The organism is Leptospira adleri (assembly GCF_002811985.1).
In the GTDB taxonomy this organism is placed as follows: Bacteria; Spirochaetota; Leptospiria; order Leptospirales; family Leptospiraceae; genus Leptospira; species Leptospira adleri.
The window spans coordinates 1-47,875 of sequence record NZ_NPDU01000033.1 but is presented as its reverse complement, the minus strand read 5'-3'; the positions used below and the strand labels follow the sequence as shown (position 1 = coordinate 47,875).

The window sequence follows — 47,875 nt, the reverse complement described above, 5'->3', positions numbered from 1 at the left end:
CCTCTTTTTAAAAGAAGCGAATCGAGTCTAATTTTTTCTCTGGCCAATGTAAATCGGAAGTTCCCGGAAAAAAATTTTTTCTTCGGAGGTTGAAACAAAATCGGAAGAAAGGGATATTAGGTTATTCTGAAGTTCCAGAACCATTTCCTTACAACGATCCATTCCGAATAACGCGGGATAGGTGGTCTTTCCGGATTTCACGTCTTTTCCGGGAGTTTTTCCGAGCGATTCCTGCGTTCCCTCCACATCCAGGATGTCGTCGGTAATTTGAAAAATTAAACCGAGGTCTTCTCCGTATTTGGAAAGTGAATTCTCCCTTTCCTTCCAATCCTCGCGTAGACGATTTCCGATCAGAAGAGAGGCTTTGATCAGAGCTCCAGTTTTTAAACGATGAGTCAAACGAACTAGAGCGACTCGATCTTCGGAGTTTCCGTTTTTCGATTGAACCGAATTCTCTCTTTCCATTTGAAGATCGTAGATCTGCCCCGAAACCATTCCCGGAGCGCCGGATCCAGTATGCAAAATTTCTAATAGATCCCGATAAAGGGAAACGTCCTCATTCTTCGCTTGAACAAAAGAAAGAAGATAAAAAGCGAAGGAGTTAAGTGCGTCGCCCGCGAGAATTGCGGTCGCTTCCGAAAATTTCTTATGAAGAGTCGGGATTCCTCTTCTGAAATCATCGTTATCCATACTCGGAAGATCGTCGTGAATCAAAGAATAAGTGTGAATACATTCCAAAGAAGATCCTAAAAAAAGGGCGTTTTTCGAATCGACTTGAAATCCGCCGGAAGCTGCAAGAGCCAGAACGGGCCGCAAACGTTTTCCGCCGGCTACAAGACTGTACTTCATCGCTTCAAAAAGTTCCGGCGCGGAATGTTGCGATAATGCGGAGAGTGTTTGGGAATCTAAAAAATTCTCAAATGCGGCGCGGTAAGAATGGAATATTTCGGAAAACGCAGATTGGCTCACTCTGCCTCCAGAATGAAAGAATTCCCTTAATTGTAAAGCAAAGTCTGTGGAACGGATTTGCTCCGTTCTTCGACGAATTCAAATCCGTAAGAATCGAAGTCTTAAAAAAAGATCGATATGGAACTCAATTCTTCACTTTTAAAACAACCTTTCCCACCGAAGTTCCCGATTGAAAAAATTTGAGCGCCTCGTCGATCTTTTCAAAGGGGAACGTTTTTCCGACCAAAGGTGGAGCAAGATTGAGTTTCACCAACCCGTTGAGATTTTTCGTAAGTTTCTCAACTCGATCATAAAGCCAGATAAGATTGAAACCCATCACCGCTTTATTGTCTGAGACCATTTTCATCGGATCCAACTTCGGACGCGAAAAATATTTGTAAGCTAGTCTAGGCCAATTCACGGAACTTCCTCCGCCCATCATGTCTGCGGCGCCGTAAACGATCATCCTTCCCATAGGAGCCATAATATCGTAACTTTCCTGAAAGATCTTTCCTCCGATACATTCTAAAACCAAATCCAATTCTCTATCGGAAAGTGCGGCTTTCAGATCTTTTGCGAATCGGTTTGAACGTACGATCTGCCGATCATAACCTTCTTTTTTTAGGAGTTCGATTTTGGAAGGAGTTCCAATCGTTCCGATCGTAAAAGCTCCCATTTTTTTTGCGATACGATTTGCAAGAATTCCAACTCCGCCCGCCGCGCTGTGAATTAAAACGTTCTGTCCTTTTTGAAGATCTCCCAGAGCGACTAATGCGTAATAGGCGGTTAACCCTTGGACCAAAAATCCGGCGCCCTCGTCGAAATTCCATTTCGACGGAAGTTTAAAAACGTATCGAGAATCGATATTCAAATGGGAAGCGTAACCTCCGAAACGAGTCACTCCCATAACTTTATCTTTTTTCTTTACGTTTTTAACCTTCTTACCGACCGCGATAACGATTCCGGAATATTCAAGACCTGGAATAAAGGCGCCTTCCGGCGTGGCGCTGTAAAGCCCTTGAATCGCGAAAAGATCCGCAAAATTCAAACCGATCGAATGAATCTCGACCTGAACTTCGTTTTCGGAAGGTTCCGGAAGAACTTCGCTTATCAATTCAACGTTTTCCAGAGATCCCTTTTTACGAACCAGAGCTATCGTTCTTTGCATGAAACGAAGTTATAAGAATTTCGATTTTTCGAGCAAGAAATTTTTCTTCCCCAACGGAAAGAACGGCGTCAAGATACGAGCCGCAAAGTCAATCCATTCTTGATTCCGGATTTTTTATACCACACGTCAGAATATTGTTCGAATGAATAAATAACTAAACTATTTTCGAAAAGCCGAATTCTTTAAAATCCGGGGAACACATTCGGAAAAATGAATCCGTTTATCGGAACAAAATCTTTCCTAAAAAAGGATTGAATCCGGACTTCAAGTCCGTTTGAGATAAGATTTCGGACAATTCCGACTTGTTAGGAGATCGGAAAAAATTTCACGGACGAACGCTCGCGCCAAATTAAAATTTTAAACGACCTCGATTCTTTAGGAAATGAATGAATGAATGAGCGCCAAGCCGGCCCGTTCCGCTTTGAAATCTGAAAACTTTGTTTCAGAACCTTCTTTCTCTCCGATGAAATGGATTCTCTAAAAAAAAAGAGCGGGAGATCAAAATCTCCCGCGATCGATTTCAAAACTCGGGAGAATAAAATTCCTTCTCTTTTCCTCTCGGTGCAATCGTAAAACGATACTTTCTTTTGGAATGAAATTCAGGATTGAACCAGCGAACTTCGTAGATCGCCATTCCCTCCGAAGATTCCGCTTGTAGACGAACGTCCAGCTCGGTTCCGAAGTCGTTTATCAATTTTCCGTCTTGCATCAAATTCTTCCATTCTCCTTTTTCTTCCCGATATTGAATCGAAATCAAAGGTTGATGAAATTGAATCAAAGAAGGGTTCACGTCCTTATAACGGAAGATCCAGTGTTTCTCTAAATTTTCTTCGGCGAGAACCAAACGAGGAGCCTCTTTCAAATCGCGGTTCCCCCGCGCTTCTTTTTTCTCAGGCATATAATGTTTCGTATCGAGTTGAAATTCCCATGACTCGGGAAAACTTTCCTTACCTCCTTCCGAGGGCATTTGTTTTACAAGATCGGCAAGATGCGCTTGGAGAAAAGGTTGAGTTCCCGGTCCATAGATCGTATGTCCGCCTTCATAATGTTGTTTGGAATATTCTTCCGGAGTGGTCGCATAACCGAAATAACCGTTCGCACAAGACAGGACAGAAGTCTGAACAATATTCTCCTTACTCTTAGATGCTCTTTGTTTTTCGGCGTCGAGAGCGGCATCTGAAAATCTTCTTCCGGATTCGTTCGTCACTTCGAAAGGAACGGCGAGTAACGCGGTGTCTCCGATTCTTGCGGATTGAAGAATCATCCTATGAGGAAAATTCTTCTTAGCCAAAACGAGATATTGAAAGAAAGAACCTGCGGTTCTTTTATGCCCCTGACAACCGCCGGTAAAAATATAACGCGGCCAACCTTCTCCCCAAAAGGGAAGCCAGAATAATACGGGAGTCATTCCGTCTTCGGCTCCTCCGGTCAGAGCGGTTCCGGCTACCGGTCTACTACATAGTTCGGCTTCACCCATCTTTGGATTTTCGTAAACGTCGACTTCTTTGGAGTTATAAGAATAAGTTACGTCGGAATTTAATTTTTTTCCCAGAGTCTGAAAGAGTTCATAAGATTTTCTTGATATTTCAAGACCGATTCTTTTGGATTCGATAAATCCCTGCATCTCCTCCCTATAATCCGGAGAATTGTCGCCGTGAGTCGCGTTAGACACCGCGTGCAATGGTTCCCATTCGGTCTTAAATTCCTCTTTGATTTTGGATTCCAATTCTCTTTCCGGATAAGCGAAAACATCGGCGTTAACCACCTTGTTCCAGGAAGGAACCGTAGTACCGTGGATCGAATACGTGGAATAAACCGCGAGAGGTTTGAAAGATCCGTCTTTGTCTTTTGCGTCCACTCGAATCATCGTCATTTCAGGGTTTACCGCGCCGTAGATTTGTTCGGTTTTGATTTCCATAATTCCGGAATTCCGATTTGCGGCGTAAGCCTCGATGGAGCGGTTTCTTGTAAGTCCCCAGATATTGGATTTACCGGTCGCAATTTTCGCGGGCTTCGCGGATTGATATGCTTCCAAGACTGCTGCGTAAATTCTATCTTCTAAAAATTCGTACCAATCTTTTTCAAAACCGGGTTTGTTACCTGCAAACTCATTGTAAAAATTATTCTCATAAAAATTTCCCGGCGCGGAATGTGTGTGAGTTCCGGAGATAACGATTCCTCCCAAACTGATATCCGTCTTTTCGGAAAGTTTTTCCGCCAATCGATGATGCAACAATAACGAACCGGAAAGGAGATCCGTCTGAATCAGAACCAAAGGTGCGTGTTGATCTTTTCGAATGTAGATCACTCTCGCATATATTTTAGTTCTAAATCCTTTTTCCGTATTTGCGAGCATCGAGTAACCGGCAAGAGGAAGACCGGGCGGCGGAGTAATATCGACCTTCGATACGCCGGCAAAAAGACCTTTTGTATTCGAAGCCAAAAGAGGTTTTTTATTCTTAATCACGTAAGTTGTAGAATCGCTACAGCTTACGAAGACAAAAAACAATAAAAAGGAAAAGAGAATCCATAGGGTTTCTCGAAATTTAAGAAGATTCAAATTTGGTCTCCTCCGGGGAAGTCGTTTTACATTCGATGTTTTGAAAAAGCAAGATGCTTTCGATCAAGACGAAACATTTTACGCGCTTTTCATTACAAATGACTTATTTTCTGATTTTAAAATTAGGAGGATCTTCGACAAAAGGAAAATAATCACAAGGTTTGGTATCAAACTATATGAATTTTTGGAAACGTCTTCGGTTTTATTTTTTTAACTTTTATCCCCCCTACTTTGCCGCGGGGATTCGATACAAAAGAATCGGAAAGGATCTGACCCATTTTCGTCTCAGCATGAAACTTCATTGGTGGAATCGAAATCTAGTTGGAACTCATTTTGGAGGCTCTCTCTATTCGATGTGTGACCCGTTCTACATGTTGATTTTGATGGAGAATTTGGGAGAAGATTACATTGTCTGGGATAAGGCGGCGACGATCCGCTTTATCAGTCCGGGTTTAGGAAAGGTTTACGCAGAATTTCATATCCCTCGCGAAGAGATAGAAAGAATCCGAAAAGAAGCGGATGAAAAAAGAAAGTTAGACGCTTTTTTCCAAACAAAAATTTTCGATGAAAAAACGGGAAAGGTGATTGCCGAGCTGGACAAGGTCGTTTACGTACGGAGAAAAGAAAGAATTAAAAAGTAATCTTTTTCGTAATTCTGTTTTAGAAGATTTAATTGTACGTTAATTCACTGTTAGGCGAAAATATTCTTTTGAACGATATTTTTTCTTTTTCGCTTCTTAAGGTGGGATTAGAATTTCGTTCGTAAACAATAGCCGTTTTCGACTACAAGAGATGAATTTTCGAAAATTTTAGCTCAGAGCGGACTTTAAGCCCGAATCAAGAAGAATTCAACGGATTCGTTTGTCGGAACAAATGAAAAAGCGATAAAAATAACTTGTGAAGAAAATGGAAAAACTTTCGGGCATTTTTTTTGCCCGAAAAATTCATTTTATCACACGGGAATTTTTGTCCGTTTCTCCGAAGCCCAAATATAAATTAGAATCAAAAGGGAAACGAAAAACATAACAAAGCCGACAAAAAGAAAAAATAACTTAATAGCGGTGATCGCGCCCGTGAAAGTCGCCAACGGTTCCGAAACGTTCGGCCAAGAAGCTAAAAAATAGAACATCAGAGAATTTTCAAGAATATCGAAGATTAAAAATCCCAACGACAAAAGATTAAAAGAGATCGGTAAACCCGTTTTTAACGCAGCTCTTGTGTAAATTCCCGCGAAGGACAAAAAGAGCGGAATCGGAAAGATCATATCGACGACATCGATCCAGAAATAAAGATTTCTCCCTGGTTCTCCGTAGATCCCGAAAACTTCGATGATATCCTTCGAGGAAGAAAAAGGTCGGAAGTCCATCTTTTTGGGAAGAACCCCCGATTCTGAAATCGGAATCCATTTTTCTAATATTTGCATCGTTTCGGCGCATAACATAGCTAAGGTGAAAAAGATTAAGACGCTCTTAACCGAGGAAACTTTTTCAAACGATCGACTTAATTTTTGCAAAAAAGGAGCTGATGAAGAACTCAATACAAAGCCCGTTACGATCAACAAAATAGGAAACAAAGGTCCGTGCGGAATATAACGAAAGAATAAAGTAGATCCCATCATCAAAACCGGAAGCAAAAGGAAAACGTTTCCTTCCCATTTTTTATCGACTCTCATCTTAAAACCCAAATATCCGATTGTGAACCAAAGAAGAAGAATCGAAGGCGCTTCGATCCAACGAAACCCCACATTCCGAAAAAATTCTCCGAAAAAACTTCCTCCCCAATAGGCCACGAGGTCTCCAAAGGCCGCAATGAAAAGAATAACGATTGCCGCCTTGAAAATTTTCGAAACCGCAATCGGAAAAAAATCCCTCTTATACAATTCTTTCAAGCCGAGTAAAATTCCGATATGAACGAAGATCGTCATTCTTCCGAAAAAATAATAGTCAGTGGTTTCGGGAGAAATCCCGGATTTTATTCTTAAAAAAACCGAAATCAGTTCCCTCGTTCCTAAAAGATACGAAGGGAACGAATCTCCGTTCCAAACGTAGGATTGGATCAAAGTTAAGAATAAAGTAAGAATAACGATGCACAGAGAAAAAAGGGCCGTAAAGTTCATGGTTCCTCCAGATGACATTTATCTTGATATCAAGATACTTTAAGCCAAACTAATTTAGCCTTTATCTTGACGTCAAGATAATTTCTTTAAGATGAGAAATATGAAGCCCAAAAAATCGGAAGACCACGTAGATTTTATCTTAAAGCAATGGGCCCTGGAAAGGCCCGATTTGGATATGACGGCGATGGGGACGATCGGAAGGATCCATCGCTTGTCTTCCATTTTCTTTTATAACGTCCACAAGGAAGTTTTTGAAAGTCACGGACTTGCGACTCAGGATTTCGACGTGATGGCTGCTCTTTTGCGCAGCGGCAAACCTTATAAAAAAGCGCCCGGAGATCTTCTCGCAACATTAATGATCACTTCTGGAACGATGACAAATCGAATCGATCGATTGGAATCTCTTGGCTGGGTTCAGAGAGAAGCCGATCCGAAAGATCGACGCGGAATTCTTATTTGCCTAACATCCGAAGGAAAACTTGTGATTACAAAAACTCTTTTAGACCACGTAAAAAGTACTCACGAATTGATGAGCGCTCTTTCAGAAAAAGAACACCTCGAGCTTTCAAAACTTTTAAGAAAATTGCTTCTGAATTTGGAAGAATGAAGAAAGGACGAATTCAAAATCGAAAAGGCTCTTGAAGTAAGAACTACAAGGCCTCTTGGATTTTGAAACTCAATCGGTTTAGTTTAAACTCGGATAATCGGAATAACCTTTTACGCCCGGAGTATAAAACGTGCTTTGATCAGCTTCAGCGAAAGTTTTATCCTCTTTCAATCGGAAGACAAAATCCGGATTCGCTATAAACGGTCTCCCGAAGGCGACGAGTTCGCATTTTCCGTCTTCCAAATCGGTCTGTGCTCTCGACTTATCGTATCCTCCGCTGAGGATTAGAGTATTCTTAAATTGTTTTCGTATTTTTTGAACCACACTTTCGGGAACGTCGGGAGCGCCCATAGAACTGTGATTTACGATGTGAACGTAAACAAGTCCGATAGAATTCAATTCTTCGGAAAGAATTTCGTATTGTTCTTCAAGTCCTTCGAACGCTCCGGTTTCATTAAAAACTCCGTAAGGAGATAATCGAATTCCGACCTTATCCTTTCCGATCGCGTCTACGACCGCGCGAGCCACCTCGATTACAAAACGATTTCGATTTTCGTTGGAACCACCGTAAGAATCGGTTCTATGATTCGAGTTTGCGTTTAAAAATTGTTCCAGAAGATATCCGTTTGCAGCGTGAAGTTCAACACCGTCGAACCCGGCTTCCACTGCATTCTTCGAAGATTGAACGTATTCTTCGATCGCACGTTTGATATCGTTCGAATTCATTTCCCGGGGAAGCGCATAAGGTTGTTGTCCTTTCGTATCTGTCCAAGTCTCGCCCTTCAATTGAATCGCGGACGGACCCACCACTTCGGCTCCTTCCGGAAGATTGACCGGAGTTCCGACCCGTCCCGTATGCATCAGTTGGACAAAGATCTTCGCGCCTTTATCGTGAACCGCTTTTGTAATCAGCTTCCACCCCTCCGTTTGTTCTTTGGAAAAGATTCCGGGAATCCTGCTATAACCCAATCCATTGGCCGAAGGCGAAGTCCCTTCCGTAACGATCAATCCCGCACTTCCTCTTTGCGAATAATAATCCGCCATTGTCGAATTTGGAATATTGTTGATTGCTCTGGATCGAGTCATAGGCGCCATTACGATTCGATTTTGGAGGGTTAGGTTTCCGAGTTTTGCGGATCCGAAAAGATCCACGGCTTGTTTCGATTCTACGCTCATTTTTATTTTCTACTCCGAAAGTTTAAGGTTTCCATTTTCCTTTAGACCTCCTGTAACAAAAATAATTACACCTTTTATTTTTTTGAGAACTTTTTTATAATCCGCCAACCTGAAGATTTGGCAGAATTTTCAGGAAAGAGGATAAAGCGAAGGGGAAACTTAAATGCAAATCGAAGGTAGAATTTTCAGTGGATCAACGGATATTCGAAAAGAATCAAATCAGTCTCTATTTTCTCTCGAATCAAAATATCCATTAAAAAGAAGGTACGCTTGTTTTTATAGTTATTTAGAAATTCATAATATATCTTAGGATTTTCGTTTCGCCCCATTTCTTCAGGTTTAAACAAAATTCTAATGTCTTGAAATTCCTACGGAAATAAATTATATATAGATTTGTAATTCTCAAACCAATAATCCCATAAGTCTGATTTATATCCATGAATCGGGTTTGGTAAAAAAGGATGAACGAGAAAAATTAGAAAAAAGGTAAAGCCAATCATCAACAAAGAAATAACTTTTTTACCGTTCCCGCTTTTAGAAAGGAACATAGCCGCCGGAAGAGTCAACATCATCGTTAGAATACAAAAAATCTTTATCAAAGGTTCGAAGATCTTCAATGCAACATATACTCTGCTTTCCTTTTCATAGGCGCCTAAGAACCAAGGGGTCGCGCTACCGATTTCCGTGTGACAATTTCTAAAATATTTCCTGCAATCGTAAAAATTCGAATAGGGGCTACACCAATCTTCAAATGCTTTCATACAACTTTCCGGATTTACGTATTGCATACAGGATTGATGTTCGAAATTCTCATGGCTATAAGGAGGATAACCCTGGCCGGCCCTACATTGATAATACCAGTTCCAATCGAAAAAACGAAACGTTATAGTAAGCAGAAAAAATAGCACATAAAATGGCAGAATCAAATTTCTAAACGATGAGGACTTCCAAAATGGATCCGCGTTTCTAAGTTTGAAAATTTCTGAAACCGCATATCCAGAACTGAGCATTATTGCAATTGAAGAAAAGATAACCGTCCCCCATAAGGCAGCTTGACTTTGTGCCCTTTCATATAAATTACCCAATTGATAAAACTTATACGTTGCAACTACGAGAATGCTAAAGAATAAAAAAATCATAATCCCTTCTAGGAAGATAACCGAATTCTTTCAATTAGTTGCATATCAAACTTAAACAAAATTCTTATATCAGAACAATTTTGGAATTTCGGGGGATATTCTCGATTTTCTGCAGTTCATTCCTAAAGACTTTGCGGATCTTATCCTTGTAATCGCAATTGATTGGAAAGAATAGAAGTACGCAAGAATTTTGACGAAAACGAATGAATAGGATTCTTTTTCAATTTTATAAACGAAAATTCGAACGGAAGGTAGAGGAATGGATTTTATAGAAACCTTTGAAGGCGAAAGAGCGGAACACTATGAAAATAGAATCGGAAAGATGATTCCGTTTTACTCCGGAGTTGCCGAATTGGTAGCGAGTTCTTTGATTGATTCTATTCCGCAGGGAAAAAAAATTCTCGCGGCCGGTTGTGGAACAGGAGCGGATTTCGGCGCTCTTTTAAAGGTGGCTCCGAATCGTTTTCAAATCACGGGGGTCGACCCTTCTCCGGAAATGATCGAACAGGCAAAAAAGAAATTTCCGAATGCTGATTTGCTCTGTTCTACCGTTTCGGCGTTGGATAAGAATTTACGTTTCGACGGTGCGACCCTTTTGTTCGTTCTTCACTTTCTTCCAGACGACGGAGCTAAACTTTCCCTCTTAAAAGACATATCTTCTCGTTTGGAAAAGAATGGAAAATTTATCCTTTTTGATATATACGATTCCAACGAGGACATGGATTCCGTATTCGAGGATGTAGCGGGATATTTAAGAACCTTTCAAGGTTGGGAAAACGGCGCACTCGAAACCTATTTGAATCGAGTCAAAACTCTTCATAAAATTCCCGGAAGGAGATACGAGACTCTTTTCCAAGAAGCCGGTTTTCAAAAATCGAAACAAATCTTTCAGGCTCATTACGTCGGCGGCTGGGTGGCATTTCGATAAATTATAATATTCTTATGTTTCTGGAAATCTTCGGAGAACAGGGTTTCCGTAGGGATAAAATTCTTCCAAGTGTTTTAGAAAACCTTTGTAAGTAAACCAGCCCTGGGAGCCGAATTTTTTCGGAGCCTTTTCGATATGCATTTCTTGCGCAGGCATAAAACTAAAACCGATGAGAAAAAATTTTTCTCCGTTCGGATTTTCAGCCGCATCCAAAACCATCGAAACGTGTCCGATCCCGCCGGTTTCATTTTGAACAAAAAGATCTCCCGGTCTTAAATCCGTTTCTTCGATATTCATTCCTCCTTTTTTGAGAGAGTAGGAATTCGAAGAAATAAACGATTTTCTCAAAAAGGAAACGTAACTCATCCCGCTTTCCCGAAACTGTTTTTTCCTTCCGTTGTAATCAAAAAGATAAAATCGATTCAACAAGTTTTTTTGCTTATGATATTCCGCCCAAATCCGCATCGTAAAGTCGGCGCATTGCTCCAGATCTTCTTGAAACAAAAGCGGCAGCTTCAGAACGGCGAGTGAATCATAACGACGGATGATATTCTGTTTTTGAAAAGTCAAAAGTGTGGATTCCGATTTTAATGGGAGACTTCTTACAAAACTCGAAAACGAATCCTTCGGATAGGATATGCGAGAACTCCCTTCCGGAGTTTGAATCTCGCCGATCTTTTCCCATTTGGAATCCGCCTCCAAACAACTCGATAGAAAAAATAATCCTCCGATTACGATCCAAGGGCCGACGACGATCATTCCAAAATGCAAAAGAATAGAGAAGAATTTCATAGTTTTTCCCAATTTGAATCCGATTCCAAAAAAGTTCGGATTTATTTTTTTAAGACCCGCCCGCAAAACGAAACGGATTCCACTTCGTATTAAAAAATCGATGACCAACGGACTGCCCTTTTAGTTAAGATTTTAGAGAAGAGTAAAAAAAGAAAACTATTGAATCCGGATTCTTTCTCTTTTCTGCTTGAATTTTCGGATTCAAGTCATCATACTTTTCAAAAAAGAAGAGTTAAAAGAGTTAGTTTCATTTTTTGGATTCCAAAATTCAGGAGCCGAATTTTTAGAGGGAATCGTTTTACCCGTCGATACGGCGATTTGCAAAAATCAGATCTCGGATAAATTAAATTTTCAGAATATTCGGAAATTATTATGAACTCAATTCTTTTCACGTCAAGCTCGGTCGCACTTGTCTTATTTATTCTTTTCTTTCCGTGGTTCGCCCTCAAAATCGCGAAAAGGGTAAAATTCCTCGGTATTTTGGGGCCCGTTTCCCTTTGTTATATCGCCGGGATTTTTTTAGGAAACACGATTCCGTCCGAATGGTTTTCCAAATCCGTCCCGCAAACTTTCGCGGAAATTGCGATTCCTCTTGCGATTCCCCTTCTATTGAGTTCTACCGATTTCAGAAAAGGATTTGGAGAATCGAAATTAGCGCTCTTTTCATTCTTCTTATCCGCAGTTTCGGTAGCGACCGCGTCGGGGATTGCAGGATTCTATTTTTCTTTTTTACATCCCGAATCTTCAAAAATCGCGGGAATGCTTGCAGGATTGTACACGGGAGGAACTCCCAATTTAAACGCAGTCGGACTTGCGATCGGAACGTCGAAAGAAACGATAGCGTTGGTCAACACGATCGACGTCGTCTTAGGAGGAATATATCTTCTTTTCCTGCTTACGATTGGAAAAAAATTCTTTTCCCTTTTTTTAAGAAAGGAGAATGAAATCGAGCCTTCCTTTGAAAAAGCCGAATCAGCGGAACAAAACCATTCGTCGATTCATTGGAAGAATCTGGTTTTTTCAAACGGAATCGGACTTCTTCTCGCGGCGCTCGGCTTTGGAGTTTCGATCGCGTTTACGTTTTTGATTTTCTCCTCTTTATATGCGCCTTCGATTCTTTTGGGAATTACGACTTGGGGAATCGGTACCTCCTTTCATTCGAAAGTAAGACAACTCAAAACATACGAATTCGGAAGTTATCTGATTCTCGTCTTTTCGGTCGCAATCGGTTTTCTTGCAAATCTGGAAGAATTGAAACGCGACTTTGGGCCCGTATTCTTAATTTTGACGACCATTCTATTCGGCGCAATTCTTCTTCATTTGTTACTAGGAATCCTTTTTCGAATTCCGGTCGATACTTGGATGATTACTTCCGTCGCCAGCATCTACGGTCCTGCTTTTGTCCCGCCGATTACACAGGCGATTCGAAACAAAGGAGTTTTAGTGGTCGGAATTCTAACCGGATTGATCGGTTATGCGATCGGCAATTATTTAGGAATCGGAATCTATTCGATCCTTGCCTCGATACAAAGTTAAGATGGATTTTTTCTTTCGCAAGTCGGGTCAAAGGTCAAAACCAGATTCTTAAAAAAAGAATTGAGAGTTTCCCTTCCGCGAACTTGCAAATCCATTTTCGTCGGAGATATATCGGCTTGAATTTGTAAACCGTCAAAGACGGCAAGAACCGTTCTGGCAAGGAGTTCAGGCGACATCGAGTTCACAAGACTTCCGACTTCTTGTCCTTCACGAATCGTTTCCGCAAAAATGGATTCCAAAGAATCGTAAAAAGAAACGATTTCCTTTTCCATCATTCCGCCGTTCGAAGTGGCTTCCGCAAACAAACGAGGAGAACAATTTCCCTCGATAGTAAGTCGATTGGCTAATCTTTCTAAAAATTCTTTCAAACGCAAATGAGGGGGAAGAGCCAAAACTTCCGGATCGGTGAAACCCAAACGATCCAAATTCAAAAAATCGCGAATCAAAGTATCGCGGATTTCTTCCTTGCTTTCAAAATGAAAGTAGATCCCGCCCTTTGTAAGACCCGCTGTATCGGCGATATCTTGGACCGAAGTCTTTTCAAAGCCCTTGGAAAAAAAACAACGCATCGCCGCCGTGAGAATCGATTCCCTTCGGACATCTTCCGGCAGTTTTTTCCATCCAAGAGTTTTTGACATAAAATCCGAATTCACTTTTCATTCTCCCAAAATCACTCGCCTGGTCAAACGAATTCAGTTTCAAATTTAAAAATAAATACCAACTGGTAGGAATTTAAAGTTGACGACTTTCAAAAAATAAATACCGATGGGTAGGAATGAATTCTTAAATCGGAGATTTTCCATGTCAACCACGGCCTCCCCTCTTTCACAACCTCTTCGTTTGCCAAACGGGCAAATTCTACCCAATCGAATCGCAAAGGCGTCAATGGAGGAAAGTTTAGCGGACGATGATTTTTTACCTGGAGAAAAGATGATCCGGCTCTACAAGCGTTGGGGACAAGGAGGAGCGGGCCTTCTTTTAACCGGAAACGCGATGGTGGATCCTTACGCTCTGACCGGACCGGGGAACGTGATCGTCCGGGACAACGGAAGTTTGGATCGATTCAAACGATGGGCGGAGGCTGGCAAATCGGGCGGCTCCAAATTTTGGATGCAGATCAATCATCCGGGAAGACAGGTCTTCAGTTATATTTCGGAAACTCCAGTCGCTCCCTCCGCCGTAAAAGTCCATATTCCCGGAAGAATGTTTGCGAAGGTCTTCGGAACTCCTCGCGCTCTTTCCGAAGACGAAATTCGAAAAATCATAGAACGTTTTATCCAAGCGGCGCTCATCGCTGAAAAGGCGGGTTTTGACGGAGTGGAAGTTCACGCCGCTCACGGTTATCTTCTCAACCAATTTCTTTCACCGTTGACCAATCTCAGAGAGGATCAGTGGGGAGGCTCTTTGGAAAATCGCGCTAGAATTCTTATTGAAATCGTAAACGGTATTCAAGCTCGAACCAAGAAAGAATTTTCAGTCGGAGTCAAACTGAATTCGGCGGACTTTCAAGGCGGCGGTTTTCGAGAAGAAGACGCGATCCAAGTCGTTCAAATGTTAAACAAAACGAATATAGATCTTTTGGAAATCTCAGGAGGTAACTACGAATCTCCCGCAATGCAAGGCGGGGAATCCAACGGCACGAGAAAAAGGGAGGCCTACTTTTTGGAATTTGCAAAAAAGGCAAGATCCACAGCCAAAATGCCTCTGATGTCCACGGGAGGATTTCGTTCCAAAAACGTGATGGAAGACGCCGTTGCGGGAGGCGCGTTAGACGTCATCGGAATCGCAGCCCCCTTCGCTTTTGAACCCGATTCTGCGTTCCAATTACTTTCCGGTAAAACAAATTCCGTCGATGTAAAAATTCCGAATCTTTCCAACCCGGCTTTTAATTCCCTTTCTAAAATGTCCGCAATTCGACTCCAACTCCGTAGAATCGGTCAAGGTCAAGAACCGAAACTTCCAAAGTCTTTGATAGGAAATTTAATTTTGGACCAAATTCGTTCCAGAAGAAACGCAAAAAGATATAAGAAGTTTCTTAAGATTTTAGAATTTCAAAACGCATTCAAAAAACCTGCGGACACAAAGGACTGATAAGAATTCAGACCCGGAAAGAATGATTTTATAGTTCCATCGAAGCGCCTTCCGCTCGGAAGGTCGCATTTTGAAGATTGTAAATTTTCCGCAGTTTACGGAAGTGAATGTAGAAGTTTTTCAATCGCGAATACTAAACCGACCGATCCAAGAAGAGCGCCGAACATCCAGCGAGTTTGCATTGCGATGGATTTATGAATCTCTCCCATGGATTTAAAGATTTCTAATCGAGATTGAGTCGTTTCTTCTCGAAGCTCCTTAAATTCTTTTCGAATTTCCGCTGTAAAAGCAGCTACGTCCATTCGAATTTCAGATCGAAATCTTGCGTGCTCGGATTGAATTTGAATCTTAAATTCCAAAAATTCATTTTTCATGTCCGTCTTAAACGCGATCAGCTCGACCTTTAATTTAGAAATGTCCGTCGACACTCGAAGTTCGAAACGATCGGAAGAAGTTTCCAAAATTTGCGCCCGAGAAGCAATCAATGCCGAGTTTAGAAAATCGACGAATTGATCAACCCCTTCCGTTCCGAGAACTTCTTCCAATTTTCTGGGAAGTTTTTGAATGAAATCCATAACCATATTTGTATTCTCCGATCTTAAAATTGCAAGCGCCATTCGCGCCCGCCTACTGAAAACAGTTCCGCACGGAGAAGAAAAGAGGCTGAATTCTTACCTTTTTTAATTTGGAGGAACAAGAAACTTTAAATTTTTATTATATTCTTATTGTTTAGATATTTGTTTTAATCGATCCGGGTAATCCGTAATAATCCCATCCACACCGGCTTTTATCAATCGTTGCATTTCGGATCGTTCGTTGACGGTCCATGGGATCACCGAAATTTTATGGGAATGCGCCTCTCGCACAAATTCTTTCGTCACGTAGAGAAAATAGGGCGATATGATATCCGCTTTGACTTCAAGGGTTTTTTCCAACACATTCTTTCTCGTAGAATTTCCCAAACCGAAAGTCATCATCGCACCTTGAAAATAAGTCGGCGAAAAAAGGGCGCTCGTTTTGATTTTCGGATTTTTCTCTTTTACGATCGGAAGCGCCTTTAGATAAAACGATTGAATCGTTGTTCGATCCGTCGCCTTCGCTTTCTCCACACTTTGAACCAAAAGACTCACGTGTTCTTTCACGATTTCGATCGGCAACTGCGCCTTATCATCGTTTGGGAATTTTGTTTCGATATTAAATTTGAGCTTGGGCTTTTCAGGAAATTGTTTTTCGGTTTTTGCGACGAGAACAAAAAATTCTTCGATCGTGATCAACTCAGTACCGGGAACGGGAATTTGCTCGGGATACTTTGGATTTTTTTTGGCTCCGCAGTCGAGCTGTTTTAACTCCGCTAAATTGAGTTCATATAAAGACCGGGAAAGAATTTCGGTTCCATCCTTCTTTTGACAGATTACCGGATTGGTTTCCGAATCGTGATGGATAATGATTTTTTTATCTTTCGTAAGAACCGTATCCAGCTCCAACGTCGTCATCCCTTGTCGAATCGCTTCTTCGAAAGCAGGCCAGGTATTTTCCGGTTTTAGCCCGCGAGCGCCTCGGTGACCCTGCAAATCCAAATTTCCTTCGAGAGGTTTGTTGACGATAGGCGCGCTCGAACAAGCGCCGATGAAAAATAAAAAGATCAACGCCGAAAAGATAGAAAGCGAAAAAAATCGAACTTTTGTTTTGAATCCTAAGAACATGGGGAGAATCCTGATCTCCTCTATCGGCGGAGGAAAGCCTTTTTTTGGCGGATTCTAAATTCTTAAAAAGAAGAATTGAATTTTAAATTTCAATTCGAATTCGATCGAAGATAATAGATCAAATCCGTCGGTCCGGGATCGATTCCATTTTGAAACAACAACGTCGTGACCTGTCCCCTATGATGCGTTTGGTGATTGAAAAGATGCGTCAAAACGGAAAATATCGGACTCGACTGCGCCGTCCCTTTCGTATTGTGATATTCCAGATCCTTAATAAAATCAGATTCCGTAAATCCTTCGCCGATCCAGCGAACCAAATCGCGGTCGACTTTCATTCTTTCCTCTTTGAGCCGATCAAAGTTCTCTTCGATTTCGTGACGGTGGTTAGAATTCTGTCCTTCCACGCCGGCGATCGTCTCCTCGGTAAGAATATCAAAAGAATATCCTCCCTTGAAAAATCGACCCAACCAAATCTTATCCCCCCAAAGAATATGATTCAAAGTCGCATGTATGGATCCGAAAAACGCCTTTTGATCCTGAGTTCGAATCGACGCGGGCAATCTTTCCGCCGCGGAATAGATGCGATCGTTCATCCATAAATTGTAACCGGCCAAGTTTTGAAAATTACGATGCAGCACGTTATTCTCCTTTAAAAAAATAAAAATCAATTGTAATCCGATTCTACAATAGAAAAGAAATACGGTTTCCTTAAATTCTCAAATACAATTTCTTAAAGAACTTGACATCGCGAAGTTAAGATATTTTACTTTGATTAGATTCTAAATTTAGAATTTTTTCTCCGCTCTTAGAAAAACCCGCCTCGATCCTGGCGAATCTTTCGTCGTCGATCGACCTCAGTTTCAAATCCCAAAAGGTTAAACTAAAACCCGAAAATTCCATTTCCTCGATTTATTTCGATGTAAGACGACTCTTCGGTTAACAAAATCCCATTTTAATACAACGGAGGGAACTTTATGTACCCAAAAATTTTCACGTTCGCCGCGGCTTGTATTCTCATCGCAAGTTCACAAAACGTCATGAGCCAAAATCAACCTGGATTTCCCGACTACGGAAATCCGATCCGACTCGAAGTAGCGAAAAAGATCGTTTTGAAAGCGGAGGCGGAAGCCAAAAAAAACGGCTGGAAGATGGTTATCTCGATCGTGGATTCCGGTGGAAACCTGGTTTATCTGGAGAGAATCGACGGAACTCAATTCGGTTCCATCGATATCTCGCAGGGAAAGGCAAAGTGCGCGGTCAATTTCAGAAGGCCTACGAAAGCGATGGAAGATTCGGTTGTAGCCGGCGGAATGGGTCTTCGTCTGATCGGAATTCCCGGAGTTTATCCTCTGGAGGGTGGAGAGTTGATCCTTCAAGACGGAAAAATCATCGGCGCCATCGGAGTTTCCGGCGGAACCTCCTCGCAGGACGGTCAAGTCGCGAGAGCGGGTTTAGAAGCCGTCAAAGAATAATCTCCCGCTTTCACCAAACACGCGTTTTATGAGAATCGGATTTGGTGAAAGCGGAAATTCATCCGAGCAAATCGTTAAAGAAATGTTTTGCTCGGTTTGAAATATTCTCGCGAGAAAAAAATTCGAATCCTTTCTATCCTACTTCAAAGATGACGAATTTCCGCGGGCTGCGATCTCCAGTTATTATGAAGACCGTCCGCGTACCAGAGCGGAGCTTCGACGAGTTCGCCGGGTTCAAGATCGTCCAAGGTTGACAAACTAACGCTGACAAAATCGCCTCCGATTTCTTCGATATAACCTTCGGTAAAGGTTCTAACTCCGCAATTCCTACAAAATTTATGTCTTGCGCTCATCGTTCCAAATTGATAATCTCCCAATTCTTCTTTGCCGGAAAGAAGACGAAACGCTGAAGGTTTTATCATCGCGCTCCAATTCCTTACCTTACCGCAGAAGGAACAATTGCACTTCGAAGTTCCTAAAGAAAGATCCAGATCGACTTCGTATTTTACCTTTCCACAGTGACAGCTACCGCTGTATTTTTTTAAACTCATACCTGATTCCCTTCCGTTATTTTTCTCTTTCAAAGTATGAATTTTATCCTTTCCGAGATTCAACTTTTAAAGTTTTTAAAGTTAAGAATTTTTTAAATCGATTGCACATACGTTTTCGAATGTTGCCAAATACTGTCATATATGTTTCCATTCTTTCCGAGAAAGTTTTTTGTCCTTTGATCGCGACGAGTCGTGTTTTTATCGTATTAGAAAAACTCGTTGTATCTTCGTTTCGTCTTTGATTTTATAGATCCGTAGATGAGATCGAAAGAAGACAAACCTAGGGGCGTTCTAAAATCGGATAAAGACACGAGCAATCTGATCCATGCACGTTATTTACCCGGTTCTTCAAAATTGGAATTTTACATAGAACATCATTGGACCGTAGAATGGGATCTCAGAAACAAAGAACCGCAACTCGCTGAAACGCTTCCGCATCCGAGCGTCCATCTTGTGATCGAAAAAGAGAATTCGAGAATTCAAGGAATCATCGAAGGAAAATTTTCCTATCTCTTAAAAGATTCTGGAAAGGTCTGGGGAGTAAAATTCAAACCCGGAGCATTTTATCCGTTCTTTCAAAAGCCGGTCCGTTCGATTCGGAATCGTTCCATTCCGATTGATTCCGTCTTTCCGGTGGATACGATCCGGTTGGAAAACTCGATTCTTTCCGCTCGGAACGATCAAGATAGATTGGAAATCATGGAGCGGATTCTTTTGCAGAATCTACCGGAGCCGGATGAAAACGTACTTTGGATTCAAGAAACGATCGATTCTATTTTCCAAAATCCTGACGTTCATAAAGTCGATGATTTGGCGAACCGACTTCGCATCCACAAAAGAACGCTTCAGCGTCAATTCAACCGATACGTAGGAGTTACTCCGAAATGGGTGATTCAAAGATACAGATTGCATGAGGCCGCGGAAAGATTGGAGAACGGCCGGGATGTCGACGTAATCCGGCTCGCTCTGGATTTAGGTTATTTCGATCAGTCGCATTTTATCAAAGATTTCAAAACGATCGTGGGAAAGTCGCCGGAGCAATATTACAAATTACTAAAACTTAGAAACGAACCGGATTGAGTCGTTCGAACGTTTAGAAATAAATGTTAACCTTTCACTTTGAATTCGAGTTTTACAACGATTCGTTTTTTACCGAAAATATCACGGCTCTTCAAAACAAAATCGGCTTCCACAGAAAATATCCGATTCTTCTTTTTGTTCCAATCAAACTGCGGGTTTTAACTTTCTCAAACCGGATTTTTAGAATAAGAACCTCTCCCAAAACTGGGAAAGAACCTTGCGGCTTGATCTTTCCGACAAAATAAAATAAGGTTTTGGGACGCGCTGTAAGTAAAAGCGAAGATTTTATCAAGACTGCAACGTCGAGGTAGAAAAAAATCGGATCTTTAATTTCATCCAATTCCTTTATTTTTAACGAGAATTCGAAAGAATCAGGTCGTTTCCTAATATAACAATTAGGCACAAAACAGAATCAAAATTTTCTTTCGGATGTTTTTTTTTGGATTTGTGTTATCGTTTTCTTCTTCCGTTGCCGCGCCGATCGTTTTTTTGAATCCGATTCTTAGATGAGTTTGCGAATCAAGTTGCGGGATTAAAATTGAACGCGAAAATAAAAAGAGGAAATTTCTTATGAATTCATTTTGTTTCGACGGGATCCGCGAATTTATAAGTTTAACTCGTCTCTTAAAGAAAGATCCCAAATTTTTCGTCCACGATCGATAGCTTATGCTTCAACATTCTATAAATACTTCGATGCTCTCTAAAAAAGGAACTACCACTTCAATTTTAGAATCGTTTTATAGACTTTTACTCTTTCCAGTCGGTTTAATCAAATCATTATTCGGAAATGAATCCCGTGCAAAGGGTTGGCTCGCTCTTTCAGACGCGGAAGAGCAAAGAAAAATCGAACTACTTCTAAATCATCTCTTCCAGGTTTTTGAAGAACTTTCCTCGGGACAATCTCTTAAAGAGATTCTTCTCACTCTGACTTCGGCGATCGAAGAATATCGTTCCGATATTCACGCGAGTATTCTTCTTTTGGATAAGGACGGAATCACTCTAAGACACGGCGCGGCTCCGAGTTTGCCGAAAGAATACAACGAAAGCATCGACGGAGTCAAAATCGGTCCCAAGGTAGGCTCTTGCGGAACCGCGGCTTATACAAAAAAATTAGTCGTCGTTCAAAATATACAGACGGACCCTCTCTGGGAGGATTATCGGGATTTAGCGGAAAGATTTCATTTGAGATCCTGCTGGTCGCATCCGATTCTTTCTACTTCCAATCAGGTCTTGGGAACTTTCGCCCTTTATTACAACGAGCCCAAAAAACCTTCCGAGCTGGATTTGAGATTGATTCATTCTCTCGCGCATATCGCAGGAATCGCAATCGAAAGAAAAAGAATCGAAGATCTCAAATCGGAAAGTGAAGCGCGTTATCGTTCCTTGGTCGAACAGGCTTCGGACACGATCTTCCTTACGGACCAGGACGGTAAATACGTCGAGATCAACCCGAGCGGCTGTTCATTGTTAGGTTATACCAAGGAAGAATTTTCAAACCTTACGATTTGGGACGTCATCGAACCGGAAGACCTTAAAAAAAATCCTCTTCGTATGAAGGAACTTCGCACCAGTAAGCCGGTTTTGAGCGAGAGAAAATTAGTCCGCAAAGACGGAAGTGTCGTTCCCGTCGAAATCAATGCAAAAATTTTGAAGAACGGTTTTTTACAAGGAATCGTCCGAAATATTTCGGAAAGAAAAACCTCGGAAGAAATCGTCCGCCAAGCCCAGAAAATGGAAAGTATAGGATTGCTCGCAGGAGGCGTCGCCCACGATTTTAACAATCTTCTTACGATGATCATGGGAAGCGCGGAAGTTATGAAGTTACGGATAGAGGGTAATCCCGATCTCAACAAGCACGTTCATAGAATTATCGAGGCAGCCAAAAGAGGTGGATCGATCACAAAACAGCTTCTCCTTTTTTCAAGACCGGGTTCTTCCGAACTCAAGCCGATTTCGATTTCGCATATCATCCGCGAAGTCACAGACATACTTTCCTTTTCACTTCCGAAAAACATTTCCATAGAAACGAAAATCGACCTGACAAACGGAATCATCCGGGGAGATAGCGGCCACCTTCACCAAGTGATTCTAAACTTGGCCTTGAACGCGAGGGACGCAATGCCGGACGGTGGAAAGATCACGATCCAGGAAACGACCGTAAAAGGGGAAGAGGTTCGCAGGAAATTTTTAGCGGGCAACGCGACCGAATACGTTTGTATCGGTGTAAGTGACACCGGAAAAGGAATGAGTCCGGAAACGAAACGAAGAATTTTCGAACCCTTTTTTACAACGAAGGAAAGGGGAAAAGGAACGGGCTTAGGTCTTTCGATCGTGGACACGATCACAAAAAATCATTTCGGCTTCATCGACGTAGAATCGATCGCAAATCAGGGAACCACTTTTAAACTTTATTTTCCCGCAGTGAGCGCTTCCGATTCCACAAACACGGAAGACGCAAGACAATTTACGAAACTTCAGGCAAACGTTCTTATCGTCGACGACGAGATTATGGTTTTGGAAGTATTAAAAGATATTCTCGAATTATCCGGATGTAAGGTTTTTACCGCGAATTCGGGAAAACACGCGCTTGAAGTTTTTCAGAACCCGGACCTTCAAATCGATCTGATAATCACCGATTTAGGAATGCCCGAAATGAGCGGCGACATCCTCTTTCAAAAATTGAAAAAAATCAATCCCGAAGTTAAGGTGATCGTTACTTCGGGACATATCGAAAGGGATAAAAAAGAAAAACTTCTTCAAGAAGGCGTACGCGCCATTTTAGACAAACCTTACAAAATCGAAGAAGTTCAGTCCGTGATTCGAAAAATCCTGAAAAGGAAATAATCGACCGCTCCTTCTCTACTATTTTTCCGATACGACCTATTCCGTTTTCCCGCCTGAATTTCAAAATCCATAACGGAAAAACAGAATATTCAATTTTTAGAATGGATGTTTTTTGTCGCAATCCGCTTCGCAGGAAGCCTTCGCACCGATACAAGTGAGCGGACTAAAAAGCGCGCTCAAAAAGGAACTGGACGAACTCGAGGTAGTGCTCGAAGAGGAAGAAGAACTGCTGCTCTGCAAAAGACTGGTTATCAACAAAGAACCTGCAATACAATCCGATTCGGCGGTTTTACAGTAATTGTCCTCATAACACTTTTGACGAGGTGAAATTTCCGAACACTGAAACGAGATTGCAACGAACGAAATGGCCAACGCCATTGATACGTATTTTTTCATACGCTCATGTTGAAACAAAACGCGATCTCGTTGCAATAAATTATTTTTTTCCGATAAAAAGAACATTAGAATTTTATAAATTTAGATCAAAGATAAGAGAACTTTTTTGTTCTTAATTTTTGATTTTTTTTATTTTCCTGTCCGTTCCAAGGTCGATTGAGGATAAGATTCTTCCCGATCAAAAATGCGGACCCGCACGTTCCGTATATTCAAATGTCCTAACATTCGTAACGCGACTTCCACCTGCGTACTTTTCAAACAGATCTTTCCCGATTTATCGAAATCCTTTTCTTTGTGGCGGATACGGAACGATTTTTGTTCCGGATTCTTAAAAAGAAACGGAAACGCTCCGATTCTAAAACGATGATCTTATTCTCGAAAAATAGAACGCGATTCTTTAAATTCGGAATTCCCAAACTGGAAGTATTCTAAATTCGAATCCGGGGTTAATTTCTTAGAGATTTGAACTTATTTTCCCGAAAATCCATTTGTCCTAGTACGGAACCGGTAAAAACTGGTACCCGGAAACCTTATGTCCCAAGATAAAAAAACCCCTCTTTATGAATCCCATCGCGCGCTCGGTGCAAAAATGATTCCATTCGGCGGCTGGGACATGCCAGTTCAATATTCAGGAATCATCGCGGAACACAACGCGACGAGAGAAGCCGCAGGACTCTTCGACGTTTCTCACATGGGTGAAATCTTTGTTACCGGCCAACCCAAAGCGGTTCTCGATTTTTTAGAATCGCTCACCTGCAACTCGGTGGCTTCTCTTTCCGAATTTCAAGTTCAGTACAACGCGGTCCTCAACGAAAAGGGCGGCCTTGTCGACGACGTTACGATCTATAAATTCTCTCCCGAAAAGTATATGATCTGCTCCAACGCTTCGAACTACGAAGCGGTCACCGCACACTTACTCAAGTATCTTCCTTCTCAAGGCGTTCAAGTCGAAGACCAAAGTCTTCGCTGGCATCAGATCGCCCTCCAAGGTCCTAAAGCGAATGAAATCTTTTCCAAATTCTTAGGAAAAGAATTGGACTCGATCAAGTATTATCATTTTGCAATTCTTCCCTTAGAAGGAGAAGAGATCATCGTTTCTAGAACCGGCTACACGGGAGAAGACGGTTTCGAAATCTATTCTTCCATCCCGCTCGGTCTCAAGCTCTGGAAAGAAATTTTAGAATTCGGAAAGTCCTTCGGTCTTGTTCCCTGCGGACTCGGAGCTAGAGATACTCTTCGCATCGAAGCCAAATATCCTCTTTACGGTCACGAACTCAACGATTCCTGGACTCCGATCGAATCGGGAATCGGGTGGATCGTTAAAGAAAAAGAAATCCCGTTCTTCTCCTCCGAAAAAATTCTTTCTCAAAAAAAGAATGGAGTTCCTTCGAAGATCGTCGCCTTTTCTCTTACGGAGGCAGGAGTTCCCCGCGAAAACTTTCGCGTTCTCGATTCTCAGGGAAATGAAATCGGAAAGACAACTTCCGGAACATTCTCCCCTTCTCTGAAAAAGGGGATCGGCCTCGCTTTGATCTCGGCGGAAAAAATCAAGGACGGGGAACCGATTCAGATTGAAATCAGGGAACAACCGAAACAAGCTATCATTACCACAAAGCCTTTTATTCCAGGCAGTATCAGAAAAAATTAATTAGGAAACGGATCATGGCAGAAACGCAAGCACCCGCAGGTTATCTCTTCTCGGAAAAACACGAATGGGTTAAAGTAGAAGGAGACGTCGCTCTCATCGGAATTTCAGACTTCGCGCAGTCGGCGTTAGGCGACATCGTATTCGTGGATCTTCCGAAAGCCGGAAAAACGATCAAACAATTTGAAACCTTCGGAACCATCGAATCGGTAAAGGCGGCGGAAGATTTATACGCTCCCGTCAGCGGAGAAGTGATCGAATCCAATCCCGCTCTTTCCAAAAGCCCGGGCGAAGTGAACGCAAAACCTTTCGAATCTTGGATGATCAAGATAAAAGGATTTTCCGCTTCCGAACTCGGAAAACTACTCGATCCTGAAAAATACAAAACGTTCGTTGCAGGACTCGAATAACAAAAAAGTCTAATATTGAGAATTCAAAGCAGGTGAACATGAACTCCACTCTCCAGAACCAATCCAAACAAAATCTTACAAAGTTCGGAATCGATCCGTTGGATTCCTTTCCAAGAAGACATATCGGTCCGGATCCGGAGCAGGTCGGAGTGATGTTAAAAGAACTCGGACTTTCCTCTCTCGAAGAATTGATCGATAAAGCGGTTCCCGCGGGAATCCGTCTAAAAAAACCTCTGAATCTTCCTAAGCCTTCCACCGAACACAAAATTCTTCAAGACCTAAAAACGATCGCGTCTCAGAACCAAGTTTTCCGTTCTTATATCGGCGCCGGTTATAATTCTTGCGTGATTCCCGGCGTGATCCAAAGAAACATTCTGGAGAATCCGGGATGGTACACGGCTTATACTCCGTATCAAGCGGAGATTTCACAAGGTCGTCTGGAAGCCCTTCTCAACTTTCAAACGATGATCATCGATCTGACCGGACTCGAAATCTCGAACGCTTCCCTTCTGGACGAAGGAACCGCGGCCGCGGAAGCGATGTTTCTAGCGTATTCGGTTCGTAAGAATGAAACCGCAAAAAAATTCTTCGTCTCTGAACTCTGTCATCCTCAAACGATCGACGTTGTTGTTACAAGAGCCAATCCGCTGGGAATCGAAGTTCTTATCGGAAATCACGAAACCGTAGAACTCAACGAAGACTTTTTCGGAATTCTCGTTCAATACCCGGCCACCGACGGAAAGGTCATCGATTATTCTTCCTTCATCCAAAAGGCGCATAACGTTGGTTCGATCGCGACCGTAGCTGCGGATCTTCTCGCGCTGACAATTCTAAAATCTCCCGGAGAAATGGGGGCTGACATCGCGATCGGATCTTCTCAAAGATTCGGACTTCCACTCGGTTACGGCGGACCGCACGCGGGATTCTTTGCTACAAAAGACGAATTCAAACGGAGTATGCCCGGACGATTGATCGGAGTTTCCAAAGATTCGCAAGGGAATCCGGGACTCAGACTTTCTCTTCAAACGAGAGAACAACATATCCGAAGAGACAAAGCGACGAGCAATATCTGCACGGCTCAGGTTTTACTCGCCGTCATTTCCTCTATGTATGCGATCTATCACGGCCCGGAAGGACTAAAAAACATCGCTACAAGAATTCACAGATTTACCTCCATCCTTTCCAACGGTTTGAAGTCCGCGGGATTTGCGGTCTCGGAACATCCCTCCTTTGATACGATAACGATTCAGGCCGGAAACAAGGCGCAGGAAATTCTCCAAAAGGCTCTTTCCAAAAAAATCAATCTAAGACAATACGACGACGGAAGAATCGGAATCGCGTTAGACGAAACTGTAAACGCAGAGGATCTCCAGGACCTTTTTGAAATTTTCGGAATCAAGAACGTAGAGATCGAAAAAGGTTTTGAAAACGCGGACACGATCCCCTCTTCTCTAAAAAGAATTTCCTCTTACCTAACACATCCCGTATTTCAATCGTATCACACCGAAACGAAAATGCTTCGTTATATCCGAAAGTTAGAATCGCGGGATCTTTCTCTGACGACTTCGATGATTCCACTCGGCTCGTGTACGATGAAACTCAACGCAACCACGGAAATGTATCCCGTGACATGGACCGAGTTCGGATCGATCCATCCGTTCGCGCCGGCGGTTCAAGCGCAAGGTTATAGAATCATCTTTGAAGAACTGGAAAAATGGCTCTGTGAAATCACCGGCTTCGCGGGAGTTTCTTTGCAGCCGAACGCAGGTTCTCAAGGGGAATACGCCGGACTTCTCGCAATCAGAAGATATCACGAAAGCAGAAAAGAATCTCATAGAAACGTTTGTTTGATTCCGATCTCGGCTCACGGAACCAATCCGGCGAGCGCGGCTATGGCCGGTTTTAAAGTGATCGTCGTTTCCTGCGATCCAAACGGAAACATCGATCTGGAAGATCTCAAAGCAAAGGCGGAAGAACACAAAAACGATCTCGCCGCTTTGATGATCACGTATCCATCGACTCACGGGGTTTTTGAAGAATCGGTAAAAGAAATCTGTTCCATCGTTCACGCAAACGGCGGACAGGTTTACATGGACGGAGCGAACATGAACGCTCAAGTCGGTTTAACAAGTCCAGGAGAAATCGGCGCGGACGTTTGCCATCTCAATCTTCACAAGACGTTTTGTATTCCTCACGGCGGCGGCGGCCCGGGAGTAGGTCCGATCGGAGTCGCAAAACATCTCGTTCCATTCTTACCTGGACATGTGTTAGTGGATAACGCCACCGGCAACGAACACGGCGCGGTTTCCGCCGCGCCTTGGGGAAGTGCGAGCATCGTATTGATCTCTTGGACTTACATCATTCTTATGGGAGCGGAAGGTCTTACTGCGGCCACGAAGAATTCCATTCTAAACGCGAACTACATAGCCAAACGTTTGGAAAAAGCGTTCCCGGTTCTTTATAAAGGTAAGAATGGATTTGTAGCACACGAATGTATTCTGGACGTAAGACCTTTCAAAAAGACCGCGGGGATCGAAGTGGAAGACGTCGCAAAACGACTGATCGACTACGGATTCCACGCGCCTACGATGTCGTTTCCGGTTCCCGGAACTCTGATGATCGAACCGACTGAATCCGAATCCTTAGAAGAATTGGATCGTTTCTGCGACGCGATGCTTCTCATTCATCAGGAGATTTTGGACGTCCAAAACGGAGTTTTAGACAAGACGGACAACCCCTTAAAAAATTCTCCACATACGGCTGCGATGGTGACATCCGATCGTTGGGACCATCTTTATCCGAGAGAAAGAGCGGGTTACCCGGCCCCTTGGACGAAAGAACACAAATTCTGGCCTTACGTTGGAAGAGTGGATAACGTCTACGGAGACAGAAATCTGATTTGTTCCTGTCTTCCCATCGAAAGTTATCAGTAAATTGTTAAGCGACATCGATAGAATCATAAAAAGCCGAGGTTGAGACGTCTCGGCTTTTTATTGGAAATTCGGATATACCGTAAATTATTTCGGTTTCGATTCTTCCGAGAAATCGGTTTAATAAAACGACTTTTAATCTTCGGATTTCAAATCGGCCCGAAGTAAAATCGGAAAACTTCGCTCTTTCATATCGTAGACTTCGAAGGACAACTAATCTTTTTCGATCACAAACGACTATGTATAATGTTTGTTAGGTCGAAAGTCCGAATTGATTCTTCAAGTTTAGCAAAACATCGTTCCTCGACAAAAACCGATCAAAGAAAAAAATCAAACGATATAAGAACAGCAATAGTCGCTGATTTTTTTTACGTTCAATTGAAATCTGGATTTTGCGGGAACTTCGAATGACTGACCGCCTTTGATCTCTTTCCAAGAAGTCTCGCCGGGAAGTTTTACGAGCAAGTCGCCTTCTAAAATTTCCATAATTTCTTTTTCATCAGTTCCAAAGTCGTATTCTCCGGGCATTAAAATTCCGAGAGTTTTTTTGCTGCCGTCCGAAAATAGAACGGTCCGGCTCGTGACTTTTCCTTCGTAATAGATATTCGCTTTTTTCACAACGGTAACGTTTTCAAACTGAGCCATGCGGCCCTCCATCCAATGTCGCTCGCGTTTCCCATCCGCTTCAAAATAAAAAATCTAGAACAAGACGGGAAAGCCATATCTGCAAGACTTCTAAAGGAAAGCGTCGAGGAAAGAACTTTAAAAAGCGAAGGCCTTCGAAATTTGGGAAAAATTAGGACGTGAAACTGAGGATTTTACTACTTGACCAAACTTAAAAAGGCAATAAGTTATTGTTCTTATTTTTTGAAACATCGTTGATAAACGACTTCGGTTTAGAATGGAAAAGGATAAAGACGTTTCAAAGATATTTCAAAATCCGATTCAAAAAAAGAAAACCGAACGTAAGATATTTTTTTAAATCAAAAACTGATACGAGGTTTCCCTTGTCTACTTGGAATTTTGAATCCGATCACGCAGTTAGAATTTCGAAGAACCCATATCGTTTCCGAGGATTGGTGGGATGTTTTCTTACGGGGATCTTATTTTTTGTTTCGCTTTTCGGTTTGGGAATGTTGATCTACGCGCTTCAAATCTTTATCGAAGGAGAAACGGCATATCCAAGTCTGATCGTATTTCTGACTTTCTCGTTTTTGTTCCTCCTTTTTTCTTCCTTAAGAACCTATCGCAAAACAAAGGATTCTATCCAAGAAGAGAGAATCCTTCCCAAAGAAGGAATTCTTCTCGTCAAAGAAACCGATCGACCGGATCTACATATCGACCTTTCGACAATCACCTGTTATAAGATAAAAAAGAGAACCGTTTCCAAAAGCGGGACCGTCAGTTCCGGCTCGGGCTACAGAAAGGTTTGGGATTTATTCTTACTAAAGTCGGACGGAGCTTTTTATATCCTCGAAACTTATTTCGAACTCGAAATCTTAAAAGCGGATCTTTTAAGATTCAGATCCTTACTTGCGCTTCCGGTTTCCGGCGATACGAACGAAAATTCAGCCAACGTTGAGAATTCCGTAACTTTCTCTACGCTCGAAAGATCCAAAGTAGATTCAAAATATTTAAAGTTATCCGCGACGGAAAAGGGAACAAGAGTAGAATTTACAAAGGAGAAGACGATAAAGGATAAGATTTCGATTCTTTCCGTCATGGGAATTTTTTACGGAGTCTGGGGAATCATTTTTCTTTCTATGAAAGAATTCGAGATGATCTTCCTTTTCTTTTTTGTCCCGTTCTCGATCTTATTTTTAGGAATTTTTACGGTAGCTTTGATTTTCATAATGACTAAAACCTTGGAACTTAACGTGGATTCATCCGGTTTGAGAATCCGATATCGAACCTCGCTTCCGATTCTTTCTCATTTCCTTTTTTTAGAACGTTTTTTTCCGAAACACGTTGTGCGCCATTGTAGAGCCAATCGTTTACCGGAAAATCAAAGCGTTCTTACGATTGCGTTAAAGGAAACGGAGAATATCCCTCAAGGAAGACTTTCTTTTTTATTCAATCTACAATCTTTCCCGCTGAATGACTATATTCTTCCGGGCGACAAGGAACTTTTGGGTATTTGGCAACTTATGCCATGGCTTCCGAATTCCCCCGGTTTCGCGGACTTAATCGCAGCGGAATCCGCAATCGAAGAAAGACTTCGGTTGGAAGAAGATAAAATTTCCTTCGAAAATCTCTGAAATAAAAAGAAAAAAAACGCTCTTACTTTTTAATTTTGGAATGACAGCGCGCTCACTTGGAAAATACTGTCCTCAAGATTCCTGGTGACTATAGAGAGAGGGCCACACCCGTTCCCATCCCGAACACGGAAGTTAAGCCTCTCATCGCTGATGGTACTGTGTGGTTCGCTGCATGGGAGAGTAGGACGTTGCCGGGTTTTTTTATTTTAAGCCCTCCTTTTAAAAAATTCTTAAATCGATTCTTCCCTTTCACTTTTTGCAACTTTAGAATCAAATCTATTTCCAATAAGATATTCCGAGCTAAAGAAGATCTCTTACTCTTTTCTTCTTCGTTAAGATTTTTACTTTAATAAAAAAGAAACGATGTAGAATTGCGCTCGCGACTAATCGGATTAAAGGAAGGCCAAGATGGGTCATCAAATTTTGCAAAGAAAGGATCTCTGCAAACCGCTGAGCTATAAAGAAGGGCTTTCGATTTCATACGAAACGTCGCCGGATAAAAAAAGATCGCTTGCTGACTTAATCTTCGGCGATACGGACTTGGCGTTTCATTACGGTTATTTCAAAGAAATATTCAGAAGTAGGGCCTTAGCTCTCAAAGGTCTTTACGACAATCAAACTTGGTGCGAATCCTCCGCTAAAATTCTCGATCTAGTGGAAAATTGCGGCGGGAAGGTGAAAGTTCAAGGAATCGAAAAGATTCTCTCAGTGGACGGTCCCGTGGTCATCGCAGGAAATCACATGAGCACATGTGAGACCTTCATTCTTCCGACGTTCGTAACTCAATATAAGCCTGTAACGTTCGTAGTCAAAGAAAGTCTAACGACGGGAAAACTTTTCGGTCCCATCATGAGATCGAGAGATCCGATCTCGGTCGGAAGAAGTAATCCAAGAGAAGACTTGGTCGCCGTTTTAGAACAAGGGACCGCGCTATTAAAAAAAGGGATGTCGATCATCGTCTTTCCGCAGAGCACTCGAACCACCGATTTTACTCCGGCCGAATTTAATTCCATTGCGATCAAACTGGCCGCGCGCGCAGGCGTTCCGGTAATCCCGGTCGCTCTCAAAACGGATTTTTGGGAAAACGGAAGGATCGTAAAAGACTTAGCGCGCATTTTTAGAAATCGAAAAATTTTAATTACGTTCGGCGATCCGCTTTTTCCTACAACTGATTCCAGGAAGAATCAAGAATCCTTGTTGAATTTTGTAGTTTCCCACTTGAAAAATTGGGGAACAAAAGTCAATGATTGAGAATCAGTATTCAAGTTTTCAAATGACAAATTTCAACATCAATCGATTCGCTCTGAAATTACATTCCGTTTTTCTCATTTGTTTGCTTTGTTGCTCGTGTCAAACTTCTCCGAATTCCAAAACGAATTCTCAGAGCCTTTCGATCGAAGAAATTCGAGCCGATCTTCTTTGGGAACAGAAATGTGCCGTTTGTCACGGAGTGGACGGAACTCCGAAGGATTCCGTTCTTCCAAGACCGAAAAAGCTTCGCGGCTTCGGGATCAAAATGGGATTCTTCTTTGGAGGTGACAAGATGAGAGAAGGGATCTTTAAGACGATTCGAGACGGAAAGAATCAAACCATGCCTTCTTTCAAAGAAGAATTAACGGAAGAAGAAATCCGTGCGCTTGTAAAAAGAATCGAGAGATTCTAATTCGACCCGGAGTTTATTCCTGAATACAAAACGAGCGCCGGTCTTCCGACCACTCTGATCAACTCGGATAATTTAAAACAGATTCCGAACTTACGATTGTTCCGACAAACTTTCCCGAACAAAAAAGTTATTGAATTCAAACTTTCAATTCGATCGGAGGAACGCCCCGGAGCGCCGTTATAACGTTTTCGAGAGCTCAATCACTTCTTCCCGACTGTACCAATCCGGTTTTTTTAGAATCTGGACCAGAGCTTTGAGCTGATTTCCATCGAGATCCATAGGCTTTCTTTTAAAATAATATCTCGAAGCCTGATTCAAACCGTTCATCCCTCTTCCCCAGTAAACGCTGTTGATGTAATATTCTAAAATTTCGTTCTTTCCGAGATCCTCTTCCAAAGCCGAGGCGATCTGAATCTCTTTCCATTTTCTAGACAAAGACTTTTCACGGGAAAGAAAAAGCGTTCTTGCAAGTTGTTGCGTGATCGTACTCGCGCCTCGGATCTTCCGCAAAAAAAGCGCGGAGGAAAGAATCGTAGAATGAATATCCGAAAGAGAATACCCGCGATGTGAATAAAATCTTCGATCCTCCACTTGAACGACATAGGAAATCCATTCTTCCGGAAGTTCGTTCAAACGAACCCACTCCAATTCAAGAGGAACCGATTCTTTTTGATCCGGTAGATAAACGAGACGATCCTGGCGGACCAAAATTTTTCGTTCCGGAAAGAATTGTTCGTAAATCACTACGGAAGCGAAAAAAATAGGTAAGGCTCGTAAAAATAGAGTATAAAAAAGTTCTTTTTGTTTCAAAGTTCTCTTCCGAAAATCCGCTCCACATTCTGTTTTTCATATATTAGAAAAACTTCATCTTCTATTACTTCGGAAGCGACTAATTTCCATTTTTTCTGATCGAAGTTCGGATATTCTTTTTTTCCGCCCGTGATCGAAGGCAAATCGTTTTTACCGACCAGAAACGGAACTATGGTAACGTAAATTCTTGAAATAAGATCCAAACGAAAAAAAGAATCATTCAGAGAAGGTCCTCCTTCCAGAAGAATTTCTTGATAACCCATTTCCGATAAAACCTTGAGTATTTCCAAAGGATTTAAATCCGTTCCGGGAATCAGAACGATCTCGGCCACGGAACAAAGATTATCTCGAACGAGGGAATAATTCTCGTTCAAGCAGAAAATCAAAGGAGGTTGTTTAGAAAAACGGAATACCTTTTTATCTTCCGGAAGGGTTCCGGAGCGGAGAAGAATCACCGGTCTCGGATCTTTTCCGTCTTCCACATATCTCAAATGGATGACTGGATCGTCGTTGAGAATCGAATTCTTTCCGAGAATCAGAACTTCCGCCTTCGAGCGAATTTCATCCATTCTCTTCTTGTCGTTTCTGGAAGAAAGCCCGTACCAACGTCCGTCCGGACGCGAGACTTTTCCGTCCAGAGTCATAGCCATGTTGATTGTTACGTTCGGAAGTTGAGTCATGCTCGAGGAACGTTGAGTTCCCGAGCCAGAAGTTTACGAACTGAACCCATGCAGGTCCCGCAACCGGTCGAGGCGCCCGTATCGTCCATGAGTTTTTCTAAAGTATCATGTCCGTTTCGAATCGACGTTAGGATCTCTTCTTCCGATACCTGATTGCAAACGCAGACCTTTCGGGGGCGCATCAATTGGCAGAGGTCGACTTGACTGAAAAATGAGGAATCCATATCTTCTATTTAATTGGACAGTTAGAAATCGGGTTTCCAATCAGATTAAAGACTCTGAAATTCTTCTGCAAGAGAAATTTTTTACGGTTTTCATTTGACATCCAGTTTCCGAAAAATAGCCTTTTTTGAAATTTCTGATTAAAAACAAAGGAAAACCATGCAAGATACAAAAAGAGCCCCTCTCCGAGAAATCCTCGGCTGGTGCATGTTCGATTTTGCGAACTCCTCTTATACGACTGTCATTATCAGTGTTACATACGGAATCGTTTTTAGCCAATTGGTTGTCCCCGCCACGTCCAACCAGGAAAATCCGTTCGAATATGGAAATTTACTCTGGTCGATCGCTCTGGCGATTTCTTATCTATTAGTCGTTTTGACGGGACCGATTTTCGGCGCGATTACGGACTATTCCGCGAGAAAGAAACAATTTCTGTTTTATAGTTATGTCTTCTGTATTATTTCGACGGGCGCCCTTTGGTTCGTAATCGCCCCCGGACAATACGTTCTCGCGTTCATTCTGATCATTCTTTCAAACTTCTTCTTTGCCTCCGGAGAAAATTTTGCATCGAGTTTTCTTCCCTATCTCGGCCCTAAAGAAGATCTCGGAAAAATTTCGGGTTACGCTTGGGGAATCGGTTACTTCGGTGGAATCGCCGCGGTCGCGTTAGTCAACACCTTAGGACCAAAAACTCTCGATAATTTTGACAATCTTAGAATGGTCGGACCTTACACCGCATTCTTCTTTTTATTCGCCGGAATTCCGACCTTTCTTCTCTTAAGAGAATACACGGCCGGAAAAGATAAACCGGAAGGACTTTCCTATCTTAAAATTGGAATGGAAAGAGTCGTTTCTACGATGAAAGAAATTCACAAATTCAGAGACATGGCGGTTTATCTAGTTTCCCTTTTCTTTGCGATGGCTGCTCTAGGAATCGTTATCAGCTTTGCTTTTATCTATGGAGCTCAAGAAATCAAGACGGAAGAAAAACACGAGATTGCGATGTTTCTTCTCATTCAACTTTTCGCGGCGGTCGGAGCCATTCTTTTCGGATTCATCCAGGATAAAATCGGAGCAAAAAAGACGTTTAACATTACACTTTTCTTATGGATTGCCTGCCTCTTGCTCATCTACTGGGTGAAGGATTTGACCGCATTCTTAGTAGGAATCGGAATTCCGACCACACAACAATGGGTCTTCGTAGGAACAACCGTTCTCGCGGGCGCCGGTTTAGGTGCGACACAATCTGCGAGCCGCGCCATAGTCGGACTTTTCGCGCCGGAATCCAAATCCGGAGAATTTTTCGGTCTCTGGGGATTGTCCGGTAAAGTCGCCGCCGCTTTCGGACTCGTCGCAGTCGGAGGACTTCAAATCTTATTCGATCTTAGAAATTCCTTCCTGGTCGTTGCGGTTTTCTTTGTGATCTCGCTTTTGATCAACGCATTTGTAGACGAAGAACGCGGAATCCAAACTGCGGTGGACTACAGAGAAACCTAAGTTTAAAAAGAATCACAAGAAAGACTTGCCCTTTCTTGTGATTTCTGTTATCTTCGGAACAGGTTAACCGCGAATGGCATTGGAATCGGAAGACGAGTTCGAATCGCATCAAAGCCAAAGAAAACTGGCGTTGGCAACGATCGACGAATTGACTCAGACGAAATTGGATCTTTTGGACGCGGGAAAAGAGATTCCGAGATTTATCAACTATGCCATTTCCTATCTCAATAAAAAATACCTGACCGAAGAAAAGGTCATCAGCGATTTTTTGATTAAAAAGTAGATTTTCCTACTTTTGAAAAATTCTTCCTCCAATTCTCAAGCCGATCCTAATTTAGAACCTTTCTCAAAAAACTTAGAGTGTGGAAACTCCTGCGTTTTCAATCGACGAGGTCTATTTCGAAAACTTGAAGAAATGGAAAGAGAAAAATAGAGAAACGATTTTGAAGTTTCGCTTGCGATTTTGGGGACGATTCGAAATCGGAAATGCCTTCAGATATCCGAGATACTTTCCGAATCAGCGGACAAAGCCAATCTCCACCTAAAACGAAAGTATTTTGATCCGTTTTAAAATACGGTTTCCGTATTCGATAAAAAAAGCGGCAACAAAGCCGGTTTTTGAAATATTATAAATTTATAATAAATCTTTTCTTAACGGAATTCCAACATTTTAGAAACCATTCTCTTCTGATCCAATTCCATAGCGTGTAATTTCAGACTAACCATCTTATCGACCTTTCTCATATATCTTTTGTATTGGAGAATGATTTGTCTCTGCTTATTGTAAGGAAGTGGATTTGCCGGATCATGCAACTTGGAAGTGACGCTGGCTGGAACCGGTTGAATCGGATTGTCCGGCCAAATGAAATCGGTGTCGTGACTTGAAAAAAATTCCAAAAGAATTTCGCTGTTATTGTTCGGAGTTCTTTTTCCGTCTCCGAGAAAGGTGGGGCCTTTCGGAGAATTGTTAATAAGACGTCTCATCTCGCGGATAAAAACTTCCCCCTTTGCGTTCGTTCTTTTAAACTGAAGAATGATCTTATCCAAAGATTGACCGTCCGTTCCGGGATAAATATAAATTCTTGATTGATAAAGATAAGTTTTCGGATAATCCGCAAACGATTGACCAAGACCGAGATCCAACTCCAAATACTGTTTGTTTTCCTTGTCTTGAAAAAGAAACTTCGCGGCTTCTCTCGGTTCGTCTTCGATATAACGGAGAGCTTTTTTGTAGGTCTCATCTTTTAAGAGATTATTGATCTTAAGAATATTTCCCGCGATCGAAGCGTGAAGGTTGTCCACTTCGATATCCGTAAAACCGCCTTTACGAACGGCTTCTATCTGTCTCTGTTCTTCCTTCTCTTCTAAGGTTAACACCTTGTTAGGCGCCGCACCGATTCCGGTAAGCGAAAGAATTGTCAGAATTGATAAAATACGGATGTTCATAGATTTACCCTTATTCAGATTATCGAAATTCTTATCCCCCGATCTTTATATTACAAACGAAAAAAATGCGGAACATTATGACTCGTTATTCTAGGTTTAACGGCTTTTTCGAGGAAGAACTCAAAACCGGGGAAATCGCTCCCGAAAAGCTGGATTTTAAAAACAGAACCTTGGAGAATCTTTTCTATCTTTTTCAATCGATTCGAGATTTCCAAACGGTTTCGCTTCTCAGCGAAGGGCCGGATCCGGAGTGGGTGCAATTTTGGAAATCGAAAGGAATTCAGTTGGGACCGTTTCAAATTCTCAAAAGAAACGCAAAGAAGAATCTGGCGATCTCTCCTCCGGAGAAAAGTTTCATTTGGGAAGAATGGGGTTCGGTCTCCGATCTTGATTCTTCCGGAGAAATTCTTAATTCCTCTGAGAAGGCAGATCTCTCAAAAAGACTGAATTCTAAAATTCTTTTGACCCGTTGGAAATCGGAAATGGGTTTTCAGGATATCGACGCGAGAGTTTTGGAAAAAGCCTCTCACCTTCTCGTACTTCCGACAGACTGGTCGGAACTCCGGACGGAGAAAATCGTTCTCAAACCCGAATTCAGTTTTTCCGGAAGACATAAAATTCTTAAGTTCGATTTTATCGGCTCCGAACACTCAGAAGAAATCGAAACCGAAAAAGATCGCTCCTGGTTTCCTTGCGTCGTAGAGCCTTGGGTCCAAAGAACCTCCGATTTTTCCTGCCTCTACGATTGGAACGCCGGGGTTCCGACCTCAAAAGGTTCCACGATTCAAATCTGCGATGAAAGAGGAAAATACAGCGGAGCCTTTCTTCCTTCGGAAAAAGAATCGGATCGAATCCAATCTCAGATTCAACCGATCGCCGAAGCCCTTTCCAAAAATTTTGCTTCGGACTACGAAGGCCCGGTTTCCTTGGACGGATTTGAGTTCCATTCTCAAAATAAAACAAAGATAAGAAGGTTGAGCGAGGGAAATTTTCGATGGTCCATGGGAAGAATTCTTCTCGAACTTTCTCGTTCAGAACTCTTTGCGAAAACAAAACCGATCGCCGATCCGAATCTTGCGATTCTTCCCATATCCCTAAAAAAACCGATTCCGGGATTTGCAGAATGGATTTTTCAATGGGGAATTTCTCAAGGAATACAAATTCTTCCGCTTACACCCGATCGTTTTTCCAACGGAAAAACATACGGGATTGCTTGGATTCTTTTAGGATTTCCGAATAAATCCGAACAATCCATGTATGGAAGAATTCAAAAATTCTATGAAGAATGGAGGAAAAAGATTCTCCTTTGAAATGTACTTGAGGCTTTTTTAGACCCTGCCAGGATGTCCCATAGGTTGCGGTTTACCGCCCGGAAAACCATCCGCAAATTCTGCGGTCCAAATTCAGGATATAAAATGGAACTGTTTTTAAACTACGCTCTTTATGTAATCGTTAGCATCGGGTTTCTGATCCCCTTTACCGGGTTCGTGGTCGGAGCCGGCGCCATTGTAAACGCAACTCTTGCGGGATTTACCGTTAACTTTCTTTCTCAGATTCTGGAAGAAAACAAACTCCAGGAATTTATTTCAAGAAACAAAGATAACAAACTCGGCAAAGCGCTTCAAGACGCGATTACGAAAGCTCAGAACAAAATGAACGGAGTTCCGGCAAAAGCGGAACACGCAGAAGAAGGCCACGGATCTCATCACATCATTTCCGTTAAAACTTATTCTCTGATCTTCGCTACTCTGATTTTCTTTACCTTTGTTACGGTTTGGGTTGCAGGAATCGACTTCGGAGCAATGAACGTGATCATTGCGATGGCAGTTGCAACGGTGAAAGCGTCTCTCGTTCTCGCTTATTTCATGCACTTAAAATACGACACAATCATGAACAGGGTCATCTTTGGATCCGGTTTGTTTTTTCTCTTACTCCTTTTTGGATTTTCTGCTGCGGACATATTTACTCGATTGAAAGTGATTCTTTCCTTCGCATTTTAATTCGTTTCCAAGTATAAAATTCGGAAAAGCCGGTCTTATTGATCGGCTTTTTTATTTTAAAAAGAAAATTCACAAATCAAAGCCGGTTTTCCGACCAAGTAAATCTTCTTACGGACGTAATTTGATTGGCTTTTTTAACGGAAGAAGTTATCTTCTTCATTTCTTAAGGGGCGTTTTATGAAATACAATCGGAGCCGAAATTCTTTAATCTTAATTCTGATCGCCGTCTTTCTTCTTACATGCAAAAAGGACCACGCTTTAGATCCTAATTCTAAAGTGATTCAACTTCCTTCTCTCGGATTAGGACTGAACTACGAAGGGTGGTATTTTAACGACAACCCAAACCTGATCAATCAAGCGCACGAAATCGCGGCGAGTGCCGACAATACCGGAGCGATCAAACAAGCGCTGGAAGTAGCGGGTATCAATTTTTTTCTTTTTGAATACCCTCAGGAAAGTCCGGAAGCGCAAACGTTCAACACAAACGTAAATTATACGATTGAAGATCTCTCCAAACAACCGAGAGAAATTACTTTAGATGATTATATCTCCGCGGTCACCGGTTTTTATCCGACCGTCTTTCAAAAGTATGAAATGATCAATCCGCCGAAAAAATCCAAAATCCAAGGATTAGATTCCGCTCTCCTCGAAAGCAGATTTGAACAGACAATCGCCGGAAAAAGTTACAAACTTCGCAACTATCAACTAGTATTTATTGTGAATAAAAAGGCTCACGTCTTTACGGGAACGTTTTTAGATAAGGATGCAAAAAGCAAAGGTCAAAAAGTCGCTGACCTCCTGAATAAGTTTATCAAGATTTAATTCTTTGAAAATAATCCGGGAACCGTTCGATTTCCGGATTGCAAAAACAATCAGCCCTTAAAGGGAATTCCCATTCTTTCCAAAATCACTTTCGCTTGATTTTGAAATTCAAGCTCCTCTTCCTTGGAAAACGGTCCGAAAATTCCCTCTTTGAAACGTTTCGAAAGAGAAATATATTCCAGACAACCCGCAACCGAATAAACCGGCTTTGCCTTTCCTTCAAAGATTTTTAGATCTCCGTCTTTCTGAATTACCATCGCGCCGGCAGGAATTTTTTTTCCGCCTCGGACCAAACAACCCGCCATAACCATGGCCCCGTCTCCGATCTCCGCATCGTCCAGAACGATACTTCCGATTCCGATAAGACAACCTCTTCCGATCTTACAACCGTGAAGCATTGCGTTATGACCGACTAACGTGTAATCTCCGATTTGGATTCCTCTGTTCGAATCGGTGTGTAAGGTGGTATTGTCTTGAATGTTAACACCTTCCCCGAGAACGATATGATTCATATCCGCCCTGGCGACGGCTCCCGGCCAAAGAGAAGAATAAGCGCCCATTTCAACCAGACCGATCGCAGTCGCCTGCGGATGTATAAAAGCGGTTTCGTGTATTTTCATCTTATCTCAACGCAAAACCGTTTTTACCCGCAAGTGCAACGAGTTGATCGGAAATTTCTTTGATTCTTTCTTGCGTGAACGTTTTTTCATAGTTCACCAATTTGAATCGATAACTCACCGATCTTTTTCCTTCCGGAACGTTTCCTCCGGAGAATTGAGAATAAACCCAGCCGTCTTTCAACTCCGGAATATTTTCCTTTTTAACGAGTTCCGTAAAACGATTCGTATTCTCCTTTTCGCCGATGAGAATCGAAAGATCGATCTCCGCTTCCGGAAATTGAGAAGGAGGAATAAATCTTGAGATCTTACGATTGAAATTCCAAATTTCGACGATCGAAGAAAAATCAAAAGACCCGTAGATCGTTCTTTTTTTGATTTCGAAAGAATCTAAAACTGCTGGATGGACATAACCTAAAACTCCGATCTGTTTCGAATCGACGACCAAGGACAAACTCGCCGCTGGATGAAAGAATGATTCCTGTTTGATCTCCCAGGAAAAATCGAAAATTCGAATGGACTCGAGGAGAGATTCGATTTGTTTTCTTACGTTTAAAAAATCCTCTTCCAGAAGTTTCAAATCCGATTCGGAATTTTTTCTATCGCAAGAAACCGCATAAGCGAAGAATTTCTTTTCGTTATCCGGTTCCGGTAGATTAAAATACGTTCTTCCGAGTTCGAATAATTTGATTTCTGAAAAACGATCTTGATTGGTTCTTACGTTTCTTAAAAGAGAAGGAAGCATAGAATTTCTGAGGACGGCTTGTTCTTCCGGCATTTCATTTTTGATCTTCACTGAAAGTTTAGGATCTCCGTCGAACGTATTGTCCTTCAAGGATTGAAAAGAATAATTGTAAACCTCGTGAAAGCCGAGATTTCCCGAAAAGAATGTTTTCAACTTCCTTTCCAATTCCCGACCGAGATTTCGAATCGGAGTTTTTACCTCGGCCAAAACAGGAGCGACTTGAATCGTATCGTAACCGCGAGTTCTTCCGATTTCTTCCACGAGATCTTCCGGAATCGTTACGTCGTAGTTATGACGGAATTTAGGAACCAGCACTTCCAGGTGTTCTCCTTTCCAAGAAACAGAAAAGTGAAGTCTTTCTAAAATATCGGTTACATCGCCCTTTGATAATTCCACTCCCAGCTTTGCGTTGATAAAATGAATGTCGGTATGAATGTGAACTTCCTTATGCGGGGTATGTAAGAATCCGACCGGCTCGGAAGCCTTCAGTTCGGAACATCCGTTTTCCTTTAAGAGATTAAGCGCTCTTCGAATCACCGGAAGAGTCGTAGTCGCTTCCAACCCTTTTTCATATCTTACGGAAGAATCAGATCGAATCCCTGTTAGGCGAATCGATTTACGAACCCGTTCTCTTGCGAAAACCGCGGATTCCATGACGATTTCAGTCGTGCCGTTCTGAACCGCGGATTCTTTCCCGCCCATGACTCCGGCGATCGCGACCGGTTTTCCCTGATTTCGGATGAGAAGAATTTCGTCTTCCAGTGAAGGAGAACTTTCGTCAAGAAGCGGAAAACTTTCCCCTTTTTTGGCAAACGAAACTTCGAGAGAAATTCCTCCCTGACCTTCTAAAAACTTCTTATCGAAAAAATGAGTCGGTTGTCCCATCTCCAACATCACGTAATTCGAAACGTCCACAACGTTGTTGATCGTTCTGATTCCGCATTTCTGCAATCTCGCCTGAAATTTCCTTTTAGAAGGAAAAATCGAAATCCCTTGAATCGAAGACGCGTAGTAGGAATGTGCATGCTGATTTTCTAATACTTTTGGAAGAGAAATGTTGAGATCGAAATTCCAAAGCGATTCGAAAGGATTGAATCGAATCGGAAGTTTGAGTTGAGAAGCGAGTTCCCTCGCAAAACCGAAATGATTCCAAAGATCCGGCCTATGAGTGATCGATTTATTGTCCACTTCGAATATGATATCATCGTAATGTAGAAAAGTTCGAATCGACTTTCCGATTTCGGCGCCTTCCAAGCCGTTTAAAATCCAGACTCCGTCGCTTTCTTCCGCAAGGGATAATTCCTTTTCGGAGCAGAGCATTCCCGAACTTTTAACTCCCCTGAGTTCGGATTCTAAAATTTCCTTATCTCCCAGTTTTGCTCCTGGCATCGCAAGCGGAACTAAGTCGCCGACTTTCACGTTCGTAGCGCCGGTTACGATCTGAGATTTTACCGAGCCGTTTGTGACCTGTGCGATCTGGAGTTTATCCGCGGAAGGATGTTTTTCGAGAGATTCTATCTTTACGATCTTAATGAAATCCAACTCGGGACGAAAAGGATCGGCGCCGTCGATTTCGCAGACGGAAATCGCGATTTTTTTCAGGATCGCGTCCAGACCGACCTCCTTCAAAGGTGCAAAGTCATTCATCCAGTCTAAGGAAAGTTTCACGTACTCAGGCTCCGTTCCGATTGTTTAAGGTCCAGAAACCCTGACCAAAATCGGATGTCGAGCAGGAAAAGGCTGCGCCTTATTTCGGTAAATAAGCCTGAAAGAGTTGAAACCTATGTTGGATCGTTTTCCCGTTTCGCACCTTTCTAAGTTCCCTATCGAAGTCTTCTTTCACTTTCTGAATCTCGTTTCGAGTTCGATTCATCGCGGATTTTTTTTCGGGTTTTCCTTCCCATTTGAAGGCCGCTTCCTGACGCATCAGCTTTTCTTCGAGTTGTCTAAGTGTGTTCTGGTTGCTCGTTCGAATCTTAAATTCTTCCTTTTGAAAAAGATCGAGGGTTTGATCTCCCAGTTGTTTTTTGCGGGATTCTACGATTTCGTCCAAGGCCAAATAAGTTCGGATTAAATTTTCCTCAAAACGGGAAGGAAGTTCGGCGTTCATCGCGCCGACTTCGGAAACCGACTCGGGATCCCTGAGTTCTTCGGGCAATTCCTGAATCTGCTTGATGCTTCCGCTTTGACGATTGCATTCGAAATAGAAAAGTTCGGTTCGATTGAGCGTGAACTGAAACTCCACCAGAAAAACATAATATTCTTTTTTGGAAACGGAATGAAAGGAAATTCCCCAACCTTTCTGATTTTGGATCAAGTGAGAAACGGCCTTGTCCACTAAAGGATGTCCGAACGCCAAAAATTCCAAGCTGTCGTTTTGAAGCGCGAGCTCGGAATCGAAGGTTCCGAATTTACCCTTAAACTGAGCGGAATCGATTTCATAGATCTGAGGTTTCTTTTTTAAGAGTTTAAAACCCGCCTCTTCCGGAAACGCGCGCGTAAACCGGGAAACGAATTCTTCAAGATGAGTATTGTTAAACGAACGCTCTTCGAGAGTATGACTGTAATAATCCAAAAGATTAAAGTCGATCAACTTCGGCGTCACGAGATCGCTTAACTTTTCAAAACCTTTCTTTGCGATTTTGATTCTATTATCGATTTCTTCTTCCATTTCGACTTTGGATTTATTGCCGGTTACAAATCTCATAAAGGAAGAATTAAAATCCAGTTCGTCCTCGATCGCGCCGAGAAGTTCATCGGAAGAACCGATCGACTCTTCAAAAAGACGGATCTTATTCGTAAGCACCTCCAGAATTCTTTCCGCAACAGTGTCCTTACTCGCAAAGTTAAAGATGAATACGTTGTCCTTTTGACCGAATCTGTGAATCCTTCCGATTCTCTGTTCAATCTTCAAAGGACTCCAAGGAAGATCGTAATTGAAGAGGACGTTTGCAAACTGCAGATTTCGTCCTTCCCCGCCGGCCTCGGTACAGATGAGAATTTCGGTCTTCGTCTTAAATTCGACGATTGCTCTTTCTTTCGCGTCCGCGCTCAAAGAACCGTGAAACAAAGTCACTTGGAATTCCGCAAGAACAGACGCCAAAAAATCCTGAGTCGTTCTAAACTGAGTGAAGATGATGAATTTCGGATGTCCTTCTTTCTGCAGTTTCAGAATGGTTTCTTTGAGTTTGATAGACTTCTTATCTTCTCTGATTTTTTTACCGAGAAGAATCAATCGATTGAGCGAGAGAAGTTCCCTTTTTAAACTCTGAAGATCAAGCTGAACCGATTCGTCCAAACCGGACACGAACTCTTCCACGTCTTCGGTTTCATCCAAGTCCCACTCTTCCAGCTTAGATTCCATTTGTTTGATATGATGGAACCGATTCTCCAGGAGAAATTTTCTCTTCGTAAGCGCGGATAAAAGGGCGAACACTGAAGAATCCAAAAGTTTCTGAAAGACGATCATTACAAAACCGATCGCGCGGTTTTGAGTTCGCATCGCAAGGTTATATTCCCTTCGAACGTAGTTCGTGGTCTCTTCGTAAAATTCCCGTTCCACCGGAGAAAGTTCGATTCTTACCGTTTTGGCGAATCGTTTGGTAAAACCGCCGACTTCGACCTTTCTTCTTCTCAGAAGTACTTTGGAAATTTTCTCTTTAAGATCGGTTTTGTTTCCTAGTATATAATCATTTACGAATGTATGATACGGCCCTAATATGTTCGGATCGATCAGATGCATCAGATAATAAAGTTCTTCCAGCTTTCCGCGAAAGGGAGTTGCCGTTAAAAGAAGAAGACATTCGCACTTTTTGGAAATTTTCTCGGCGAAAAGATAAGCCCTTGTGACCTTATGATAATCCCTTCTAAGCCTATGCGCTTCGTCGAAGATTACGATATCCCATTTTGTTTTTAGAATTTCTTCGGCGTATTTCGGATTTTTGATAAAATCGACGGAGGTTATGACGTGTTGAAAATTCTTCCAATTCTTATCGCCTTCCGTATGGAAGTTTCGTCGCTTAACAATTTCAAAATCTTCGTTGAACTTATTCTTCAGTTCTTGTTGCCACTGGACCAATAGCGGAGAAGGCGCGACGATCAAAACTTTTTTGTAACCTCTCCGAAAGATGAGCTCTTTCATCACAAGAGCGGCTTCGATCGTTTTTCCCAAACCGACTTCGTCCGCCAAAATAAACCGAGGACGAAGACTGTTGACGACGATATAAGTCGATTCGATCTGATGAGGAAGAAGCCTCGTCCTGGAATTGGAAAGCGCAGAAAGTTTATCGAAAGCGTGAGTCAGTTTGAGTTCGTATGCGGTAAGAGAAAGATCCATCAAACTCGGTTGTTCCCCGACGTTTCTGAGAGGGGATGGATATCCCGGAAGAATTCTTAAATGGGAAGAATTTTCAGAGACGATTTTTTTCGAAGACGTGGAAGCGAATTCGATCGTGACCTTTCCATCCTCAGAGGATACGATCTTTCCGATTCCCAACTCGGGTGAATTTGCGAGAAAACAGAAATCTCCTCTGAATCCGGAACGCTGCTTGGATTCGAAATCGAGGCTGAGTTGTAAGGTTTCTTCCAACTAAACGCCCCTTTGATCGCCCCAGATATATTTATGGGTTTGCAGAGAGAGACGAAGACCGGAACCGAGAGAGGACTTGATCCATTCGGAAAGAAGATCCGGAGACAATTCGCTTTGCACCGGAGAAGCCAAAAGATTTCCGGATAAACGGAACTCTTGAATCACTTCAATACATCTGTCAAAATCAATTCTATCTCGAATCACAAACTTAATTTCATCCAAATTGTTTTTTCTATCTTTATAAATTTCTAAATTTTTCAAGAGCATCCGTTCTTCCATGCCGGAGCCGGGTAGCTTATAATCCAAAGTAAAGACGAACGAATCCAACCCTTCGATGGACTCGGCCCCGTTTGTTTCGACTCTTGGTCTGGGATAAGAACCCGATTGCTTTCGAGCTCTAAAGATTTCGTTTCCTAAAGCGACGCTGAAATCTCGGTTTCTACCTTCCAAGGGTTCGCCTCCGGTAAGAAGAATCTGCGTATCCACCGGACTGAGTTCTTGAATTTGCTTCAGGACTTGTTCGAGATCCGATTCTTCACCCGCGTTTGGAGAAAGGGCGTAAGGAGTATCACACCATAATTTTCTTCCAACGGCCATTCCACATCGTAAGGAACATCCCGCCATCCGAACGAAGACGGTCGGTAATCCTGTTGAAATTCCTTCCCCGGAAAGGGAAAGATAGATTTCATGTACGGAGGTTTTCAGATTGTTCATGGGTTCTTATGAGTACAAGATATTTCTTTTTGCAAGCGTCGCGTTCACAAAAAAAATAAAAAGGCTAATTCCAGAATTTCGGACCTACCCTTTGCGGTCAACTCTCGGAGCTTTCATTTAGGCAAAGTGGATTTTTTTCGAGTTCAGAACTTCGTGTTGAAAAGAAGAATATTTCAAAACGAAAAAAGAAGCAAGATTCTTATGGAAGATCGAAAAGAAAACGTTTCATCTTTTTTCTTAGTTTGAATTCTCAATGAGATAGAAAAAAAGGGCTAGTTCTTTTGCTTGTCAATCCGGACCGAAAACGTTCCCTTTGTAATTAAAAACAATTAACGGGGCTCCCTTGATTCGTTACATTCCGTCATTCCTTTTTGTTTATCTATTCTATCTTCCCTTTCGCATTTTACCGTATCGTCTGTGTTTATTGTTCGGAAGATTTTTGGTAATTCTTCTTTATCCTTTAGCGAGAAAGCACAGAAGAATCGCCTATGAAAATATTTCTTATGCGTTTCCCGAGTATTCCGAAGCCCAAAAGAAAGAACTCGTCTGGAAGAGCATTCTTCATATCGGAAACTTAGTCGCCGGAACGCTTTACGCTCCGAGGCTCAATCAGAAATGGATGGATCGTTATTTGGTCTATGATAAAGAATCTTTAGAGATCGAAAGAAAGACCAACGAAGAAGGAATCGGAGTCGTTCTTATTTCCGGGCATTTTGGAACCTGGGAAATTCTCGTTCAGTTTATGGGAATCCGAATGAAAGGCGCAGGGATTTATAAGAAAGTCAGAAATCCTTATGTCGATCGATTGATTTATAAACTTAGAACGAAGAATGGAATCAAACTCGTCTCCACGGATGAATCCAGCCAAGTCGCGAAGATGCTCAAACAAGGTTATTGGATGGGATTCGGCTCCGATCAAAATGCCGGAAAGGTCGGGATCTTCGTAAATTTCTTCAATCGCCCGGCCTCCACGTATCAAGGCCCCGCACTCATGGCCTATCTCACCGGCGCAAAGATGTTGCTTTACTCGGTTCTCTGCGGAGAAAAAGGTAAGGTCATCGTTCGAATCAAAGACTTGGGGTTTGTCGATAAAAAGGCTTTTGCGGATCGTGAAACCGCAATCCGTCATTATACGGAAGTTTGGACAAAAGCTTTAGAAGAGGAAGTTAAACTTTTTCCGGAACAGTATTTTTGGGTTCACAGAAGATGGAGAACCAAACCGGGAGATTTTCCTGGTCAAGTTTGAAAAAGCAAATTGACTTTGGCTTGCTTTTTCAAAAGTCCATTGTGCTTATAAAGCGACATTAAAAATTTCTGAACTCCTACGTGTGTGTTTCTTATTTTTATCCGAGTTCTAAGATTTGAGTTCGAATCTGAAAATCAGTTGACCTAAATCGAATGCACTCAGTGGAAAAGGATATTTTTCTTTGAGATCCTAGTTCACGCGAACTTAAAGTTCGATAACGTCCTAAAATTTTCGCAGATTTAAGAATGAATGAGAAGGCTCTCCTTGCCGATTGAGTTTGTAACGATCAAATTCAAAAAAAGGAGAACCCCCCAATGAGGGCAGAAGAAGAAAAAGCGCACCTGAAAGTAATTCAAGTGGATGAGACCCAGCTCAAGAAAGACTTGAGCGAACTCGTAAGAGGCTCAGTGGAAGAAACGCTGAACGCTCTCTTAGATGAGGAAGCGGATAAACTCTGCAAAGCCTCAAGGTATGA

Annotated in this window: 42 protein-coding genes, 1 rRNA gene and 1 pseudogene; 22 read left to right on the top strand and 22 right to left on the bottom strand. The window is 42.2% G+C overall.

What is annotated here, in order from left to right; all coding sequences use genetic code 11:
* Positions 1-27 precede the first annotated feature (27 nt).
* The 3 genes from CH376_RS13585 to CH376_RS13570 all read right to left on the bottom strand — a co-directional run bounded on the left by CH376_RS13585 (position 28) and on the right by CH376_RS13570 (position 4,676).
* Positions 28-969: a polyprenyl synthetase family protein gene (locus tag CH376_RS13585; RefSeq protein WP_100785302.1), complete on the bottom strand. Its 942-nt coding sequence runs from the start codon at positions 967-969 to the stop codon at positions 28-30.
* A gap of 124 nt (positions 970-1,093) precedes the next feature.
* Positions 1,094-2,116: a synaptic vesicle VAT-1 family membrane protein gene (locus tag CH376_RS13580; protein ID WP_100785301.1), complete on the bottom strand. Its 1,023-nt coding sequence runs from the start codon at positions 2,114-2,116 to the stop codon at positions 1,094-1,096.
* Positions 2,117-2,636: 520 nt separating this feature from the next.
* Complete coding sequence (locus CH376_RS13570) at positions 2,637-4,676, bottom strand: neutral/alkaline non-lysosomal ceramidase N-terminal domain-containing protein (protein WP_100785299.1); 2,040 nt, start codon at positions 4,674-4,676, stop codon at positions 2,637-2,639.
* A gap of 176 nt (positions 4,677-4,852) precedes the next feature.
* Here CH376_RS13570 and CH376_RS13565 point away from each other — a divergent pair, with 176 nt between their 5' ends.
* Positions 4,853-5,317 carry a DUF4442 domain-containing protein gene (locus tag CH376_RS13565; RefSeq protein WP_100785298.1) on the top strand — a complete coding sequence of 155 codons (465 nt, stop codon included), beginning with the start codon at positions 4,853-4,855 and terminating at the stop codon, positions 5,315-5,317.
* Positions 5,318-5,628: 311 nt separating this feature from the next.
* On the opposite strand, the gene CH376_RS13560 is transcribed toward CH376_RS13565, so the two are convergent.
* A complete protein-coding gene (locus tag CH376_RS13560) occupies positions 5,629-6,792 on the bottom strand; it encodes a hypothetical protein (protein WP_100785297.1) in 1,164 nt (387 codons plus the stop codon).
* 100 nt (positions 6,793-6,892) lie between these two features.
* Between CH376_RS13560 and CH376_RS13555 the strand changes: the two genes are divergently transcribed.
* The gene (locus CH376_RS13555) at positions 6,893-7,399 is read left to right on the top strand and encodes a MarR family winged helix-turn-helix transcriptional regulator (protein WP_100785455.1); all 507 of its coding nucleotides are present in this window, start codon (positions 6,893-6,895) and stop codon (positions 7,397-7,399) included.
* 78 nt (positions 7,400-7,477) lie between these two features.
* Here CH376_RS13555 and CH376_RS13550 read toward each other — a convergent pair whose 3' ends face one another.
* Together CH376_RS13550 and CH376_RS24045 are read right to left on the bottom strand one after the other, a co-directional pair.
* Positions 7,478-8,575 (bottom strand): alkene reductase, encoded by a 1,098-nt coding sequence (locus CH376_RS13550; protein WP_100785296.1) that lies wholly within the window; start codon positions 8,573-8,575, stop codon positions 7,478-7,480.
* Positions 8,576-8,943: 368 nt separating this feature from the next.
* The gene (locus CH376_RS24045; protein WP_125231927.1) at positions 8,944-9,336 is read right to left on the bottom strand and encodes a hypothetical protein; all 393 of its coding nucleotides are present in this window, start codon (positions 9,334-9,336) and stop codon (positions 8,944-8,946) included.
* 637 nt (positions 9,337-9,973) lie between these two features.
* Here CH376_RS24045 and CH376_RS13540 point away from each other — a divergent pair.
* The gene (locus CH376_RS13540) at positions 9,974-10,642 is read left to right on the top strand and encodes a class I SAM-dependent methyltransferase (RefSeq protein ID WP_100785294.1); all 669 of its coding nucleotides are present in this window, start codon (positions 9,974-9,976) and stop codon (positions 10,640-10,642) included.
* Between the two features lie 12 nt (positions 10,643-10,654).
* Here the strand turns inward: CH376_RS13540 and CH376_RS13535 are convergent, their stop codons facing one another.
* Positions 10,655-11,401 (bottom strand): DUF4846 domain-containing protein, encoded by a 747-nt coding sequence (locus tag CH376_RS13535; protein WP_243394713.1) that lies wholly within the window; start codon positions 11,399-11,401, stop codon positions 10,655-10,657.
* A 405-nt stretch (positions 11,402-11,806) separates the two neighbouring features.
* On the opposite strand from CH376_RS13535, the gene CH376_RS13525 reads away from it, so the two are divergent.
* Positions 11,807-12,970 (top strand): DUF819 family protein, encoded by a 1,164-nt coding sequence (locus CH376_RS13525; protein WP_100785292.1) that lies wholly within the window; start codon positions 11,807-11,809, stop codon positions 12,968-12,970.
* Here CH376_RS13525 and CH376_RS13520 read toward each other — a convergent pair.
* Positions 12,967-13,608, bottom strand: coding sequence for a TetR/AcrR family transcriptional regulator (locus CH376_RS13520; protein ID WP_100785291.1), 642 nt, complete (start codon positions 13,606-13,608; stop codon positions 12,967-12,969). The two genes, CH376_RS13525 and CH376_RS13520, sit on opposite strands and share 4 nt — an antisense overlap.
* A 163-nt stretch (positions 13,609-13,771) precedes the next feature.
* Between CH376_RS13520 and CH376_RS13515 the strand changes: the two genes are divergently transcribed.
* The gene (locus CH376_RS13515; protein ID WP_100785290.1) at positions 13,772-15,061 is read left to right on the top strand and encodes an NADH:flavin oxidoreductase/NADH oxidase family protein; all 1,290 of its coding nucleotides are present in this window, start codon (positions 13,772-13,774) and stop codon (positions 15,059-15,061) included.
* A 95-nt stretch (positions 15,062-15,156) separates the two neighbouring features.
* On the opposite strand, the gene CH376_RS13510 is transcribed toward CH376_RS13515, so the two are convergent.
* The 3 genes from CH376_RS13510 to CH376_RS13500 form a co-directional block, all read right to left on the bottom strand.
* On the bottom strand, positions 15,157-15,636 hold the full coding sequence (locus CH376_RS13510; RefSeq protein ID WP_125231926.1) for an LA_3696 family protein: 480 nt from the start codon (positions 15,634-15,636) through the stop codon (positions 15,157-15,159).
* Between the two features lie 147 nt (positions 15,637-15,783).
* The gene (locus tag CH376_RS13505; RefSeq protein WP_100785288.1) at positions 15,784-16,764 is read right to left on the bottom strand and encodes a glycerophosphodiester phosphodiesterase; all 981 of its coding nucleotides are present in this window, start codon (positions 16,762-16,764) and stop codon (positions 15,784-15,786) included.
* Positions 16,765-16,853: 89 nt separating this feature from the next.
* Positions 16,854-17,402, bottom strand: a complete 549-nt coding sequence (locus CH376_RS13500) for a DinB family protein (protein WP_243394711.1) — start codon at positions 17,400-17,402, stop codon at positions 16,854-16,856.
* 399 nt (positions 17,403-17,801) lie between these two features.
* Between CH376_RS13500 and CH376_RS13495 the strand changes: the two genes are divergently transcribed.
* On the top strand, positions 17,802-18,236 hold the full coding sequence (locus CH376_RS13495; protein WP_100785452.1) for a GlcG/HbpS family heme-binding protein: 435 nt from the start codon (positions 17,802-17,804) through the stop codon (positions 18,234-18,236).
* 143 nt (positions 18,237-18,379) lie between these two features.
* Here CH376_RS13495 and CH376_RS13490 read toward each other — a convergent pair whose 3' ends face one another.
* The gene (locus tag CH376_RS13490) at positions 18,380-18,787 is read right to left on the bottom strand and encodes a GFA family protein (protein WP_100785451.1); all 408 of its coding nucleotides are present in this window, start codon (positions 18,785-18,787) and stop codon (positions 18,380-18,382) included.
* A 258-nt stretch (positions 18,788-19,045) separates the two neighbouring features.
* Here CH376_RS13490 and CH376_RS13485 point away from each other — a divergent pair, with 258 nt between their 5' ends.
* Together CH376_RS13485 and CH376_RS13470 are read left to right on the top strand one after the other, a co-directional pair.
* Positions 19,046-19,867 carry an AraC family transcriptional regulator gene (locus CH376_RS13485; protein ID WP_100785287.1) on the top strand — a complete coding sequence of 274 codons (822 nt, stop codon included), beginning with the start codon at positions 19,046-19,048 and terminating at the stop codon, positions 19,865-19,867.
* A 666-nt stretch (positions 19,868-20,533) separates the two neighbouring features.
* On the top strand, positions 20,534-22,711 hold the full coding sequence (locus CH376_RS13470) for a hybrid sensor histidine kinase/response regulator (protein WP_243394710.1): 2,178 nt from the start codon (positions 20,534-20,536) through the stop codon (positions 22,709-22,711).
* Between the two features lie 96 nt (positions 22,712-22,807).
* Here the strand turns inward: CH376_RS13470 and CH376_RS13465 are convergent, their stop codons facing one another.
* Positions 22,808-23,107: an LA_0364 family Cys-rich lipoprotein gene (locus CH376_RS13465; protein ID WP_100785284.1), complete on the bottom strand. Its 300-nt coding sequence runs from the start codon at positions 23,105-23,107 to the stop codon at positions 22,808-22,810.
* Between the two features lie 532 nt (positions 23,108-23,639).
* Between CH376_RS13465 and gcvT the strand changes: the two genes are divergently transcribed.
* The 3 genes from gcvT to gcvP are packed head-to-tail and all read left to right on the top strand — an operon-like array spanning position 23,640 to position 28,095.
* A complete protein-coding gene (gene gcvT / locus CH376_RS13460) occupies positions 23,640-24,755 on the top strand; it encodes a glycine cleavage system aminomethyltransferase GcvT (protein WP_100785283.1) in 1,116 nt (371 codons plus the stop codon).
* 14 nt (positions 24,756-24,769) lie between these two features.
* The gene (gene gcvH, locus CH376_RS13455; RefSeq protein WP_100785282.1) at positions 24,770-25,162 is read left to right on the top strand and encodes a glycine cleavage system protein GcvH; all 393 of its coding nucleotides are present in this window, start codon (positions 24,770-24,772) and stop codon (positions 25,160-25,162) included.
* Between the two features lie 38 nt (positions 25,163-25,200).
* Positions 25,201-28,095 carry an aminomethyl-transferring glycine dehydrogenase gene (gene gcvP / locus CH376_RS13450; RefSeq protein WP_100785281.1) on the top strand — a complete coding sequence of 965 codons (2,895 nt, stop codon included), beginning with the start codon at positions 25,201-25,203 and terminating at the stop codon, positions 28,093-28,095.
* Between the two features lie 327 nt (positions 28,096-28,422).
* Here gcvP and ppnP read toward each other — a convergent pair whose 3' ends face one another.
* Positions 28,423-28,737: a pyrimidine/purine nucleoside phosphorylase gene (gene ppnP, locus CH376_RS13445; RefSeq protein WP_100785280.1), complete on the bottom strand. Its 315-nt coding sequence runs from the start codon at positions 28,735-28,737 to the stop codon at positions 28,423-28,425.
* A gap of 362 nt (positions 28,738-29,099) precedes the next feature.
* Here ppnP and CH376_RS13440 point away from each other — a divergent pair, with 362 nt between their 5' ends.
* The 4 genes from CH376_RS13440 to CH376_RS13425 all read left to right on the top strand — a co-directional run bounded on the left by CH376_RS13440 (position 29,100) and on the right by CH376_RS13425 (position 32,013).
* Entirely contained in the window at positions 29,100-30,350 is a 1,251-nt protein-coding gene (locus tag CH376_RS13440; protein WP_125231925.1) for a hypothetical protein, read from the top strand.
* Between the two features lie 80 nt (positions 30,351-30,430).
* A 5S ribosomal RNA gene (gene rrf, locus CH376_RS13435) occupies positions 30,431-30,547 on the top strand.
* Between the two features lie 211 nt (positions 30,548-30,758).
* Complete coding sequence (locus tag CH376_RS13430) at positions 30,759-31,601, top strand: lysophospholipid acyltransferase family protein (RefSeq protein WP_243394709.1); 843 nt, start codon at positions 30,759-30,761, stop codon at positions 31,599-31,601.
* Positions 31,594-32,013 carry a c-type cytochrome gene (locus tag CH376_RS13425; RefSeq protein ID WP_243394708.1) on the top strand — a complete coding sequence of 140 codons (420 nt, stop codon included), beginning with the start codon at positions 31,594-31,596 and terminating at the stop codon, positions 32,011-32,013. Before CH376_RS13430 ends, CH376_RS13425 begins: the two co-directional genes overlap by 8 nt.
* Before the next feature lie 177 nt (positions 32,014-32,190).
* On the opposite strand, the gene CH376_RS13415 is transcribed toward CH376_RS13425, so the two are convergent.
* From CH376_RS13415 to CH376_RS13405, 3 genes are read right to left on the bottom strand one after another with little or no spacing between them, the layout of a single operon-like run.
* Complete coding sequence (locus CH376_RS13415) at positions 32,191-32,823, bottom strand: biosynthetic peptidoglycan transglycosylase (RefSeq protein WP_100785277.1); 633 nt, start codon at positions 32,821-32,823, stop codon at positions 32,191-32,193.
* The gene (locus tag CH376_RS13410) at positions 32,820-33,503 is read right to left on the bottom strand and encodes a RibD family protein (protein ID WP_100785276.1); all 684 of its coding nucleotides are present in this window, start codon (positions 33,501-33,503) and stop codon (positions 32,820-32,822) included. The genes CH376_RS13415 and CH376_RS13410 overlap by 4 nt, the downstream gene beginning before the upstream one ends.
* Positions 33,500-33,727: a (2Fe-2S)-binding protein gene (locus tag CH376_RS13405; protein WP_165781733.1), complete on the bottom strand. Its 228-nt coding sequence runs from the start codon at positions 33,725-33,727 to the stop codon at positions 33,500-33,502. Before CH376_RS13405 ends, CH376_RS13410 begins: the two co-directional genes overlap by 4 nt.
* Before the next feature lie 157 nt (positions 33,728-33,884).
* Here CH376_RS13405 and CH376_RS13400 point away from each other — a divergent pair, with 157 nt between their 5' ends.
* Both CH376_RS13400 and CH376_RS13395 read left to right on the top strand, forming a co-directional pair.
* Positions 33,885-35,222: an MFS transporter gene (locus tag CH376_RS13400; protein ID WP_100785274.1), complete on the top strand. Its 1,338-nt coding sequence runs from the start codon at positions 33,885-33,887 to the stop codon at positions 35,220-35,222.
* Positions 35,223-35,295: 73 nt separating this feature from the next.
* Positions 35,296-35,505, top strand: coding sequence for a hypothetical protein (locus tag CH376_RS13395; RefSeq protein ID WP_100785273.1), 210 nt, complete (start codon positions 35,296-35,298; stop codon positions 35,503-35,505).
* A 368-nt stretch (positions 35,506-35,873) separates the two neighbouring features.
* Here the strand turns inward: CH376_RS13395 and CH376_RS13385 are convergent, their stop codons facing one another.
* Positions 35,874-36,668 (bottom strand): LIC13212 family protein, encoded by a 795-nt coding sequence (locus CH376_RS13385; protein ID WP_100785271.1) that lies wholly within the window; start codon positions 36,666-36,668, stop codon positions 35,874-35,876.
* Between the two features lie 77 nt (positions 36,669-36,745).
* On the opposite strand from CH376_RS13385, the gene CH376_RS13380 reads away from it, so the two are divergent.
* The 3 genes from CH376_RS13380 (at position 36,746) to CH376_RS13370 (ending at position 39,490) form a co-directional block, all read left to right on the top strand.
* Positions 36,746-37,978: a hypothetical protein gene (locus CH376_RS13380; RefSeq protein ID WP_100785270.1), complete on the top strand. Its 1,233-nt coding sequence runs from the start codon at positions 36,746-36,748 to the stop codon at positions 37,976-37,978.
* Positions 37,979-38,083: 105 nt separating this feature from the next.
* Entirely contained in the window at positions 38,084-38,668 is a 585-nt protein-coding gene (locus CH376_RS13375; protein ID WP_100785269.1) for a cytochrome C oxidase subunit IV family protein, read from the top strand.
* A gap of 177 nt (positions 38,669-38,845) precedes the next feature.
* Positions 38,846-39,490 (top strand): LIC_13215 family putative lipoprotein, encoded by a 645-nt coding sequence (locus CH376_RS13370; protein ID WP_100785268.1) that lies wholly within the window; start codon positions 38,846-38,848, stop codon positions 39,488-39,490.
* 50 nt (positions 39,491-39,540) lie between these two features.
* Here CH376_RS13370 and CH376_RS13365 read toward each other — a convergent pair whose 3' ends face one another.
* The 4 genes from CH376_RS13365 to CH376_RS13350 form a co-directional block, all read right to left on the bottom strand.
* Positions 39,541-40,110, bottom strand: coding sequence for a gamma carbonic anhydrase family protein (locus CH376_RS13365; RefSeq protein WP_100785267.1), 570 nt, complete (start codon positions 40,108-40,110; stop codon positions 39,541-39,543).
* A gap of 1 nt (position 40,111) precedes the next feature.
* Positions 40,112-42,520 carry a phenylalanine--tRNA ligase subunit beta gene (gene pheT, locus CH376_RS13360; RefSeq protein WP_100785266.1) on the bottom strand — a complete coding sequence of 803 codons (2,409 nt, stop codon included), beginning with the start codon at positions 42,518-42,520 and terminating at the stop codon, positions 40,112-40,114.
* Positions 42,521-42,599: 79 nt separating this feature from the next.
* Positions 42,600-45,440 carry a DEAD/DEAH box helicase gene (locus CH376_RS13355; RefSeq protein WP_100785265.1) on the bottom strand — a complete coding sequence of 947 codons (2,841 nt, stop codon included), beginning with the start codon at positions 45,438-45,440 and terminating at the stop codon, positions 42,600-42,602.
* On the bottom strand, positions 45,441-46,154 hold the full coding sequence (locus CH376_RS13350; RefSeq protein WP_100785264.1) for a 7-carboxy-7-deazaguanine synthase QueE: 714 nt from the start codon (positions 46,152-46,154) through the stop codon (positions 45,441-45,443). It abuts the gene before it with no gap.
* Positions 46,155-46,497: 343 nt separating this feature from the next.
* On the opposite strand from CH376_RS13350, the gene CH376_RS13345 reads away from it, so the two are divergent.
* Both CH376_RS13345 and CH376_RS24875 read left to right on the top strand, forming a co-directional pair.
* On the top strand, positions 46,498-47,400 hold the full coding sequence (locus CH376_RS13345) for a lysophospholipid acyltransferase family protein (protein WP_100785263.1): 903 nt from the start codon (positions 46,498-46,500) through the stop codon (positions 47,398-47,400).
* A 314-nt stretch (positions 47,401-47,714) separates the two neighbouring features.
* Positions 47,715-47,875, top strand: a pseudogene (locus CH376_RS24875) (IS256 family transposase); the annotation flags it as partial.

Bases quoted from the DNA above. Each gene is read 5' to 3' on its own strand.
- CH376_RS13580 (WP_100785301.1), bottom strand. From the start codon at position 2,116: ATGCAAAGAACGATAGCTCTGGTTCGTAAAAAGGGATCTCTGGAAAAC.
- CH376_RS13565 (WP_100785298.1), top strand. From the start codon at position 4,853: ATGAATTTTTGGAAACGTCTTCGGTTTTATTTTTTTAACTTTTATCCC.
- CH376_RS13560 (WP_100785297.1), bottom strand. From the start codon at position 6,792: ATGAACTTTACGGCCCTTTTTTCTCTGTGCATCGTTATTCTTACTTTA.
- CH376_RS13555 (WP_100785455.1), top strand. From the start codon at position 6,893: ATGAAGCCCAAAAAATCGGAAGACCACGTAGATTTTATCTTAAAGCAA.
- CH376_RS13550 (WP_100785296.1), bottom strand. From the start codon at position 8,575: ATGAGCGTAGAATCGAAACAAGCCGTGGATCTTTTCGGATCCGCAAAA.
- CH376_RS24045 (WP_125231927.1), bottom strand. From the start codon at position 9,336: ATGAAAGCATTTGAAGATTGGTGTAGCCCCTATTCGAATTTTTACGAT.
- CH376_RS13540 (WP_100785294.1), top strand. From the start codon at position 9,974: ATGGATTTTATAGAAACCTTTGAAGGCGAAAGAGCGGAACACTATGAA.
- CH376_RS13535 (WP_243394713.1), bottom strand. From the start codon at position 11,401: ATGATCGTCGTCGGCCCTTGGATCGTAATCGGAGGATTATTTTTTCTA.
- CH376_RS13525 (WP_100785292.1), top strand. From the start codon at position 11,807: ATGAACTCAATTCTTTTCACGTCAAGCTCGGTCGCACTTGTCTTATTT.
- CH376_RS13520 (WP_100785291.1), bottom strand. From the start codon at position 13,608: ATGTCAAAAACTCTTGGATGGAAAAAACTGCCGGAAGATGTCCGAAGG.
- CH376_RS13515 (WP_100785290.1), top strand. From the start codon at position 13,772: ATGTCAACCACGGCCTCCCCTCTTTCACAACCTCTTCGTTTGCCAAAC.
- CH376_RS13510 (WP_125231926.1), bottom strand. From the start codon at position 15,636: ATGGATTTCATTCAAAAACTTCCCAGAAAATTGGAAGAAGTTCTCGGA.
- CH376_RS13505 (WP_100785288.1), bottom strand. From the start codon at position 16,764: ATGTTCTTAGGATTCAAAACAAAAGTTCGATTTTTTTCGCTTTCTATC.
- CH376_RS13495 (WP_100785452.1), top strand. From the start codon at position 17,802: ATGAGCCAAAATCAACCTGGATTTCCCGACTACGGAAATCCGATCCGA.
- CH376_RS13490 (WP_100785451.1), bottom strand. From the start codon at position 18,787: ATGAGTTTAAAAAAATACAGCGGTAGCTGTCACTGTGGAAAGGTAAAA.
- CH376_RS13485 (WP_100785287.1), top strand. From the start codon at position 19,046: ATGAGATCGAAAGAAGACAAACCTAGGGGCGTTCTAAAATCGGATAAA.
- CH376_RS13470 (WP_243394710.1), top strand. From the start codon at position 20,534: ATGCTTCAACATTCTATAAATACTTCGATGCTCTCTAAAAAAGGAACT.
- CH376_RS13465 (WP_100785284.1), bottom strand. From the start codon at position 23,107: ATGAAAAAATACGTATCAATGGCGTTGGCCATTTCGTTCGTTGCAATC.
- gcvT (WP_100785283.1), top strand. From the start codon at position 23,640: ATGTCCCAAGATAAAAAAACCCCTCTTTATGAATCCCATCGCGCGCTC.
- gcvH (WP_100785282.1), top strand. From the start codon at position 24,770: ATGGCAGAAACGCAAGCACCCGCAGGTTATCTCTTCTCGGAAAAACAC.
- gcvP (WP_100785281.1), top strand. From the start codon at position 25,201: ATGAACTCCACTCTCCAGAACCAATCCAAACAAAATCTTACAAAGTTC.
- ppnP (WP_100785280.1), bottom strand. From the start codon at position 28,737: ATGGCTCAGTTTGAAAACGTTACCGTTGTGAAAAAAGCGAATATCTAT.
- CH376_RS13430 (WP_243394709.1), top strand. From the start codon at position 30,759: ATGGGTCATCAAATTTTGCAAAGAAAGGATCTCTGCAAACCGCTGAGC.
- CH376_RS13425 (WP_243394708.1), top strand. From the start codon at position 31,594: ATGATTGAGAATCAGTATTCAAGTTTTCAAATGACAAATTTCAACATC.
- CH376_RS13410 (WP_100785276.1), bottom strand. From the start codon at position 33,503: ATGACTCAACTTCCGAACGTAACAATCAACATGGCTATGACTCTGGAC.
- CH376_RS13405 (WP_165781733.1), bottom strand. From the start codon at position 33,727: ATGGATTCCTCATTTTTCAGTCAAGTCGACCTCTGCCAATTGATGCGC.
- CH376_RS13400 (WP_100785274.1), top strand. From the start codon at position 33,885: ATGCAAGATACAAAAAGAGCCCCTCTCCGAGAAATCCTCGGCTGGTGC.
- CH376_RS13395 (WP_100785273.1), top strand. From the start codon at position 35,296: ATGGCATTGGAATCGGAAGACGAGTTCGAATCGCATCAAAGCCAAAGA.
- CH376_RS13385 (WP_100785271.1), bottom strand. From the start codon at position 36,668: ATGAACATCCGTATTTTATCAATTCTGACAATTCTTTCGCTTACCGGA.
- CH376_RS13380 (WP_100785270.1), top strand. From the start codon at position 36,746: ATGACTCGTTATTCTAGGTTTAACGGCTTTTTCGAGGAAGAACTCAAA.
- CH376_RS13375 (WP_100785269.1), top strand. From the start codon at position 38,084: ATGGAACTGTTTTTAAACTACGCTCTTTATGTAATCGTTAGCATCGGG.
- CH376_RS13370 (WP_100785268.1), top strand. From the start codon at position 38,846: ATGAAATACAATCGGAGCCGAAATTCTTTAATCTTAATTCTGATCGCC.
- CH376_RS13365 (WP_100785267.1), bottom strand. From the start codon at position 40,110: ATGAAAATACACGAAACCGCTTTTATACATCCGCAGGCGACTGCGATC.
- CH376_RS13350 (WP_100785264.1), bottom strand. From the start codon at position 46,154: ATGAACAATCTGAAAACCTCCGTACATGAAATCTATCTTTCCCTTTCC.